Below are 57671 nucleotides of genomic sequence, written 5' to 3'. Positions count from 1 at the left end.
GCCGCCGGGAAAACCAGCACATCGATGATTAATTAATCAATCAAACGAAAAGAAGGATTTTTTGGCGCCGGGGGGCTTGCAGGGAAAATGTTTTCTCGTATAATGCGCTCCCCATACCGATAGCGTTTTTCACTGTCGGCAAAGCGGGAATAGCTCAGTGGTAGAGCACAACCTTGCCAAGGTTGGGGTCGCGAGTTCGAGCCTCGTTTCCCGCTCCAAATTTTGATTTACGGACGCCCCAGGGCGTCCGTTTTTCTTTCTGCCTGCGGCGGGCACTGCGCGTAGCGCCTTGACGGGCGCTGTATATATATCAGTCCGGCCAGGCCTTCAGCGCCCTGGCGACGGTACGATACAGGTCGGCCCGGGTCGCGCCGGACTGCGCATCGAACGCCATGCCCCAGCCCACCACCATAATAAACCGCGCAAGTTCGTCCGGATCCTGGTCTGCGGGCAGTTCGCCGCTTGCCCGGGCCTGTTGAAACCGCTGCCGTAGCTTGGCCCGGCGGCCCTCGCGTATTGACGAGAGCGCCTGCCGTACCGGACCCGAATCGTCAAAACAGGGCAAGGCGCAATTCACCGCAAGGCAACCTGGCGGACTGGCGGGATCGGTATAAAGATCCGCCATCCGGTACAGCATATGCTCCGCGACGCCGCGGGCAGTGGGTTGGCTTAAGGCTTCTTCCGCGTAGCCAAGACGGATTTTCGCATAGCGTTCAAGGACCGTCTTGAACAGACCGTCCTTGCTGCCGAAGGCAAAGTAGAAGCTGGGGGGCGTAATGCCCATCGCTTTGGTCAGGTCGGCCAAGGATGTCCGTTCATAGCCGTTACGCCAGAAAAGCTCGGTTGCCGCCTCAATTGCCCTGTCAACGTCGAATACCCGCGCGCGCGCCATTTGCCGCTTACCTCATCCTGCATTGTTTCCTCATGTAGCGACCATTATACATCATCTTGACAAGGCCTTATATCGTAATATAGTGATCACTATATTAAGGCTGGCCCGCGCGTTTGGCGGGCGGTGGGGGTGGGCTACGGCTGACCTGTCTTTAGCAACTGTGGAGTCTCTATGCAATTTACAACATTCGGCCGGACCGGTCTGACCGTATCCCGTCTTTGCCTGGGCACCGGAACCTTCGGTACACAAACCGACGAAGCGGAATCGAGGCGGATCTTTGACATCGCATCGGAAGCCGGCGTTAACTTTATCGACACCGCGGATATGTACCCGGCCGGCATCGGCGCTTCCGGAATGGGGCTCACCGAAGAGATTACCGGTCGTTGGCTGGCAGGCAAGCGCGACCGCTTTATTCTTGCCACCAAGGCGGGCGGCCCCATGGGGCCTTCCCCCTGGGACCAGGGCACCTCGCGCAAACATTTGCTTGATGCAATCGATGGGTCACTGCGTCGATTGAACGTTGAATATGTTGATCTCTACCAGCTTCATTTGGACGATGCGGCTACCCCCCTGGACGAGACCCTCGAAGCCCTTGACGCCATTGTCCGCTCGGGCAAGGCGCGTTATGTCGGCGTATCGAACTTCCTGGCCTATCGGCTCGCACGCGCCATCGGCCGCCAGGAAACGTTGAAACTGGTGGGGTTCGTTTCGGTGCAGCCGCGCTATAACCTGCTGTATCGTGAAATCGAACGCGAACTGTTGCCCTTGGCCACAGAGGAAAACCTGGCGGTGATCCCCTTTAATCCTCTGGCCGGAGGATTGCTGACGGGCCGTTACCGGCAGGATGAGACGCCGGAAAAGGGACGTTTCTCGGCGGAAGTCGGGCAGTTCGGCGCCATGTATCAGGCGCGCTATTGGCATCAGCGCGAGTTCGAGACCATCGCTCAGCTGCAAGAGGCCGCCGGGGGAATCGGCGAGCCGCTGACCAAGCTTTCCATCGCCTGGATCCTGGCAAATCCCGCCATCACCTCGGTTATTCTTGGCGCAAGCCGGGCGGAGCAGCTGTCCGATTCCCTGGCCGCGGTGGATTACAGCCTTACGGCGGATCTCAAGGGCCGGTTTGATGAGCTTACCATTGAATATCGCCGTGGGGACTCGGTGAGATAATATGCTGTCGTTCTAAACGCTTGGCGCCCCGGCGTTTAAAAAAAACTTGTCAGTTTTAAACATCTGGTCCATAATGCAATCCGCCTTTCAATAGACACATAAATATCAACGGAATCAATTGATTGTGTTGATGGCGCCGCGGATGGATATTGCGCATAGACTGTGCAAACGCGTTGCCGGAAAGATGTGCCGGGAAAGCATAATGCAGGACATAATGCGGGAATAGCTCAGTGGTAGAGCACAACCTTGCCAAGGTTGGGGTCGCGAGTTCGAGCCTCGTTTCCCGCTCCAATTCAAAATTTCGGACGCCCAGCAGCGTCCGTTTTTTTTTGGAAAAAATCTTCCGGTCATTTTCCTGGCGGGGGATTTCCGGCAGGACAGCCTATTGCCGCTCCGCCGGATAACGGGATGATTGCCTCAAGGGCGAGGGGCTTTGCGCAGCCTCATGCTTTCGTCCGACGGGGTCGCGACCGACGTCAGGTCGCAGCTCTTCGGCAACAGGAACGTGAGGAGGCCGGCGATGATAAGTGAAGCCGCCAGCGCGCAAACCGCTAGGTTTTGTCCGTAAAGAAACATCACGACGCCTACCAGGTAGGGACCGCAAAAACCGCCGAGGTTGCCCAGTCCGTTTATCACCCCGCGGGCGCTGCCGGCAACTTCCGCCGAGGCGATACGCATCGGGATCGACCAGAACGGGCTGGTGGCCGCTTTGAGGAAGAAGCCGCAAATCACCAGGGCGATATAGGACGCGATCACATTCTGTTTAAGAATGACCGATGCCAGCAGCGCGGCGGCGAAACACAGCAGCGAAACCCGTACCCATAGCCGCCGTTTGCCGGTTTTATCGCTCAACACCGAGATGAGATAGATGCCGGCGATAGTGGCGATAAACGGCAATATCGCCAGCAACCCCACCCCTGCCATATTGGCGCCGGTGAGATTTTTCAATATGGTGGGCAGCCACAGGGTATAGCCATAATCACCGGTTTGATAAAAGAAATTCAGCACCACCAGCTTTATCAGTCCGCTGTTGCGGAATACGTCCCGCAGCGGAGCATTGCTGACCGGCGTGAGGTTCTGGCGGTTTTTGGCATCCTGGGCCAGCTCCCTTAATAAGTACTCACGTTCTCTTTCAGGCAGCCAGCGGGCTTCCTGGGGACGATCGCTTATCAGGCACCACCATACCGCCAGCACCACCAGCGATAACATGCCTTCGATAAGAAACAGCCAGCGCCAATTCAGCAGGTTGATAATGGTGCCGGAGATGGGGGCGGTGACCATGCCGCCGATGGGGGCGAACATCATGACAAACGCATTGGCCCGCCCGATTTCTTTTTCCGGGAACCAGTTGCTCAGCATGGTCAAGACCACCGGCAGCATGCCGCCCTCCGACACGCCCAGCAGAAAACGCAGCGCCAGCAGCTGATAGTGGCCGGTGACAAATCCGGTGGCGATGGACACCACGGCCCATACCGCCAGCGACCAGGCGATGAAACGCTTACCGCTGCCGTGAACCGCGGTACGGCCGCCGGGCACCTGCAAGAAGAGATAGCCGATAAAAAATATGCCGCTGGCGAGACCCGCCATCCGGCTGTTTATGCCTAAATCGCTTTCCATGCCTCCTGGCAGGGCGAAACTGATATTCACCCGATCCATAAAGGAAATGATACAAGCGATTAATATTGGCGCGACCACTCGCAGCCAACGGGTATGAGGTATTTTATCATCCATAGCGAAATGTCCGACAATAAGGTTAGCCACCCCTTTTTAATCATAAAAAGAGGAATCAGTATTATTTTTATATCCGGCTATCGTCATTGAATAATGATTGTCAGAAAAGCCGGCGCCGTGAAATAAACAGCCATCACCCCCTAATGTTATTCCAGTTTATTCGGCAGCGGGCGCTGGCTGAAGAAAGCCTCCACGTTGGCGAAGACGATGTCGCTCATTTTGCGCCGGGTTTCCCATGTTGCGCTGGCCGTATGGGGCTGTAACACGACATTGTCCATCGCCAGCAGGGCCGGCGGCACGTTGGGCTCGTCGGCATAGACATCCAGCCCGGCCCCGGCGATATCGCCCTGTTGCAGCGCGTTAATGAGATCCGGCTCGTTAACGATGCTGCCGCGGGCGATATTGATAACCAGCGCATGGTCCGGCAACGCCTGGAAGATCAAGCGATTCACCATTCCCTGGCTCTCTTTGCCGCCTGAGGCCGCAATCACCAGAAAATCGCTGTCGCGGGCCAGGGCGGGTAAATCGGGGCAGAAGAGATAGGGCAGGGCGTCGTTACGTTTACGGTCGGTGTAGCGGATTTGCATATCGAAGCCGCCGGCGCGGCGGGCAATGGCCCGTCCGATATTGCCCATGCCGAGGATGCCGATGCGTTTGCCGCTGACCTGGCTGCTTAACGGCGGCGTTTCCAGCGGCCAGCGTCCCTCGCGCACGAAGCGATCTCCCTGGCACAGCCGGCGGGCGGTGCTGAGCAGCAGGCCCAGCGCCATATCCGCCACATCCTCGGTCAGCGCGCCGGAGGTAATGGTGACGTGGATGCCGCGTCGACGCGCATAGTCCAGGTCAACCCCGTCGGTGCCAACGCCGAAAACAGCCACCAGTCCCACCGACGGCAGCGCCTCCAGCACCGGCGTGCCCACCCCTACGTCCCCGCGCGTCACCACGACTAAAATGCCGGCGCCGTTTTGCGCCAGATAGGCCGCCGGATCGGCTTGCTCGTACAGCTTATGCACTACGTAGCCGGCCTCAAGACGTTTTTGCAGTTGGTCCATTACCGGTGCTATCAGCAAAACGGTACGCAAATTTCTTACTGTCATGTTATTACCCCTGTACGGCGTTACGCCACGCTGGAACCACCGGCTAACTTCCCCGTTTCAGCCTCTTGTTGCGGCTTGATGGAAAGGGCGAAGACCACGGCGATGCCCAGGCAGGCCGCCATCATAAAATAGGATGAATTGGTTGAATGGGTGACGCTGTTGAGCATGCCCACCAGATACGAGCCGATAAACGCCCCGACGGCGGCCATGCTGTTGATCATCCCGCCGGCGCCGCCCACCATGGACGCCGGCAATACGTCGTGCACCAGCGCGAAGAACGGCCCGAACGGGATATAAAGGCAGGCCCCGGTAATCACCAGCAGCAGGTAAGAGAGCCAGAAATGGTTCGTGCCAAGGAAGGGCAGCAGCAGGAAACAGCAGCCGGCTATCAGGATCGGATAGGCGATAAAACCCACCCGTTTTTGATATTTGTCGCTCAGCCAGGCGGCAATCATCATTAATATCGCCGCCAGGCCGTATGGCAGCGAGGACAGCAGGCCGGTTTGGGCCATGGAGATGGCGCCGGAGTGCAGAATGGAGGGCAGCCACATCAGGAAACCAAAAAAGCCGATGCTCTGGAAAAACATCCAGCCCGCCAGCTTGATCACATTGGCGGAGCGAAGGACTTGGCTCCAGTTGGTCATGGTCTCTTTACGACGCTGCTCATTGGCCAGTTCGCCCATAAGCGCCGCTTTCTCCTGCTTATTCAGCCAAGCGGCCTGTTCCGGCCTGTCGCGGATAACCACCCACCACACCACCGCCCAGATGACGGCGGGAATGCCTTCCACCACGAACATATGGCGCCATCCCCAGTTCTGCACCAGCCAGCCGGAAAGAATGGACATCCACAATACGGTAACCGGGTTGCCGAGCAGAAACAGCGTATTGGCTTTGGAGCGTTCGGTATGGGTGAACCAGCGTGAAATCAACAGCAACAGGCTTGGCGTCACGATGGCTTCCACCACCCCGAGGACAAAGCGGATGACAACCAGCGAGGCGACATTGGTGACAAGCCCCGTAAGCGTGGCGCAGATGCCCCACAGCACCAGGCTCAGCGTCAGCAGTTTGCGCACGCTCCATTTTTCCGCCAGCATCCCGCCCGGAATTTGCAGGGTAAAATACCCCAGGAAAAACAGCGCGCCAATCAAGGACGCCAGCGAGGGATCAATACCCAGATCGTTACCGATGCCGGCGGCGGAGGCAAAACTGTAATTAGCCTTATCAAGGTAAGACAGGCTATAGGTAATAAATATCGTCGGCATTAGATAAAGCCAACGGCGTTTGGGCAATGTATTCATGTTGACTGGTCTCAATATGGTTTATGTAATCAGTGCATTCTTAGATTTTTTTATAGGCTAATAGCGTATTCATCATTGTCATTACCGCTCCTCTCCTGTGGGTATTATCAGAACGGTTTTCACAGTGAAAAATTGAGACATAGATCACGCTGAATCGTGTTAACAAATCCTGTTACCCGGTGCGTGACGGGTATGACATATTCAGCGGGTTTTATCGGAGGCGGCCGGCACGGAGGGTGGCCGGCCGGGCGGGACGGGGGAGTTCGGTTCGGTACTGGCGGCCCGCCTTACAGGGTACCGCCGGGAGAGAGCCGATAGTGCAGATCTATTTGTTCTATTGTGGATATGCCTTTGATTTTACGTATTAGTATTTCGGTGGATACCCGTCCCATCTCAAAGCGCGGGGTGACTACGCTTGCCAGTTTCGGCTGGGTCACCTGGCCGATATCCAGGCCGTGAAAGCCGGCTATGCCTATTTCCTCGGGGACGCGGATACCTGAGGCCAGGCATTCCTGTAACACGCCTACCGCCAGATCGTCATTGGTGCACAAGATACCGTCCAGATCCGGATACATCTGGCGGGCCATGGTCATCATGCCGGTGCCCATCGACACCGAGGATACCTTGTTGGGTATCAGCCGTCCGGTGGGCAGGCATGCATCGGCCATGGCCTGGCAGTATCCGTGGTACCGCTTTTGATCGCGGTCGTCGGACATGGAACCGAAATAGATGATGCGGCGCTTGCCGCTGGCCAGCAGCATACGGGTCATGTCATGGGCGGCCTGCTTGTTGTCAAAGCCCACGTTGATCCTGCCGCTGCCGGCGGTCATATCCATCACTTCGGCCACCGGGATATCCGCGGCGTGCAAATATTTTTCCGCCCGCAAAGTGTGGATTGTTTCCGTCAGGATGAGTCCGGCCACCGGGAAATTCAGGATATTGGCGATTTGCTCTTCTTCACGATCGCGGTCGTAATCATAATTCACCACCAGGGTGCGAAAGCCCTGCGGGGTCGTTACCGATTCAATGCCGGCCAGCAGGTCCGCAAAAATCTGATTATTGAATGAGGGGATCAATACGCCGATGCGCGGCAATTGATTACTGGCCAGCGAGCGATTTTCCGGGTCGGGCTGGTAATTCACCTCCGCCAGGATGGCCGCAATGCGCGCTGCGGTATCCGGCGCCACTTTTTCCGGCGTGCGTAAATAACGGCTAACCGTCATTTTTGTCACGCCGGCCAGGGCGGCGATATCCTGTAATGTCACCCGCTGTGGTTTCATTGATTATTTCCGGTCCTATCTGATTGAATTGATTATGCCCCCGGGCAGCGGTAAAAGAAAAGGGTATTACCGTCTCTCCCCCATCGATAACATGCCGCCGTCCCCAGGCATTCCCTGTGTTTCTCCCCGGCAGCGAAAACGTTATCCCGCTTGGATCACAGCAAAGGTAACAGGTTGACGTAACACTATTTAAAGTGATCTTCATCACAGTTTCAGCGGCCTTAAATCGCTTTCATACTCGTTATCCGGCGGCACAGGGCGATGCCGTTCCAGCAATGACAAAGCAAGGTGCGTCGCACAGCACAAGAGTACGAACGTTTTTCGCTGGCGAAATTAAATAGCCGGGAATGTGGGTATTTTATCTGAACGATAAATAAATACTTTCACATCGTATTAATTGTCGCCGGACGAATAGCCGGCGGCACGCTAAATACCGTAAGCCCAATCTGTAGGAAAAAATAATGAATTTATTTAGTCTTGAAAATAAAAAAATATTGATTACCGGTTCTGCCCGGGGAATCGGTTTTCTCACCGCGCAGGGGTTGGCGGAATATGGCGCGGAAATTATCATCAATGATATTACCCAGGAGCGGGCGGAAATTGCGGCGCTGAAGCTGCGCGATATGGGGTTTAACGCCCACGCCGCCGCATTCGACGTGACTGACGCGCAGGCGGTGGAATCCGCCGTGGAGCATATCGAGCGGGATATCGGCGCCATTGATGTGCTGTTCAACAACGCCGGCATTCAACGCCGCCATCCGTTTACCGAATTTCCCCTCAAAGATTGGAATGACATCATTGCCGTTAACCAGACCGCGGTGTTCCTGGTTTCCCAATCGGTATCACGCCGCATGGTTCAGCGCCACGCCGGTAAAATCGTCAATATCTGTTCCATGCAGAGCGAACTGGGGCGCGACACCATTACCCCTTATGCCGCCGCCAAGGGGGCGGTGAAAATGCTCACGCGCGGTATGTGCGTGGAGTTGGCGCGCTATAACATCCAGGTCAACGGCATTGCGCCGGGCTATTTCAAAACGGAAATGACCCAGGCGCTGGTGCAGGATCCGGTATTTACCGAATGGCTGTGCAAACGCACGCCGGCGGCCCGTTGGGGCGATCCGCGTGAGCTCATCGGCGCCGCGGTATTTTTATCCTCCGCCGCGTCGGACTTCGTCAACGGCCATCTGCTGTTTGTGGACGGCGGCATGCTGGTGGCGGTGTAAAGGCTCAGAGGCGTTGTCCTGAGACTCCGCCGGCGCCGCCATGGCGCGGCATCCCCCTATCCATCAAGGAATTGTCATGATTATCGATACACTGGCGCGGGCGGCGGTGAATCCGCTCTATCCGGCCATCATTCGGCGGCTGTTGCAGGCGCTTGAGCAACATTCGCTGGCGCAACTGGCCACGGGCCGCTATGCCATCGACGGCGACGCCCTGTTTTTTTCGGTTATCGAAGGGAGGAGCCGGCCGTTGCACGAGCAGCGGCCGGAGTTGCATCGCCGCTATGTGGACGTGCACCTGTTGCTGGAAGGCGAGGAGGTCATCGGCGCGTCGCCGCTGGATAGCCGGCAGCTTTCCGACGGCCCCTTCAACGAAGAAGGGGATATCGGGTTCTACCGGGGCATGGGTGAGGAGAGTCTCATCCGCCTGCGTCCCGGAGACATCGTCTTGCTGTTTCCCGGTGAGCTGCATCGTCCTATGGCTACTCTCGGCATTCCGGGACGGCTGCGCAAAGTGGTGGCGAAAATCGATGCATCGCTGCTGCCCGGGGAATAAAGCGGATAGCCGCCGCCTTATGTTTGAGCGCTTAATCCAGGTTTTGCCGGGATGCGGCGATTTTACCGCGGACGGCGTCGGTGGCGCCGGGACCGGCGACAATCTGGTAATTCACCGGTGATATTTCCTCGCCGGTATTTCTGTCGGCCAGGAAAGGCGCCGCCAATTTTTTGGTTTTGAGATTTTCCAGTTGGACAATGTCCCCCTCCGGGGCGAAATATTTATTGCCCCAATCCAGTAATGCCCACAAGACCGGATAAAAATCGCGACCGCACTGCGTCAGGATATATTCATAGCGCTCCGGACGTTCACTGTAGCGGCGGCGTTTAAGAAGACCGGAGCCCACCAGTTCTTTAAGGCGGCGCGTCAGCGTATTCGGCGCAATGCCTTCCACGCCTTTTTGAAACTCATCGAATTTCCTGGCCCCATAAAAAGCTTCGCGCAGAATCAGGATGCTCCACCACTCCCCCACCTGATCAAGGCTGCGGGCGATGGGGCACACCAGCTCGTCAAAACTCTTATGTTTCATACTTGCTCCCGGTTAAAAAAACCACAGGTATTAAAAGTCACTTGCATGATGATAGTTTCGCATATACTATCATCATGCAAGTAACTATGGCGAGAGCATGCGCCCATGTCAAGTCAATGCTGGTGCATTGAATAATCACCGCTGTAACCAACCTAAGGATCATGACGATGAATATCCAAGAAAAATCAGTATTGATCACCGGCGCCAATCGCGGCATCGGCGCCGAAATCGTGCGCGCATTCCTGAAATACGGCATCGGCAAGGTGTATGCGGGCGTACGCACTCTTTCGTCCCTGCCTGATTTCAACGATGCGCGAGTGATTCCCGTACAGCTTGATATCACCAAGCCCGACGACGTGTCCGCCGCCGCCCGGCAGATAGGCGCGGTGGATATTGTGCTGAACAATGCCGGCATCATGAATTACACCTCTATTCTCACGGCCACAACCGCAGAGCTGTCGGCGGACATGGACGTAAACTACTATGGCACCGTTCGCATGATGCAGGCTTTTGCGCCCTTGATGGAAAAGCGCGGCGGCGTAATCGCCAACGTCGTCAGCGTGGTCGGCCTGGCGTCGGTGCCGGGCATTGAGGGCTATTCGGCATCGAAAGCGGCGCTGTTCTCAGCCACGCAGGCGGCGCGAACGGCGTTGAAGTCCAAGAACATCCGGGTCATCGGCGTTTTTCCCGGCCCCCTCGATACCGACATGGCGAAAAACCTGCCGTTGGACAAGGCCTCCCCCGCGGACGCGGCTGAAGATATCGTCAAGGGCATTATTGCCGACCAGGAAGATATCTATCCCGATCCTACCTCAAAACAGCTTTCCGTGCTGTGGGGCGGTAATCCCAAGGGCTTGGAACAATTCTTCGCCGCTATGGCGGGCTGATCAACGGCAAAAACCGCCCGCGGCAGACGTGTTTCGCGGCCGGTTCGCGCTTGGCAAAGGTGATGAAAATGACTAAGGCAAACATTCTGGTAAGCGGCGCAACCGGACGTACCGGCGGCGCGGCCATTGAACAACTGTTGAACATGGGTAAACGCGTACGGGCTTATGTGCGATCGGATAGCGAAAAGGCCGCGGCGTTGCGCAAACGCGGGGTGGAGATCGCCTTGGGTGATTTCACCAACATTGACGCTATACGCGCCGCGATGGAGGGTATCGACTCCGCTTACTTCCTCTATCCCATAGCGCCGGGCATTATCAGCGCCGCCGCTTTTTTTGCGCAGGCGGCCAAGGAAGCCGGCGTAACCGCCATCGTCAATATGTCGCAAATATCGGCGCGGCGGGAATCCGCAAGCCATGCCGCGCAGGATCACTGGATTTCCGAGCGGGTCTTTGACTGGTCGGGGGTGGCGACGACGCATTTGCGCCCGACCTTTTTTGCCGACTGGCTGGTCTATGATCACTTCGCCAAGGAGATACAGGCCAGGAAAAAAATCGAATTCCCCTTTGGCGACGGGCGTCATGCGCCTGTCAGCGCGGAGGATCAGGGGCGGGTTATCGCGCACATTCTTGCCGACCCCGCCGGCCACGAGGGCAAAATCTATACCCTGCACGGTCCCGTCGAAATGAACCATACGGAAATTGCCGCCGCCATGAGTGAGGTGCTGGGGGTGAAAATCGACTATGCTCCGGCCTCCATTGATGCCTTTAGGCAAAAAATGGAACAGGTTTACCATTTCCCGCCCTTTCTCGTTCAGCATCTCACCGAAGTGGCGCGAAACTACCAAGCGGGCATTTTTGCCGGCACCAATGATAACGTAGAGACAATCACCGGCGCCCCGGCACTTACTGTTCAGGCTTTTATCGAGAAGAACCGCGGAGTGTACGCCTGAGAAGAGTATTGGTGCGGGGGGGCGGGAAACGGCGCTCCCCATCGCGCCGCAGGCATGGTTTAACGTGGCGCAATAAGGCGCTATGAGGTCAATAGCGTCATGTCCATGGCGCGTTTATGGAGCGTTTATGGCGCAAAATTATCCATCACGCCATAATCGCGCCATCCTTCCGTTGCTCTCGGTTACCCCTGTGAACTCAATAAATAACGTCTATCAGACGATCTTCAACACATTCCAGCCTCTGACGGTGGCCGATTTGTCGGCGGAACATCCGGCCATTGCGCGACGGACCCTTCAGCGCTGGCTGAAGCAGCTTGTCGCTGATGGCAAAGTGCGGGCGCGGGGGGAGGGGCGGGGACGGCACTATGTGGTCGACCTTAATCACTCTGCGGCCCATGGGCTGATTCTGCGTGACGACTATCCCCGGTACTGGCTTTTTTCCGACGAAGATCGCGATACCGACCCCCCGAAGATTCCCCTGTCCGAGGACAGTAAGGATATTCTCGGATATATTGAGCGGCCGGTGCACGTCAGGATACCCGTGGGGTACCAGCGTGATTTTCTCGATGCCTATGAACCCAATGTGACTTTTTACCTGCCCGAACCCATCAGAAACCAGCTTTGGCGGATGGGGGATATGGAGCAGGCTTCCAAGATCGCAGGCACCTATGGCCGGGGAATATTAAGTCGTTTGATGATTGATTTGTCCTGGGCATCCAGTCATTTGGAAGGGAATACCTACAGCCGTCTGGACACCGTTAAGCTTATTGAGCATGGCCAAGCCGCCAGCGGCAAAACGGTGATGGAAACCCAGATGATCCTCAATCACAAAGCCGCCATCGAATTCCTGCTGGAGAGTGTCAAGGAGGCCGATTTCAACCGCTATACCCTGCTGAATTTACACAGTATACTTTCCGAAAACCTGTTGCCCAAATTCATCGAAGGCGGGCGTATCCGCCAGCACGCGGTGGGCATCGGCAAAAGTGTCTACCGGCCGCTTATAGGAGAGGCGCACATCAGTGAAGTATTGGATTCACTGTTGATCAAGGCGCGGGCCATAACCGATCCTTTCGAACAGTCTTTTTTTATAATGGTCCATCTGCCCTACCTGCAGCCTTTCGCCGACGTCAATAAACGTACCTCCCGCCTGGCGGCCAATCTGCCGCTGCTGCGGGCCAATTTGTGCCCGCTGGCGTTTTTGGGTGTGCCGGAACAAGCCTACTGCCGCTCGATATTGGGGGTGTATGAAATGACCCGGGTCGAATTGCTGCGGGATCTTTATCTGTGGGCCTATGAACGTTCCGTGGAGGAATACCGGTCGTTGAGGCAGGAATTAAGCGAGCCCGATCCGCTGAGGCTGCGTTATCGCCTCATCGTTAAGGGTATGGTTTATCAGGTGGTGGCGGCGGCGGATCAAGACGCCATCGAACTGATCGAGGCAATGGTCGCCGCCGAAGTGAAGCCGGAGGAACAGGCCGTGGTGAAAGCGCTGGTGATAGAAGAGCTGCGGCAGCTGCACGAGGGGTCAATAGCCCGATACCGGTTACGACCCGCGCAGTTTTCCGCCTGGCAGGCCAAACACTATCGAACCTTGAATTAACCTTGACGCGGTTTATCCACATGTAAATCAAGGCGCCAAGAACTTCAGGCCGCTGGGAAATGCGCTCGGAACGTGTTGGAGCAACAGGCCCAGGGCCTTATCCGGTCTTATCAGGATTGCCACCCGCCGCCGAGGGTTTCGTACAGCGTGATTTGCTGATTCAACTGGCCGAGGTGCGTGGTGATAAGAGCCTGTTGCGCTGTATAAAGCGAACGCTGAGCCACCAGCACATTAAGATAGCTGTCGACGCCGGTTTGAAAGCGCATTTTGGCATAACCGAAATAGCGCTGGTTGGCCGCGGTATCTTGTTCCCGCGCCTGCAGTTCATCACGGTAGGTATCCTGTCCCGCCAGCGCATCCCCCACCTCTTTGAAGGCCGTTTGAATCGCCTTCTCATAATCGGCGATTTCGATGCGATTCTGCGCTTTAGCAATGGCCAAATTCGCTTTGTTTACGCCGCCGTCGAAAATGGGCAGGTTAACGGAGGGCATAAATGACCATGCCCCGGTACCGCCGTTGAGCAGACTGCTCAGGGTGCTGCTGGTGGATCCGCCGGCCGCCGTCAGGGTAATGCTCGGGAAGAAGGCCGCGCGCGCCGCGCCGATATTGGCGTTGGATGCTTTAAGAGTATGCTCCGCGGCAATAATATCCGGCCGGCGGGCCAGCAGATCGGAAGGCAGCCCGGCGGGGGTGGCCGGGAAATGCCAATCTTTGTTCAATCCCGCATTGGACAGCAGACTGGCGGGAAGATCGGTGCCCGCCAGCAGCCGCAGCGCGTTGACATCCTGGCGTACCTGGCGCGTATAGGTGGCCACATCCGCCTGGGCGCTGCGCACGGAGGTTTCCGCCTGCGCCAGATCCTGGTCGCTGTAAACGCCTCCGTCATAGCCCCGTTTGGTGAGGTCATAGGACGCCTGCTGGCTTTTGGCGGTGTCTTGCGCCAGCTTCAGCAGATCGTTATCGGCGCACAGCGACAGATAGCCCGATGCCACTTGGGAGATAAGGCTTATCCGGGTAGCACGCCGGGTGGCGTCCAGGGAGAGGTATTGCTCCAGCGCCTGATCGCGCAGGCTGCGCAGGCGGCCGAAGAAATCAAGCTCCCAGGAGGTCACTGCGAGACTGGTATTGAACTCGTGATAAGTGATTGGCCCTGTGCTGGCGGTATTATACAGGCCGCCGGGAATATGTTCGGCGGTTTCGCCGGCGGACAAATTGACGCTTGGCAACAGCGCCGCGCGATCAATCTGCACCTGGGATCGGGCCACTTCGACGTTAAGCGCCGCCACCCGCAGATCGCGGTTATTTTGCAAGGATAGGCTTATCAGCCGGCGCAGGCTCGGGTCGGTGAAAAACGTTTGCCACGGCAAATCGGCGCCGTCGCCCGGCGTGGCGGCGGCGCCGTAATCGTAATGATTGGCGACGGGCAAGGCCGGGCGCTGGTATTTCGGTTCCAATGAGCAGCCGTTCAGCAGTACGGCGGACAGAGCCAGCGGCAGCACAGCCGACCGGAAGGTTTCAATTATCATTATGAACTTTCTCTTCATAAACAGGTTTAGCGGCCTTCTTGCCGGAAAAACGCTGGGCCACCACAACGTAAAACATCGGCACAAAGAAAATGGCGAGGAAGGTGGCTGTTATCATGCCGCCCACCACCGCGGTTCCGATGGAGTGCTGGCTGCCCGCGCCGGCGCCGCGGGACATGGTGAGCGGCAGCACGCCGAGCACAAAGGCCATGGAGGTCATGATGATGGGTCGTATGCGCATACGGGCCGCGGTAATCACCGCATCCATCAGGTCTTTACCCTCCCGCTCTTGCAGTTCCTTGGCGAATTCGACAATCAGGATGGCGTTTTTCGCCGCCAGCCCGACGGTAGTCAGCAAACCTACCTGGAAGAAGACATCGTTTTCCAGCCCGCGTAAAAGCACCGCCGCGATGGTGCCCAGTACGCCTAGCGGCACCACCAGAATCACGGAAAGCGGAATTGACCAGCTTTCGTACAGCGCCGCCAGGCAGAGGAACACCACCAGAATCGATATGCTGTAGAGCGCCGGCGTCTGTGAACCCGATGTTTGCTCTTCATAGGAGACGCCGTGCCATTGCGGTTTGAATCCCTGAGGCAGTTTGGCCATGATGTCGTAAACCGCTTTCACCGCGTCGCCGGTGCTGTAGCCGCTGGCCGGCGAGCCCATGATTTCCATGGCGGAAAGACCGTTGAAACGTTCATAGCGCGGCGAACCGAAGACCCATTTACCGCTGCCGAAGGCGGAGAAGGGCACCATGGTTCCGCTGGCATTACGGAAATACCATTTATTAAGATCTTCCGGCGTCACCCTGGAGCCGGCGTTGCCCTGCAGATACACCTCCTTGACGCGGCCGTTGAACATAAACTGATTGACGTAGCTCGACCCCCAGGCCACGGAGAGGGTATCGTTGATATTCTCCAGATTGAGGCCCAATGCGCTGGCGCGTTCGTCATCGATGTTCAGTTGATATTGCGGTTCATCCGCCATGCCGTTGGCGCGCACCGCGGCTAATCGCTTATCCTTTGCGGCCAACTGTAAAAATTGGCTTTGAGCCGCCATCAGCGCGTCATGGCCCTTGTTCAATGTGTCCTGCAAATAGAAGTCGAAACCGGTGGCATTGCCCAGCTCCATTACCGCAGGCGGCACCAGGGCGTAAATCTTGGCGTTTTTATAGCCGGCGAAATGCGCCATGGTCCGCTGGGCCAGGCTCTGCACGCTCTGATTGCCGTCGGGACGCAGGCTCCAGTCTTTTAGCCGGACGAACGCCATGGCGGTGCTTTGCCCGCGGGCGCCGAAGCTAAAGCCGTTGGCGGCAAAGACGGAATTGACCGTTGCCGCCTCGTTCTTGTGCAGCCATTCATTGATGTCATTGATGACTTTCTGGGTGCGCTGTGCCGAAGCGTTGGGGGGCAACGTCACTTGCAGCGTCATTACCCCCTGATCCTCGTTGGGCAGGAATGTGGTGGGCACGTGCTCAAAGAGAAAACCGGTGAGGACGACCAATACCAGATAAAGCAGCAAAAACAGACCGCGGCGTGAGATGACCTTGCCGACGCCATTAACATAGTGCCGGGTGCCGGAATCGAATTTTCGGTTGAACCAGCCGGCCATGCCGGTGGTTTTATGCTGCGCCGACGTGCTTTTGAGAACGGTGGCGCACAGCGCCGGGGTGAAAATCAACGCCATCAGTACCGATAAGGCCATGGCCGAAACAATGGCAATGGAGAACTGTCGGTAAATGACGCCCGTTGAACCGCTGAAGAAGGCCATGGGAAGCAATACCGCCGAGAGCACCAGCGCTATCCCGAACAGCGCGCCCTGGATCTGGCGCATGGATTTGATGGTAGCCTCTTTGGGAGGCAAGCCGTCCTCAGCCATGACGCGCTCGACGTTTTCCACCACCACGATGGCATCGTCTACCAGCAGGCCGATGGCCAGCACCATGCCGAACATTGTCAATGTGTTGATGCTATAGCCGAAGGCGGCAAGTATGCCGAAGGTGCCCAGCAGTACCACGGGAACCACCAGGGTGGTGACCAGGGTCGCCCGCAGGTTCTGCAAGAAGACCAGCATCACCAGGAAGACCAGCACAATGGCCTCCAACAGCGTTTTCACCACTTCTTCGATAGATGCGCTGACCACCGGCGAGGTGTCATAGGCATACACTACCTCCACGTTGCCCGGCAACGAATCCTTCACGCCCGCCACCGTCTGGCGCACCGCGTTGGCGGTATCCAGCTCATTCGCTCCGCTGGAGAGCAGCAGCGCGATACCGGCGGAAGGCATGCCGTTATAGGTGGAGTCGACATTATAGCTTTGCGGCCCCAGCGCCACTTTCGCCACGTCTTTCAGGCGTACCTGGGAACCGTCCGTGTTGACCTTCAACAGGACGTTTTCGAACTGGGATACCGTGGTAAAACGGGACTTGCCCAAAATAGTGGCGGTGGTTTTTGCTCCGGGGATGGTGGGCAATCCGCTAAGGGAGCCGGATGACACCTGGACGTTCTGTTCATTGAGCGCGGTGGTGATATCGCTGGGTATCAGCTGATATTTGTAGAGTTTATCCGGGTCCAGCCAGATGCGCATGGCATATTCCGCCCCCATCACCTGGAAGTCGCCGACGCCTTTGGTGCGGGAAATAGGGTCTTCAAGCTTGGACACCAGCAGGTCCGCCAGATCGCTGTTGCTCAATTTCCCGTCTTTGGAAATCAGACTGACCACCATCATGAAGTTGGATTGGTATTTGCGGATCCGCAGTCCCTGATCGGTGACCGCTGCAGGCAGCTGCGCTTCCGCCAGCGACACCCGGTCCTGCACCTGGACCTGGGCGATATCGGGATTGGTACCCTGATTGAACGTCACGATAATCTGCGCGCTGCCGTCGTCGCTGCTTTGGGATTCGATGTAGCGCAAGTTATCGAGGCCGTTCAACTGCTGTTCGATAACCTGCACCACGGTATTCTGCGTCGTTTCCGCGCTGGCGCCCGGATAGGTGACGGTAATCGAGATAGCCGGCGCTGCAATGGTGGGATATTGGCTGATAGGCAGATTCAGTACCGCGATAGCGCCTACCAGCATCACGATAATGGCGATTACCCAAGCGAAAATCGGGCGGTCGATAAAGAACTTTGACATATCGCCTCCTATTGCGCCGAGGCGTCGGTCATGGAAAGGGTAACGCCGTTCTTGCCGGGCACATCGTCCGAACCTGACGATACCGCCTTCACCCTGCTGCCGACGTGAATCTGCTGCAGCCCGCTGACCACCACGCTTTCGCCGGCGTTCAGTCCCTTATTCACCAGCCATTTGTCGTTGATCATCTGACCTGTGGCGATATCGGCCTGGGCAATGGTGTTATCCTTTTGCACCAGGTAAACGTAAGGCTGGCCTTTGTTGTCATGCATGATGGCTTCCTGCGGCACCAGAATGCCCTGTTCCTGTATCCCGCGCGGGAAGCTGGCATGGACAAACATGCCCGGCAGCAATTCGTTATGGGGATTGGGGAAGGACGCGCGCATCGTGACGCTGCCGGTGGCTTCATCCACCGTCACTTCCGAAAATTCCAGCCGTCCCTGCTGGGGATAAGGCGATCCGTCTTCAAGGGTCAGCGTTACCGCGGCGGCGTTATCGCCGGTTTTTTGCAACATGCCGCTGGCCAGCGCGCGGCGCAGGCGCAGCATATCCTGGGACGATTCGCTCACATCCACATAGATGGGATCGAGTTGGGCAATGGTAGTGAGGTAATTGGTTTGTCCGTTGGTAACCAATGCCCCCTCGGTGGAAAGAGAGCGGCCGATATGGCCGGAAATGGGCGCGCGCACCTGCGTATAGTCGAGATTGACCCGGGCGGTCTCCAAATCGGCTTTTGCTTCGTTGGCGCTGGCCACCGCGTCCGCATAGCTTTGCTGGCTGATGGCGTGCGCGGCGGCCAGCGGCTGGTAGCGTTTCGCCAGCAGTGAGGCATTGGTATAGGTGGCCTGAGCTTTATCGTAGGCAGCCTGATAGCTGGCGGGATCGATCTGGTACAGCGGCTGGCCCGCTTTCACCTCGCCGCCCTCGATAAACAGTCGTTTTTGAATAACGCCGTTCACCTGCGGCCGGACCTCGGCGGTTCTTACCGCCGTGGTCCGGCCGGGAAGTTGGGTGAATAATGTGATGGGCTGGGTCTGTAGCGTCACCACTCCCACTGCCGTGGGTTGGGTTGCTTGGGGGGATGATGTGTCCTGGTGGCAACCGGCGAGCAGCAGAATCAAACTGGTGTAAAGAAATCTCTGGCGCATAATGAATTTCATACCGTTCATCAAAAGAAACGAGAGCGACCGCTCCGGTAAATTCCTGTCAGCGTTCGCTTAAAAAAGCCGTAAGGTTCGCGAAGGTTCCTTATGGCGGCGAAACATTTCATCAATGTGTAATGGGTTACCCCCGGCCGTAAGCGCACATCTATTACAGATGAATGCATATCTATAACGCTGCGAAACGGCATTTGCCGCGTGGTGTAGGAGTAGTTGTTTTTTTGCCATAAGCAGCCGGTTGCCGAGTGCGATAATGAAAACGCCCCTTACAGCGCTACCAACGCAAAAGGGGCTGGCGACGTTAAACGGAATGCGGCGTTTACGTCGTTATTGGCACATTAACTCCAGGCGTGTCTGGAAATATGGAGATAACGTAAGGCATGCGCTAAGAGGTATTAAGCCACATGACTTTATTAGTGGTGTGAAATGAGAATGTGATTAATTATCAATAGAATAAATTAGGTCAATGTTATGGCGTCGCAACATGGAGACATGTGTGTTTCAAGATGCATTTGCCATTTATTAGCGGGGGTATGTTTTTTAGGCAGAAAAACCGGCGGATGCCGGTTATGACGAGACATGGATACCCTGCATCAGTCCGCTCACATCAGCGGCGGTAACAATCCGTCGCTGCCCAGGGCGCCGATGATGGCGCCGGAGGCCACCATCTGCGCGGCATTGGCGATATCCGTCGCCATGTAGCGATCGGTGGTCAGCGGGGCTACCTGTTTTCTCACCTGCCGCGTTACCTTGAGCAGCTCAGGGCTGGTGGCGAGGGGCGAGCGGAATTCAATGCCCTGGGTGGCGGCCATGATTTCAATCCCTAAGATAGCATTGAGGTTATCAAGCATTTTGAGCAGGCGGCGCGCGCCGTGGCAGGCCATGGAGACATGATCCTCCTGGTTGGCGGAGGTGGGTGTGGAGTCCACCGAGGCGGGATGGGTCATTTGCTTGTTTTCGCTCATCAGGGCGGCTGAGGTCACTTCGGCGATCATCATGCCGGAGTTAAGCCCGGGAGCGGCCACCAGAAATGCCGGCAGGCCGAAGCTCAAGGCGGGATCCACCATCAGGGCAATGCGCCGCTGGGCGATGGAGCCTATCTCGGCAATGGCCAGGGACAGGATATCCGCCGCGAACGCCACCGGCTCGGCATGGAAATTTCCCCCGGACACCACGGTATTATCGGACAGCAGCAGCGGATTGTCGGTGACGGCGTTGGCTTCGGTGCATAGCGTGGCCGCCACCTGGCGGATCAAATCAAGGGCGGCGCCGGCCACCTGCGGCTGGCAGCGGATGCAATAGGGATCCTGCACGCGCGGGTCGTTTTCCAAATGGCTTTGGCGTATTTCTGACGTTGCCAGCAAACGGCTGAGGCTTCGGGCGGTGTCTATCTGTCCCCGGTGCCCGCGCAGTTGATGGATTTCATCATGCAGCGGGGCGGTGGAGCCCATGATGGCGTCGGTGGTGAGGGCGCCGGAGATGAGCGTGGTTTGCAGCGCCCGATGAGCGCCGAACAGTCCGGCCAGGGCCAGGGCGGTGGAAACCTGCGTGCCGTTGATCAGCGCCAGGCCCTCTTTGGCCGCCAGCACCACCGGTTTCAGCCCCGCCAGCTGCAGCGCCTGCCGGGCGGGCATTCTTTGTCCGAGCATCACCGCCTCGCCTTCGCCTATCATCACCGCCACCATGTGCGCCAGGGGCGCCAAATCTCCCGAGGCGCCCACCGAGCCCTGGCCGGGAATCACCGGTATAACGTCGCAGGCCAGCATCCCTTCGATAAGACGAATAATGTCATAGCGCACCCCGGAGGCGCCCCGTCCCAGGGATATAAGCTTAAGGGCCATGATCAGGCGCACCACCGGCCTGGCCAGCGCTTCCCCCACGCCGCAGCAGTGGGATAAAATCAGGTTGCGCTGCAAGGTGGCCACGTCTTCGGCGGGAATGCGCACCGACGCCAGCTTGCCGAACCCGGTATTGATGCCGTAGACCGCCGCATCCCCCGCCACAATCTGCGCCACCCGCGCCGCGCTGTGCTGTATTGCCCCTTCCATGGCCGGATCGAGCCGGACGCCCACGTCGGAGCGGTAAATTTGCTCCAGCTCCGGCAACGTCACCTTGCCGGGTTTTAAGATAATCATGCTGTCATTCCTGTGGAGTGGATTACCGCTATCCCTATTTAGGGATAGATAATACGGTCAGGCCAGTTCTACCCGCAGCCAGATAGGGGTTTTGGTTTCAAAGGTGCTTTTCCAGACCTCGATACCCACCGCGTCGAGACGATCGGTATGTTCCGGCACCACTTCCCCCAATACCGGCTGGGCCAAATCCTCGGTGGTGGGGCCGTACTGGACGATGAATTTTTGTCCGGTGGACTGGGAAAAACGCAGCCGCCCTTTCGGGGCATCGCAGATTCTTTCCCGCACATGGATTGGGGCGGTGGATACCAGCGGGCACCAGGCATACATGGACTCGCCGGTGACCACGGCGTGATCCTGCAAAATGGTAAAGGGCAGGGCGTTGATCACATCCTGGCACAGCTCCGGGTTTTCATTCACCGCCAGATAGGCGTCCACGGTGATGCCCAGCGGCTGCCAGGTGAGGCGAATCTTGCGGCCCTGGTTGATTTTTACCCGCAGCGCCGGGTCGGCGAGGGAAGGGGCGGCCGCTTCGGGCTGGCTATAGGTAAACTCTTTACCTAGGCGCCAGGGAAAGTAGTGGAAAGACCAGGCGGCCATTTTGTTGGTGTATATACAAAACGCCCTGATGGCTTCAACCGCCTGCCGGCGCGACTCGGCCTGCGGCAGCCACTCCCGCATGGCGAAGGCCAGCTTGCCCATTTTCGGAAAACCGCTGTAGCGCAGATAGTTGCTGTAGGGGTGATCGAAGCTGTCGAGGATAAAGGCGAACTGGGACAGATCGATGGCCGGATTTTCAACGATCTGCAGCAGCGGATAATAGGTATACATGGAGTAATCGCGCATCATGCCGGCCGCGATATCCCAGGTGCCGAAATACTGACCGTAGCTTCCCGCCTGATTGTCCAGCGTGCCGGTGCGAAAGGCGTGGATCTCGGCGGGTTCATCATGGGCGATTAGCCCGGTATGGCTGTGGATGTCGTTAATCACATCGCCAAGGCTCGTATAACTCATACCACTTACTCCTGTCGTCAAAAAACAACCTAACGGCTACGCCGCCGTAAAAAGGGGCGTCATAATCATGACAGGATTATTGTATATACAATATAATATTATGTATATACATTTGTGGTTTGAAACGACAACCGGCATTAGGAACCGGGGCTGTTTTACCTCGCCTTACAGCTCTTCCCGGACAAAATGTCCCGGCGATACTTCGCGCATATAGCCGGCGGTCAACCTTCCGGCGGGGGTTGGGCTATAAAACGTCCGCTTTTTACTGCGCTCCAGGGCCGGATCGGCTTCAAGAGTGGCGCTGAGCAGCGCCTGGGTATAGAGATGGCGCGGGTCGTTGAAAATATCCTCCACGGAACCGGTTTCCACAATCATGCCGCGCAGCATCACCGCGACCCGATGGCAGATATGGCGGACCATGCCAAGATCGTGGGAAATAAACAGGTAAGAGAGTCCCTGTTCATCCTGCAACTGCTGCAGCAGGTTGATTATTTGCGCCTGAATGGAGACATCCAGGGCGGTAATCGGCTCATCCGCCACGATTAACCGGGGCGACAGCACCAGCGCCCGGGCGATACAGATGCGCTGGCGCTGGCCGCCGGAAAATTCATGGGGATATCGATGGATATGGCTGTTGTCCAGCCCCACCTTGGCGAACAGCGCCTCTACCCGCTGCTCTAAAGCCTGTCGGGGCTGTCTTCCCTCGTGGATAATAATAGGGTCCGCCACAAACCGGCCGGCGGTCATGCGGGGGTTGAGGGCGGAGTAAGGGTCTTGAAAGATGATCTGCATAACTCTGCGCAGCGGCCGCAGCTCGCTTTGGCCGAGCTGCGCCAGATCCTGTCCCTCAAGCAGAACCCGGCCGCCGGTGGGCCGTTCCAGCTGCATCAGGCAGCGCGCCACGGTGCTTTTCCCCGATCCGGATTCGCCCACCAATCCCAGGGTTTCTCCTTTCGCCAGGGAAAAGCTCACGCCCCCCACCGCGGTGAACACCCCGCGCCGGCCGAACCACGGACTATTGACCGGATACTCTTTGCTTAAGCCCTCAACCTGCAATAGCGGCGGCCGGGCCGGGGGCGATGGGGCGTGGCTCGTAGCCTGCCTTTCTATTGCCGTAGCGGGCGGCGGGGCATGGTTCATGGGTTATTTTCCTGTTGTTGTTCCAGACAGCGGGGCAGATCGTACCAGGCGGCCACCCGGTGCTGCGGCGCTACGTCGGACACCGGTCGCAGCGGCGGCATTTCCAGATGGCAGCGCGGGGTGGCGAAGGGATTGCGCGGCGCAAAGGGATCACCCGGCGGCCGCAGGGCCGGGTTGATGGGTTGCCCGGCGATTTGAAACAGCGGTTCCCTGGGGCGCTGGCCGCGTTTGGGCAGGGATTGCAGCAGTGCCCAGGTATAGGCGCTATAGGGCTGGCCGAAAACCTGTTCCACCGGCCCCGTTTCCATGATTTTACCGGCGTACAGCACCTGTACCCGGTCCGCCATGGCGGCCACCACCCCCATATCATGGGTGATCCAGATAATGGACATCCGCATCTCGTCTCGCAGATCCCGAATCAGCTGGATAATCTGCGCCTGGATGGTGACATCAAGGGCGGTGGTGGATTCGTCGCCGATCAGCAGCTTCGGCTTGCAGGCAATGGCCATGGCGATCATGGCGCGCTGGCGCATGCCGCCGGAAAACTGGAACGGGTACTGCCTGATCCGTTCAGCGGCATCGGGAATGCCCACCAGCCCCAAAAGGTCGACGGCATGCCGGCGCGCCTTGCCGTAGCTCATGCCCATATGATGCACCAGGGGTTCCGCCAGCTGGCGGCCAATGGTCAGCACCGGATTGAGGGAGGTCATCGGCTCCTGGAAGATCATGCCTATCTGGCCGCCGCGGATCTCCCTGAGCGCTTTAGGGGACAGGGTCAACAGGTCTTTGCCCTGGAACAGCACTTCCCCCTGAATCCGCCCGCCCTTGCGCAGGGGCAGCAGTCCCAGCATAGCCAGGGCCTGCATGCTTTTACCGCTGCCGCTCTCTCCCACGATGCCCAGAGTCTGATGGTAGTCCAGATCATAGCTGATATCTTCGATGATACGCACCGGGGGCCGTCCCCGTTTGGCGGGTACCTCAACGGTGAGATTACGCACTTCCAGCAGCGGCGGCATAGGCTTCATTCTCCGGTGGAATGCAGTTTGGGATCAAAAAAATCGCGCAGCCAGTCACCGACAAAGTTGGCGCTCATCACCGTTAATACGATAGCCAGCCCCGGAAAGGTGGTGACCCACCAGGCGGTGGCGATATAGGTGCGCCCTTCCGCCAGCATTCTGCCCCAGCTCGGCCAGGGCGGCTGAACGCCCAGCCCCAGAAAGCTTAAACTGGCTTCCAGCAAGATAACCCGGGAAAACTCCAGCGTGGCGATAACCAGGATCGGGGTGAGAACATTCGGCAGCAGATAATAGCGCAGGATATGCCAGGGTCCCGCTCCCACGGCGGTGGCCGACAGGACAAACTCCTGGCGCCGCAGGGCCAATACCTGGCCGCGCACCAGGCGGGCGTAGCGGATCCAACTGGTAAGCGCCAGCACGATAATCAGATTGCCCAGGCTGGGCCCGGCGGCGGCGATAACCATCAGCGCCAGCAAAATCAGCGGGATGGAAAGCTGCATATCCACTAAACGCATCAATACCCGATCGGTGATACCGCCGGCATAGCCGGAGATCATGCCCACCAGCACGCCCACCACCCCGCCCATCAGCACCGCGGCGCAGCCCACGGTAATGGATACCCGGCTGCCGAACAGCAGGCGGCTGAACATATCCCGTCCCAGTTGATCGGTGCCCAGGGGATGGGACGACAGCGTGAAAAACCGATAGGAGGGCGGCTTTAACCGCTGTAAAAGATTGCCGTGCACCGGGTCGGGCAGGGGCAGCAGATACGTGCTCAATGCCCCCAGCAGCAGCAGGAGCAGCACCACCCAGCCAATCAGGCCGATTTTGCTGGCCGCCAGGCTGCGGCCCAGGCTTCGCAAGCCGTCAGCCCTGATCATGGGGATTGCCTCACGCGCGGATCCAGCAGGCTGTACAGCAGGTCCACCGCCAGGCTCACCAGTAAAAACAGGCCGGACACCACCGCCACCCCCGCCTGGATCAACGGGAAATCCCGGTTAGCCACCGCCTCGACGATAAGCCGGCCCACCCCCGGCCAGGAAAAAATGGTTTCCACCACCACCGATCCCCCCAGCATCTCCCCCACCAGCAGCCCGCTCATGGTCACCACCGGCAGGACGGCGTTGCGCGCCATATGCCAGCTGATAACCGTTCGCGGCGGCAGGCCCTTGGCCCAGGCGGTGCGCACATAGTCCTCGCCCATGACCTCCAGCAGGCTGGATCGAAACAGGCGGGCGATATTGGCGGCGATGAAAATCGACATGACGGCGGTGGGCATCACCAGATGCAGCGCGCTGCCGGTGCCGCCGGTGGGCAGCCAGCCCAGGTGGACTGAAAACAGCAGGATCAGCATAATGGCCAGCCAGAACGCCGGAGTGGCCTGCCCCAGCATGGCCAGGGTGAGCACCAGAAATTCCCAGACGGAGTTACGGTACAGGGCCGCCGCCAGGCCGGCCAGGCAGCCTATCGCCAGGCCGAACAGGGCGGAGAGCGCCGTCAGCGCCAGGGTGGCCGGCATGCGTTCCAGCACCACCTGCAGCGCCGGGCGCTGATAAAAAAAGGAGGTGCCCAGATCCCCCGACAGCACATGGCGCAGGAAACCGAGATATTGATCCAGCAGCGGGCGCTGCAACCCCAACTGCTCCCGCATGGCCTGGAGGTCGGCGGCGCTGGCGCCCTGGGGCAGCAGCAGCGATACCGGATCCCCCAGCATGCGCGATACCAGAAAAATGATGGTCACCAGGCCGAACAGGGCAATCAGCACTTCCACTACTCTGGACAGAATATATTTAGCCACGCGGGTCGCCTGTTATTTTGCCACTAAATCATCGACGCGGACCCAGTCATCGCCCCGGACTTTCCAACTGAATTTATTGGACGTGGCGTAGGTCAGGGGCTGGTTGAACAAAAACACCACCGGGGCCTGATCGCGCATCCGCTCCGTCGCCTGCTGGTAATAGACGATGCGCTTTTGCTTATCCACCGTTGAACGGGCTTTCAGCACCAAATCGGCAAATGCCGGGTCTTTCCAGTACGCGCCGGGATCGGTGGGCAGATAGAGCCCCAGCAGACCGTCGGCATCCAGGGTCGGCCAGGCCTGGCCCAGGAAGGAGGCCTGGCCCATATCGCCGCGAGTATAGGCATTGGACCAGTTGGCGTATTCCATCTCCTTGATTTTCACATCCAGCCCCACGTCCTGCAATTGGGCGGCGATGATCTGGCCGATTTCCTGGCTCAGCAAATAGCGTCCCAGCGGAACCTGCAGTTCAAACGAGATGGGCTGCGGCAGGCCCGATTGGGCAATGAGCTGCCGGGCTTTGTCCGGGTCGTAAGGATAGGGCTGCAGCTTATCGTTGTAGCCGAAGTACATGGGGGACAATAGCTGGCCCTTGCTCATGGCCCCGTGGCCGTTATAGATGGCATCGATAATCCCCTGGCGGTCGATGGCGTAATTCATCGCCTGGCGCAATTTCAGGTTATCGGCGAAGGGCTTTTTCAGGCTGTTGAGCTTGATTATCATGGCGCGGCTGCTTTCACCCCAGCCGGCATGGGCCACGCTGCTTTTATTGATCCGGTCGATGTCGGTGGGCGGAATATCCAGCGCCAGGTCAAGCTCGCCGGACAGCAGCGCCGAAACCCGCACCGCCGGTTCGCTGATCATGCGGAAAATCACCTGGTCGTGGGCGGCTTTCGGACCGAAATAATGCGGATTGGGCGTCAGCACCACCCGCTCCCCCGGCACGTACTGCGCCAGCTGGTACGGTCCGCTGCCCATGGCTTCGCGGCCGGGATCGTGAGCGGCGGTCCAGGTGGGCTCCATCAGGAAAAACATGCTGAGCTGGGCAATCAGTCCCGGAAAGGGCGCGCTGGTGACAATTTTCACTTCGTCGGGGGCCACGACGTCCACATGGTCAATCAGGCTGTACCACTCCTTCACCCGGGTTTTATGGTTGGGATCGAGCAAATGGTCAAAATTCCATTTCACCACCGCCGCATCCAGAGGTTTGCCGTTGGTAAACAGGATGCCGGGGCGCAGCTTAATATCCCAGGTCCGATCGTCCAGCGCTTTCCACGACGTGGCCGCCACGCCGATAATGCTCAGGTCGGCATTGCGCACCACCAGGGGGGTATAGATATGGCTGATGACGCTCAGATCCGTCTGCACCACGGTGGCCTGCTGGGGATCGAGAGTGGTCAGCCCGGCGGATAGGGCGATATTTACCGTATCCGCCAGTGCGCTTGCCGGCACGGCGTTGAACATCATCAAGGCGAAAAGCCAGCCCCGCATTCTTAATGTATGCATGCCGGATTTACCCACGGGCGCTAACAAGATTTGCCTAAGCAGATGACGCATGTCTGGTCTCCAACAAGAGAAAACATCACTATAAGGCTATAAAAAACCATTTTTTATAACCGCTGGCCCGGGGATGCGGGCAGAGCCCTATTCATTCAATGCATCTTTAGATACTGCAACTCTTCGTCAATAACCCGGTTCATCAGCGGCAGCGTCACCGGCCGGTTCTCCGCCGTCAGGCGCTTGATCACCGCCAGGCGCAGCGGCTGGCGAACGTTCCGCTCCTGCTGCAACAGACCGGCCGCCAGCGCCCCGCGGATTTCCCGCGGCCAGACAACATCCAGCTGATCCCGGGCGCTGCCCAGCGTCACCCGGCTTTGATCGGGGATATGGCCGGCCCGCAGCCGATGGGTGGCGGCGTCGTCAACGCGGCCCTCGTCATCCACCGCAACGCCGTAGCTGCTCCTGGCATTGAAGGGCGTCACCAGCCCGCGGCGCACATCGCGGGCAATAAGCGCCGGGTCGCGCAGGAACGGATCGCCGAAGCCGCCGCCGGCGGGGGAGGTGAGGCGTACCACGTCATGGCGTTTCATCTTCAAGACATCGATCTTGCCCAGGTTGCGTTCATCGTCGGTACCGGGATTGAGCACCACCGATCCCAAATGGCCGCACTGGCCGCCGCGGGCGCCCCAAGGACGAAAATAAAAGCGATTCATGCCCCGCACCGTCATTACCGCCTCCGGCCCGGTATTTTCCAGCTCCAGGGCAATGGCGGCGCCGCTCTGCCAGCGGCCGGGGGCCTGGCTGTCGGTAACCAGGGCATAGCGTTTGACCCGTATTACCGTTTCGGCTTCGATAATTTCGGCGGGCACGGTGCGCAGATAGCCGGAGCGGGAATCCACGCCGTCGGTGCCGTCGATGCCGAAGCGTCCGCCGCCGCCGCCGCACAGGGGATTGATGACGCTGACACGGTTGCCGTCGCCGCGGGGATCTTTGGCGGAGACGACAATCACCCCCGACATGCCGGGGCCGGCGGCGGTCAGCCCGTCCGGCAGCGCGGCGTTCAGGCAGCCCAGAATCACGTCGTAGACCCGGGTGCTGGTGGTGACGCGGGAACCGCCCGCCGCCGGAAATTCGGCATTGATGATGGTCCCGCGCGGGGCGATGACCTCCAGCGCCCGCAGCAGGCCGGAGTTACGCGGCGCTTCCGGTTCCAGGGTCAAAATGTAATAGATAAACGCCTGCAGGGTATAAGGATGGGCGCGGGCGCCGGTGACATAATTAAAGGCCGCCGCCACCTGCGGGTCTGTGCCGCTGAAGTCGAACACAATGTGTTCGTCGCTGACGCGCATCACGGCGTTGATATGAATGAAATCCCCTTCCGTCATGCCTTCGATATAATCCGCAAAGGGGTAGTCCCCGTTGGGAATGCGGCGAATGACCTCGCGGGTCTTCACCTCGGACAGGGCCAGGGAAGCATCCATCCCCGCCCGCACCTGCTGGATGCCGTAGCGCCGGCATAATTGATTCAGCCGGTTATCCATACTGGTGAGGGCTGAGATCATCGCCTGGAAATCCCCCCACAGCTCATCGGCAATACGGCTGTTATCGATAAAAATGTTGCGAATGGCGGTATCCAGCTGGCCGCGCTTGTAGAGCTTGGTGGGCCTGACCCGCAGTCCTTCCTGGAACACCTCGGTAAAGGCCGGTGAAATGCTGCCCGGCACCGCGCCGCCGATATCGGAGGCGTGGACAAACGACCAGGCCAGGGCGATAAGGTCATTGCCGAAAAAAATCGGCCGAACCATGGAGACATCCATAATATGCGTCACCATGCCGTCGGTGCTGAACGGATCGTTGGTAATGATGCAGTCGCCCGGCTCCAGATTTTCCAGGCCGATGCCCGCCAGTCCGCCGGCTACCGACAGGCCGATAAAGGCATTGACGCCGGAATGGCTGGGGTAGGCGAACACCTCCCCTTGAGGCGTGGCCAGGGCGCACTGGAAATCCTGCACCAGCTTGACGAAGGTGGTATGGGCGGTGCGATACAACGTGACCGACGCTTCTTCGACGATGGCGTTAAAGCGGTTATTCATGATAACGGTTTGTATGGGATCCACGGTCAACGCTCCTGCATCATGAAAAGGGCGCCGTCGGGCTGCACCCGGGCGGTGAAATGCTGTGGAACCAGTACTGTCGCGTCGCTCTGGCTGATGATACAGGGTCCAAAAACGCTCGCGCCGACGCCGAGGCCTGACCTGGCATAGACCGGGCAGTGGTCGAAATGCGCGGCGCCGATGTGCAGCCGCCGGTGGCCGCAGGGACTCGGGGCGGCAACGGATTTCAACTCCGCCGGCGCATGGCTGCCGGGGGTAGCCAGCGCGCCGCGGATACGCACCCGTAGTTCGATAAATTCCACCCGTCCCTGGGGATCGGCATGGGCATGCAAACGCAGATGCTCGCCGTGAAAGGCGCTAACGGCCATCTCGGTGGTCATGTGGTCCGGCGCGTCGGCGGCGATTTTCACCGGTATCTGAAATGATTGGCCGCGATAGCGCAGATCCGCCCAGTATTCCAGCACGATGGCCTCTATATTGGCCCCATCGGTCTGCCGCGCCAGCCATGCGCCGGCCTCATCCTGCAAGGCGGTGAAAACCTGCCGTAACCGGGTGGTGTCCATGGCCCCCTGTTGCACAATGGCCACCACGTCGTGGGTCAGCTCCGCCACCACGCCGCCCACGGCGCAAAAAACCGAAGGGGTATTGGGCACGATAAGGGAGGGGATACCGATTTCCGCCGCCAGCAGCGGTCCGTGGATAGCGCCGTTGCCGCCGAACGTCACCAGGGTGACATCCTGAGGGTCAACGCCGTGGCGGGCCAGGTAGGGCAAGACGCTGGCCACCATATTGGAGGTGGCGATGGAAATCGCGGCGCTGGCCGCGCCGGTCACCGTCTCCCCCATGCGTTGGGCCAGGGGCATAAACGCCTGATGGGCCGCGTCCCGATCCAGGATCATGGCGCCGCCGAGAAAGGCATCGGCGGACAGGTAGCCGCACAGCAGGTAGGCATCGGTGACGGTGGGCCGGTTTCCTCCCCGGCCGAAGCAGGCGGGTCCGGGCCAGGCGCCGGCGCTCATCGGGCCGATACGGAATACCGGTCCGTCAAAGCGGCCGATGGAACCGCCTCCCGCCCCGATGGCTTCAATGCCGGTCACCGGCATGGTAAGGGGAAACTCGCCCACTTCCGTCTGATCCACTACCGCCGCCATGCCCTCGCGGATCAGGGAAATATCGGTGCTGGTGCCCCCCATATCCATGGTGAGATAGTGCCGTTCCGGCGCGGCGCGGGCCATCAGCTGCGCCGCCGTGACCCCCGAGGCGGGGCCGGAAAGCAGGGTATTCACCGGGAAATCCCGCGCTTCCCGCGCCGACATGGCGCCGCCGTTGGAGCGGGTGATAAACAGCTGGACGTGCCGCAGGCGGCTGGCGAGATAGCTTTCAATCTGCTGCAGATAGGAGGACATGCAGGGTTTAACGTAGACGTTCAGCAGCGCATTGATGGCCCGTTCATACTCTCCCGGCCGCGGCCAGACATCACTTGACAGGCAAACATCCAGCTCCGGCGCCAGCCGGTTAATCAATGCGCGGGTCTGCTGTTCATGGGCGGGATTCTGGTAACTGTTCATAAAGGCGACGGCTATGCCCGTCATGCCGGCGGCGCGCACCTGTTCAACGGCCCGGGCCACCGAATCCGCCGACAGCGGTTCAACGATAGCGCCGTCCGCCCCCAGGCGTTCCCCTATTTCAAAGACCTGATGGCGTTCAATCAGCGGCAGCCTGCGCGTGCCCAGCAGATTGGTGGGATCTATCAGGCGCAGCCGCTGCAATTCCAAAATATCCCGAAATCCCTGGGTAACCAGCAGGGACACCGGCGGCTGGGAGCGTTCAATCACCGCATTGGTGCTGACGGTTGTGCCGTGCATTATCACCACGGGCTCTTGCGGCCCGATGGCCAGTTCAGCCAGCAGTTTTTCGAATCCGTCCTGAAAACCCCGGGCGAAATTCGGCGGGGTGGAGGGTACCTTAAAGGATTGCCATTGTTCCTGCCGCCCGCCGCTGCGCCAGACGACGAAATCGGTGAAGGTTCCGCCGATATCAACCCCTATTCTTATCATCCCGTTCACCCGTCAATCGCGGTTTCCCTTAATCCGCAGGAAAGATAAGGGAAAAGCTGGTTTTAATTGATTGGTATATACCATATAATATCAAGGGGGGAAGTAAAGCCCGTACAGACGAAAATCACGGCTTTCTGCATAGGATAATCCTATGATAAATACGCGTTAAAACAGGGGATTATTTTTCCCACCGGCGGCTTTTACGCTGATGCTAACGGCGTTCTGATTTTGTATATACATAAAGTAGGCGAGTTTTAACGGCAGGGGATTAATAAGAAAAAGAAATGCCTGCCCCGGCGAAAAGCCTGTGCCGGACACCGCCTAACAGCGGTTAAAGATGATAGGATGTTTTATCATCTTCCGGTGCCATGTCCGGCGCTACGTTCAACCGTTCGGCGTTAAGCCCTGGCAGATGGGTGTGTGTTTTGGCTGTATGATATCGCTTATCATTATTTTGCAAGTTATTGAACAAGCTATTGAAAAAGGGACGTTATGGACCAAAATAGACCCAATACCACTAAGCCCTCGCTGTCGGAACCCGAGTCCAAGAGTGAAACCATCAGACGCGTCCGGGTCAAACCCTTGCCGATTCATCAGAGTATTCAGAGCGATATCAAAAATAAAATTCTGAGTAACGAGTGGCATCCCGGCGATCGTGTCCCCACCGAACAGGCGCTGATGGAGATTTACAACTGCTCGCGCATGACGGTAAACAAGGCGCTTTCAACGCTGGTGGCGGCGGGGATGATTGTCCGCAAGCGCAGGAAGGGTTCGTTTGTGGCCATGCCCAGGGTGGAAGAACCGCTGCTGGCTATCCAGGATATCCGCGCCGAGGTGCTGGCCACCGACGGAATGTATAGCTTTACGCTGCTGTATCGCGGCATCCGTACCATCACCGATGCGGTGGAGGCCACCCATATCGGTATCCCGGTTAATGCCCGCATGCTGTGCATTGATGTGATGCATTACGCGGATAATCTGCCGTTCGCCCTGGAAGCGCGCCAGATAAACCTGGCGGTGGTGCCCGAAGCGGCGGAAGAGGAGTTCACCGATATTCCGCCGGGAAGCTGGCTGCTAAGCAATATCCCCTGGTCGGAAGGGGAGCACTCCTTGCGCGCCATTTCCGCCGATGACGTCCTGGCCAGGCAGCTCTCCGTATCCCCCGGCACCGCCTGTATCTCCATTGCGCGCCGAACCTGGCTGTCGGGTGAATTAATCACCTTTGTGCGTCTCATCTATCCCGGCGAGCGGCACCGCTTTCTGGTGCGCTTCGGGCCCGGCCCGAACCCGGCCTGATAGCCGTTTACCTCATCCCGAACAACGGCTCTTTCATCGGCATGTCGCTGTCAAAACGCCCTCCGCGGGCATGGAAAACGCCCTGACGGGATCGGGCGGATGCCGCCGCCATCCTGCCGCCCAGTTCCTTTTTAGGGCTACTCCCTTTATCACTCCCCGCTGCGCTTAACACCCCATGGTCTCTTCCCTGGCCGCTCCGTGCCGCCCATAGCCGGGCAATTCACTGAATATCGGTTATAAATGGATAAGTATATTCATAAAAATATAAATATATTAGTTATATATCAATTGGTTGATAAAAATTATAGTTTTTCACGTCCAATTCAACCATACAATTATCTTATTTGTATATACATATATTGACGACCGCGCAGGCTGGCTGTATGTTGCTGATAGTGAGTAACGGAAGTGTTAACAGCCCGGATGCCATTCTCAAAAAACAATCGTTCTTAATGCGAACAAGACCTGCGGGAGAATAGGGTGAATAAAAAGCAATTGTTTATCGGTGCGGCGTTGAGCATGTCGTTGTCCATGGCATCGCAGTTCGCCTTTTCAGCGGTTACCGCTCCGGCTGACATCAAAGCCAAGGGGCAGCTGACTTTTTGTTCCGACCTGGAAAACCCGCCGGCTGAAGGAATGGCGGAGGACGGTAAAACCCCAAGCGGCGTCGCGGTGGATATCATGAATGCGCTGGGCCCGTTGATGGGGGTTAAAACGCATATCGATAATTATCAGTTTTCCGGTATTTTTGCCGCGCTGGATACCGGTAAATGCGATTTGGTAATGGCGAGCCTGGGTAAAACCCCGGAGCGGGCCGAACGCTACGGGCTGATTGATTACTGGCGGGTAAAATCCGGACTGCTGGTGACCAAGGGCAATCCGCTTAAATTCCACACCTTTGAAGATCTCTCCGGCCGGCGGGTAGCCGCTTTGCTGGGCAGCCGCAACGAAACGGTGGTTAAACAGTTTAGCGACCAGCTGGTAAAAGAGGGCAAACCCGGCATAACCCTGGTATCCCTGGGCACCAATGTCGCCGCTTTCCATGATTTGCTGCTGGGGCGGGCGGATGCCATGGTGGGGGATAATGTGGTGATCAATTTCTATATGTCCAAGGCGCCGAATAAATTCCAGACCGTGGACATGCCGGTACCCGCCAAGACCTGGGTCATCGCCACGCTTAAAAATAATACCGCCCTGCGGCAGGCCGTCCAGGCCGGCATAGACGAGTTGAATACCTCCGGCGCCATGACGAAAATCGTCAAAAAATGGGGTATCGATAAAGGCGTTGATCTCTGCAGCAGCAGCCACCCCTGTGCCGATTAAGCGATCATGATATTCGTTCGGTGAGGATAAAAACGTGTTCACACATATTCAGCTGCAGTTCAATACGGGTTTTTTCCTTAATTTTGTCTTTCACCCGCAACCCGTTTTATTGGAAGGGCTGGCGTTGACCGTTATTGCCGCCATCGTCGCGCAATTGATCGGCATGGCGCTGGGTATCTTGCTGGCGGTGTCCGGAATGAGCCGCTTTTTGATATTCCGGTCATTGAATCAGCTATATATCTGGTTTTTTCGCGGCACCCCGGTATTGGTTCAATTGGTGCTGATTTATTTCGGCCTGCCCTATTTATTGGGCTTTGATCTCTTTCCTTCGGTATTAAGCCTGGGGCCGCTGGCTGTTTCAGGGGCGCTGGTGGCAGGCATATTTTCTTTCGGTCTGCACGAGGCCGCCTACATGAGTGAAATTACCCGTTCGGGAATTATATCTATCGACAAAGGCCAGTCGGAAGCGGCCAAAGCGCTGGGGATGACCCCCGGATTATTGATGCGAAAAATTATTTTGCCACAGACTATTCCGGTCATATTTCCCGCGTTGGGCAATCAGTTTAATAACATGCTTAAAACCACCGCGCTGTTAAGCATTATCGGCGTGTCGGAAATGTTCCGCGTCGCGGAGCAATTGCAGGCGGCGACCTTTATGACCTTCGAAGTGTATTTAGGCGTGTCGGTATATTATTTATTGCTGACCGCCGGCTGGACCCTTATCCAGATGCTGCTGGAAAGAAATATGAGCCGGCATTTATCGGCAAAAACTGTCAAGCGGGCCAAAAATACACCCACAAATCAGCTGGCGGAGTTGGCCGATGAGTCTTGATGAGCTGTCTACGCCGTCCGATGCGGTGGTTTGCCGGGATGTGATGAAATTCTATGGCGAGACGCCGGTGCTGCGCAACGTGTCGTTAACGGTGAAAACCGGTGAAACATTGGTGATTATCGGTCCGTCGGGTTCAGGTAAAACCACGTTGATCCGCTGCATCAATCATCTGGAAAAAATTCAGCAGGGCACCATTCATGTGGGGGGCACCCTGATTGGCTACCGGCTAAAAAACGGTCGGCTGATTGAGGACAGCGAGAAAAATATCGCCCTGCTGCGCCGCCGCATCGGCATGGTATTTCAGCGCTTTAATTTATTCCCTCACATGACCGCCCTGGAGAATGTCATGCAGGCGCCGGTAAGCGTATTGCATCAGGATAAACCGCAGGCGGAGCGCCGGGCGATGGAATTATTGGCGCGGGTGGGGCTGGGAGACAAATTAACGCACTACCCATCGCAATTATCCGGCGGCCAGCAGCAACGCGTCGCCATTGCCCGCGCGTTGGCAATGAATCCGGAGGTAATGCTGTTTGATGAACCCACCAGCGCCCTGGATCCGGAAATGGTGGGGGAAGTGCTGAGCGTTATGCAGGGCTTGGCCTCACAAGGGATGACCATGATAGTCGTGACCCATGAAATGGAATTCGCCCGCAATGTCGCCGATAGGGTGGTCATTATGGATGGCGGGGAAATTATTGAACAAGGGCCGCCGCAAAAAATATTCACCTCGCCGGACAATCCCCGTACCAGGATATTTTTGAATAAGGTTTTGCATAAAATATAACCATGATCTAATGACAGATGAGGTGTGAAGATGGGACGTTTGATCGATATTAGCTGGCCATCCCTGGGTGTGACCGTGGTGGCCGAATTAAATGATGAAAAAAACCCGGAGTTGTGTGAAGAGTTCTGGCAGCATTTGCCGTTCAAGATTTTACAGGCGCATCCGGTGGTATCCGGCGCGTCCATGTATGCCTGGACGCCGATTGTCAGCAGCGCGCCGGTACATCATCGTGAATTGATCACCGATTGCCCGGTGGGCCGGCTGCGTTATTCCCAGTCAACCGGCAATAAAATGTCCATTCAGTACGGCGTGGGGCTGGAGCCGCTGGCGCAGCCGGTGCTGGGACAGGTATTGCAGGAGTATTGCCATTTATTGCCCGACGTGGGTAAAGCGGTATGGAATAATCTGTTCTGGCAAAAAGACTTATTATTCGTTGAGGTATCGGCCCATGATAAAGCGGCCCATCCCGGCGTACCGAAAGCCGTCAACGTAACCTCCGACGTGGCGAAAACCTTTTTAGCCGAAGCCGAGCGTATTTCATTAACCGAGCCTGAGGATTTACGGGATATTCGCCTGGGCCGCGTGGAATCAACGGGCACCTACGGGCAATATTTTACCGCCTGGGATTTCGCCAACGGCATGCTGCGCGATTATATCATGTATACCATGTATCCGTTGCTGACCTTGAGCAATAGGCTGTCCCTGGAAGATTTCTCCACCACGCTGAATGAATTCGATGTGCCTTATTCCAGCTATCTTGGCGTCAGCGGATTATATAAATTGGAAGAATTCGCCGGGTTATTGCGTCCCGCTATCGCCGCCGCTAAAAGTAAAGAAGAGGTGCAGGAACTGCTGCGGGCTTTCCTGAAATACGGCAACCGGCTGTGCGCCTGGTCTTATCAATATTTCCCCTGGTATCTGGGCATGTTCTATAACCGCCAGCTGGGCGGCCAGGAATTCCCGGGGCGCTGGAATCCGGAAAAGGTCTGAATATAGATTAATAGAGCGGAATAGTATTCCGCTAACCCTGGCATACTTCTACTTGCAGGCGCGCTGGCTTGCCCGCAGCTTGAATTATCCAGGGTATATTTCCCATGGAGATATGATGATTGACATTTCCCCCCATGACAAAGAGGCATTCGCCCGCGACGGCGCGGTGATTATCCGCGGCGCATTCTCAAGGCAATGGCTGGATATCGTTGAACAGGGTATCGACTATAATATCGCATTCCCCAGCGATCATGGCCGTTATACCGATCCTGACACCAAAACGTTTTTTCAGGATAGCGACAACTGGCGGCGCATTGAACATTTCCAGGATTTTGTCTTTCATTCACCGGCCAAAGAGATAGCCGCCGCCCTGCTGGGTTCTTCAAAAATCAATTTTCTGCACGATCACGTTTTGTCCAAGCAGCCCGGCGCCTCGCAACGCACGCTCTGGCATCAGGACCAACCCTATAGCCCGGTGGACGGCAGGGATTTTTGCACAATCTGGCTGCCCATTGACCCGGTGGCCAATGAAACCGCATTGGAATTTGTCGCCGGTTCCCACCGTTGGGGAAAATGGTTCCGTCCGCAGGTGTTCGCCACCGGCGAGCTGCGGCCCGGCGACAACGAACAGTGGGACATACTACCCGATATTGAAGGGCGCCGCGGCGACTACCCCATTCTCCGCTGGGCCCTAGAGCCCGGCGATTGCCTGGTATTCCATGGGTTGACCCTGCACGGCGCCGCCGGCAATTTTACGCCGCTGCCGCGACGGGTGCTGTCCACGCGCTGGACCGGCGATGACGCGGTATTCCGTCGGCGCAGCGGGAAGATGTCTCCCCCAGAGCCGTCCCACGACGGTCCAAAGAACGGCGGCGTGCTGGATTGCCCGGCATTCCCGGTGGTCTGGCGGGCCGGCGGCTAATACATCGCCGCAGCATGCAGCCCGCCGGTGCCGAGGAACTTGACGATCTCTTCTTTGGTCTGCTGCAGCGCGGGCAGATATTGTTCGATGCGCGCATCGGTCATATGCCTGACCGTGCCGGAAATGCATATGGCCAGCGGCACCTTGCTGGCGGCGGCGATAATCGGCACCGCCACGCCCCGCAATTCAGGTTCGGCCTCTTCATCATCGATGGCGTAACCCGTCCGGGCAATCTGTTCCAGCGCGGCGAACAGCCGGCTGCGCGTGGAAATGGTATGGGCGGTGCGGGTCGGCAGCTCTTCTCGGGGATAGAGTTCCAGCAGGCGTTCACGGGACAGGCTGGAGAGCATGCATTTACCGGTGGAGGTACAGTGCGCAGGCATGCGCAGGCCTTCGGCAATGGAGAAACCATAAAAATCCTGCGTGGTGACGCGCGACAGATAAATCACATCCTGATCCGTAAGCGTCGCCAGCTGAACCGTCTCCTCCACCTGTTCACTGAGCTTTTTCATCCAGGGCAACACCACCGCATGGGTGACGATACGCGACTGATAAAGCATCCCCAATTCATAATTGACGTGACCTAAGGAATAAAGCCGTGATTTTTCATCCTGCTGCAGCAGCTTTTCCGCCTCAAGGGTTTTCACCAGACCGTGCACGGTGGTTTTGCTCAGCCCCATAAACTGGGACATTTTGGCAATGGAAAGTTTTTCGTGCTGTTGAAATAACTTCAATATGGCACAGGCCCTGGCTACGCTTTGAATGGTCATGTTATCTCCCAAGAATTTCTGCATTATAACAATAACCTCCGTTAAATACAGACGGCATGCTTTCTGTGTCGGTTCGGCCTGGCGCCGGGGCCATGGGGGAACGGCATCGTCAGGGAAAGCGGTCCGGCAGGCGCATGCGCTCCCGAACCCGCGCCCCGGTAAACAAGTGACTTTATTTTGACCACAATCACAGATCCGAGATGCCGATGGTAAAACGACTGGTAAATAGACTTGGGGAGATGTAAATAGAATGTACGGTAATACGGAACGCAGTTCGGAAAAATGGCTTTATGAATAAAACGGTGGAACGCGCCATCCTGGCCCTGGAATACATCGCGAAAAGTAAACAGCCGGTGACCATGGCGGATGTGCGCAATGCGCTGGGACTCCCGAAAAGTACCGCTTCGGAGATTCTTAATACATTGATTGATATGGATATTCTAAAGATCGGTAATCAGGATTACGCCACGCTGTCGGCGGGAACCCGGCTTTATGAGATTAGCGCCAGCTTTATCGGCAAAAACGATTTAATCACCGTCAGCAGCGAAGCCGGCGTCGCATTGGCGAAAGAAACGGGCAAAATGGTTTGCATGTCGCTGTTCAACGGCGACGAGATTGTACCGTTCGAGAAGATAGGCGGCGTGGAGCCGATGCAGCCACAGCTTAACACCATGCCGAAGTTTTCCCTGCGGGAGAGCGCCAGCGGTAAGGCGATTCTCGCCGCCAGCCGGCAGGATCGTCTGCAGTGGCTGCTGGATAAAAACAGCGCTCCGGGGGATGAGGATAGGGGCGCGGGCATTTTCGCCGAGCTGGCGCAGGTCGCCGCCAGCGGGTATGCCATAAGCCACGAGCTGCCGGAGCTGTGTTCCATCGCCGCGCCGGTATTACAGGCCGACGGTGTGCCGCTGGTATCTTTATGCATTATTGATTTTACGTTCAGACTGGATGCCGCAGAACAGCGGCGGTTAGGCAATAAAATCGAAGTGGCGGCGCTGGGGGCATCGCGGCAAATGGGCTACAAAGGCCTGCGTCTTTACCAGGAACCGCGGAATTTCAATTAATCACCATCACTGACGGTCATCCCATTGGCGGTGATTTGATGTGTAATATTACCGAACCCCGTTCGATAATATAGAACAAAGGAAACGTATATGTTAGAAGGCGTCAAGGTATTGAGCTTTACCCACTATTTGCAAGGGCCCTCCGCAGCGCAAACGCTGGCGGATTTAGGCGCCGATGTGGTGAAAATCGAGTCGCCGAAAGGGGCCTATGAACGATCCTGGTCAGGGTGCGATACCTACCTCAACGGCGTCAGCGTGTTTTTCCTGCTGGCAAACCGCAACCAGCGCGCCATGGCCATCGACCTCAAGTCCGCCGAGGGCCGGCAGATTATTTACGATCTGCTGCAAGAGTATGACGTGATTATCGAAAACTTTAAGCCGGGGGTGATGGACCGTCTCGGCCTGGGATATGAGGATATCCGCAAAATCAATCCCCGTATCGTCTACTGTTCCTGTACCGGCTACGGCTCCAGCGGACCGAAAGCGAAGGAGCCGGGCCAGGATTTGATGGCGCAAAGCATCAGCGGGCTGGCCGCCCTTAATGGTCCCGGTTCGCATCCGCCGATGCCGGTGGGGACCGCTCTGGTGGATCAGCATGGCGCCGCGCTGGCGGCGCTGGGCATCATCGCCGCCGTTTTCCACCGCGAAAAAACCGGGCAGGGGCATAAGGTGGACGCCTGCCTGCTGCACTCGGCGCTGGATCTACAGATTGAGCCCCTCAACTATTTCCTCAACGGCGGCAAACTGACGCCCCGCGCGGATACCGGGCTGTCCAGCCGTTTTCACCAAAGCCCCTATGGTATTTACGCCACCGCCGACGGCTACATTACGCTGTCGCTGACCCCCTTTGACAAACTGAGCGCGGCCTTCCGCCCGGGAGCGCTGGAGGGATTCACCGCCGCCGACCAGATGTCGGCGCGCCTTGATTTCGATGCCCGCGTCGCGTCGGAAATGCTGAGCAAAAGCACGGCGGAATGGCTGGCTATTTTCAAGCGGGAGGGGATATGGCATGCGCCGGTGAATGAATATGCGGATGTGGTGGAAGACGAACAGGTGAAGTACAACCAGGCCTTTATCGAAATGGAACATCCGGTGGCCGGCACGGTGCGGGTGCTGGGCCACCCGAATCAGTATGACGGACAGCCGCTGCCGCTGCGCCGCCTCCCCCCCGAACTGGGTGAGCACAGCGCGGAAATACTCGCCGAACTGGGCTACAGCCAGGAGGTTATCCGCCGGCTTATTTCCGACAATATTATATCGGTTAACAAACACTGAGGCATATTATGACCACAAGCGACTCCCTTGTTACATTGGAAATAAATAACGCCGTTGCGCTGCTGACATTAAATAATCCGCCACTTAACCTGGTAACCCTTTCTCTGTCCAGGGAATTACGATCTTTATTGAAGCAGCTGGATCGGGACGACGATGTGAGAGTAGTGGTATTAACCGGTTCGGGAAAAAAAGCATTTTGCGTTGGGTCCGATATCAAAGAATTCCCGGAAGTCTGGGATGACGTTATCAGTAAAAAGCTGCAGAAAGAAAATGAAACCTTTAATGCCATTGAATTTCTGAATAAACCGGTCATTGCCGCCTTGGAAGGCGTGGTCTGCGGCGGTGGCTTTGAAATGGCCATGGCCTGCGATATGCGAATTCTATCCGACAGCGGGAAAATCGCCCTGCCGGAAATCAATTTGGGCGTCTTCCCCGGCAGCGGCGGATTATTCCGCTTGCCGAAGCTGGTGGGGACGGCAAAGGCCATGGAATTGATGATGACCGGCAGCTTTGTCGAGGCAAAGCGCTGCCTGGAATGGGGCATGGTCAATCGTCTGGCGCCGGCGGGCACCACGGTGGAAGCGGCGCTGGAGCTGGCGCGGGAAATTGCGATGAAACCTTTTGAGGCCATAAGATTAATAAAACAGGGCGTACGCGCCATCGGCATGCAGTCCACGGAACACTGCTTTTATCAAAATCTGCGGTTCAGCCAGGAAATTTTCCAAACCAGGGATTGTGCGGAAGGCGTAGCGGCTTTTTTAGAAAAAAGAGAGGCGAAATTTCTATAAAAATAAATACTCTTTGACATTACGGTAGGGTGGCCGGCATTAATGCAGGCCATCATAATAATGACAATTCAACGATACGTATTGACTTAAAAATAAAGCAATTAATTTCGGTGCCTACATAAATCCTATTGAGGTAAGTCAAGATGAACAAACTGCCTGTACGCCGTTGGCTCTATTTAATGCCGACGATATTTATTACTTACAGCCTGTCTTACCTTGATAAGGCTAATTACAGTTTTGCCTCCGCCGCCGGCATCGGTAACGATCTGGGTATTAATCCCTCTCTGGCGTCTTTGATAGGAGCACTTTTTTTTCTGGGTTATTTTACCTTGCAAATACCGGGCGGGATGCTGGCGGAAAAGTGGAGCGTGCGCAAGCTGCTGACCTGGAGCCTGGTGCTGTGGGGGATCTGCGCTACGTTAACCGGGCTGGTGACCAATATCACCTCGCTGATTATTATCCGTTTCGCCCTTGGGGTGGTGGAAGCCATTGTGACGCCGAGTCTTTTGATCTTGGTATCACGCTGGTTCACCCATTCCGAACGCTCCAAAGCCAATACGCTGTTCCTGCTCGGCAACCCGGTTACCGTATTGTGGATGTCCATTCTTTCCGGCTGGCTGGTGCAAAACTGGGGATGGCGCCATATGTTCGTGGTGGAAGGCATTCCCGCCGTCATCTGGGCGGTGGTGTGGTGGGTTGTTATCCGCGACAGGCCGGAGCAGGCCAACTGGCTGAGCAAGGAAGAGAAAGCGGCGGTGATAAGCGAACTGGCCAATGAGCAGCAGCATAAAGAGACCATGACCAACTGGGGACAGGTTTTCCGTTCCGCCAACGTTATCAAGCTGGCGGGCTGGATGTTTTTCCAGAGCATCGGTTTTTACGGTTTCCTGATGTGGCTGCCCTCCATTCTGCACTCGGGCGCCATCTCCATGGCCCAAACCGGCCTGCTGTCCTCGCTGCCGTACGGCCTGGCGGCGATATTAATGATGATTGCCGCCTGGCTGAGCGACAAATATCAAAAACGGGTGGGTTTTGTCGCTTTCCCGATATTGATAGCCGGCTGCTGTTTCCTGCTGCTGCCGTTCCTCGGCACGAACCATTTCTGGCTCTCTTACCTGCTGCTGGTGATTACCGGGGCCTGCCTTTATATCCCGTTCGGGCCGTTCTTCGCGCTGGTGCACGACGTATTGCCGGCTTCCATGGTGGGCGGCGCCGGCGGGATGATCAACAGCATGGCCGCGGTGGGGGCGTTTATCGGCTCGTATCTGGTGGGCATGCTCAACAGCGTCACCCATTCAACCAATTCCTCCTATTTTATGATGTCGGCCTGCCTGGGTATCGCCGTGCTGTTTGCCTTGACCATCAAACCCAAAAAAGCCGCCGAAGCGGGAAAGTTAGCCGGTAATTCCAGCGTGGCGTAGCGTCGGGCGGCGCCGGCCGACGCAATTACCGCCGCCGGCACCTGCCAAAGTAAGCCCTGCAGGGGGGCATGATCCTGCCATCCCCTGCGAATCGGGTTCGTCCCGGTGAGAAAAAAAAATCAACTTATAACAGAGGAATAGTATGGACTGGCTGACGGCGGCAATCACTGGCTGCGTTGAGAAAGTGAAAAAGAGCAGCGTGACGTTTATCGATTTTCCCCATATTACCGAAAACGGCAAGTATATATTCACCCGGGACGGCGTCTGGACCGGCGGTTTTTGGGTCGGGCAGCTGTGGCTGTCGTATGGACACAGCGGCGATCCCGCGCTGCGCGCTGCGGCTGAACATTTTACCCAGCGTATTTTGCCCCGCGCCCAAGACAGCCGTAACCACGATTTGGGGTTTATGTTTTATCCCAGCGCCATTACCGGCTGGCGGATCACCGGCAATGAGTCCTGGCGCCAGGGGGCATTGGCCGCCGCCCGCAGTCTGGCGGCGCAGTTCAACCCGGCCGGCGGATATATTCCGGGCTGGGGATTTTTCGGCCAGGAGGAGTGGTCCGGGGCGGTGCTTATCGATACGCTGATGAATCTTCCCCTGTTGCTATGGGCGGCGGAACAAAGCGGTGAAGATAGGCTGCTGCAGGTGGCGAACCGCCATGTGGAGAAAACGCTGGCGAACCATCTGCGCGCGGATGGGTCGGCCTACCACCGTTTCCATTTCACCCCTGACGGACAGCCGGTGCGCGGCGATACCTGGCAAGGCCTGTCGGCGGACAGCGCCTGGTCTCGGGGCCAGGGGTGGGCGCTGACCGGCCTTGCCATCCTCGCCGGCCAGCGGAGCAATCCCCTGTGGCTGGCATCCGCCGTGCGGGTGGCCCGCTACATCATCGGCCATTTGCCCGCCGACGGTATTCCGCCCTGGGACTATCTTGACCCCGACAAAGAGGCGCCCAAGGACGCCTCGGCGGGAGCCATTAGCGCCTACGGACTGCTGCGTCTGTACCGCCTCACGGGTGAAGTGATGTTCAAGGACAGCGCGGTGAGCGTTCTGCACGCCCTGAGCCGCCACTGCATGCTGGATGACAATGAAGGCTTGCTGGCCCATGCCACCGCCGATTTGCCGCACGGGCTGGGTATCGATCAGGCCACGGCCTATGGCGATTATTATTTTCTCAAGGCGCTGCTGGAGCTTAAGGACGTGACTTTGTGTGGATAAAAAGGTCATTTCCGCCTTTGCGCCAGGTTGATTTATGCGCTACGCTTGTTGACTAAACAATAGGGCTGCTTATGTATTGGCGGCACAGACGCCACTGTCGCCATTTTTTTATGAAAATCCGGCTTGCCTGGGGCTTAAAACTAAAGGATAATGCCTTCCCCGGTTTTACCGGCCCTGGAAAACCCCCATGCTTTCAAGGGAGTAGGCATGCAACAAATGTATGTTTTCAAGGGGTGGGACTAGGAAATATCTTATTGACAATCCCCATGCTATTTTCCGCCTTATCGATTGCCCTTATTGAGCAAAAAAAAGGTTTTAAACAGACTTATCCACAACGCTGGCGGGCAATAATATTTTTTCCAAAATCGTGATGGCGACAGCATAAGATTTTAATCTATTGATATAGCGGATATTTTTCTCTTAAAAAACTTTTTCTGTATTGCTTGTCTTTTTTGTGTCAATTGATTGTCAAAGGTTTTTTTATTTTATCCACAGTCCTTTAGTCTCTTGTTCGCGGGCAAATTTTACACATCGATTTTCAGGCATCGCGCGCCAATCCTTTCTCAATTGCATTAATCAATCGCCGTTGCCGGGCCGGCTGCACATTGACCGTTGCGGCTTCCCGTTGTCGCAGTTGTCGTTCTATCGCCCAGGTAATGTGTTTATCCAATAAGGCATCGTTACCCAGACTTTCCTGCAGGCACAAAACGATGCTTTCCTCATAAGGTGCGTTGCCCAAGGCGACGGCGATGTTGCGTAACCAGCGCCAGTGGCCGATACGACGAATGGGCGATCCCTCGGTGGCCCGCAGGAACGTGGTTTCGTCCCATTTGTACAGTTCCAGCAGTTCCGGCGAGTGAAGCGCCGCGCGCGGGCTGAAGTCCTTTTCATCGGTTAACGCCGAAAAACGATTCCACGGGCAAATCAGCTGGCAGTCATCGCAGCCATAAATTCGATTGCCGATAAGCGGGCGCAGGTCCTCGGGGATTTCACCCTGCAGCTCAATGGTGAGGTATGAAATACAGCGGCGCGCGTCGACGGTATAGGGGGCGACGATCGCCCCGGTGGGGCAGGCGGTCATGCAGGCGACACAGCGTCCGCACCCATCCTGTTGGGGCTGGTCTACGGGCAGGGGTAAATTGATCAACAATTCGCCGAGAAAAAACCAGGAGCCGGCTTCGCGGTTTAATATCAGTGAGTGTTTACCGACCCAGCCTATCCCGGCTTTGGCCGCCAGCGGGCGTTCCATTAACGGCGCCGAGTCCACGAAGGGACGGAATTGGACTTCTTGGCACCATTCGCGAATTTTATTGCCCAACTGTTGAAGACGATGGCGCAACACCTTGTGATAGTCGCGTCCCAGCGCATAACGGCTAACATAACCTAACCGGGGATTTTTCAGCGTGCGGGCAAAAGCGGCGTTGGCGGGGAGGTAATTCATTCTGACGCTGATGACGCGCAGGGTGCCGGGCAGGAGTTCATGCGGACGAGCGCGCAGACTGCCGTGGCGCGCCATCCATTCCATATCGCCGTGGTATTGGTTGTCCAGCCAGGCTTGCAGCACGGATTCATGAGCGGCAAGATCGGTATCGCAGATGCCGACCTGTTGAAAACCCAGAGCCAGACCCCACTCCTTGATGAGCCGGGTTAATTCTATCAAATCGAAAGGGTATGACATGGCGGACCGTATGAATAAAACAAACAAGTCAAGTTTACCACATTGCGCCTACTCCGCAGAATGGCTGAGGGGGTGGGAAGGTGAGGCCGCCAAACTGGCGGGCCTGTCGCTGTATCAATTAATGGAGCGAGCCGGGGACGCCGCCTTGCGCACCATAAACTGGTGTTATCCCTACGCCCGCCATTACCTGATCCTGGCCGGGCACGGCAACAACGGCGGCGACGGGTACGTGGCGGCCCGTCTGGCGGCGGCGCAGGGAAAGGCGGTGACGGTAATAGAGTGCCCCGGCAGCCGGCCTTTGCCCGATGAAGCCCGACAGGCCCGACAGGCGTGGCTGGATGCCGGCGGCAGTATCGCCGGCGTGGATGAAGGGTGGCCGCCGCAGGTGGATGTGATCGTTGACGGCCTGCTGGGAACCGGATTGAAGGACGCGCCGCGGGAACCCTATACCGGGCTTATCCACAGGGCCAACGACCATGGCGCGCCGATAGTTTCCCTCGACCTTCCTTCGGGGCTGAACGCCGAAACCGGCGCGGCGCCGGCGGCGGTGATCAAGGCGGCGCACACCGTGACGTTTATCGCGTTGAAACCCGGTTTGCTCACCGGCAAAGCGCGCAGCGTCACCGGGAAATTACATTATGACGATTTGGGGCTGGGTAACTGGCTGCAACAGCAAACCCCGCTATTGGAACGGCTGACCGCCGACCTGCTCCCCCGCTGGCTAACGCCGCGGGATCCCTGCGCGCATAAAGGGGATAACGGCCGGTTGGTGATTATCGGCGGCGATCACGGTTTATCCGGCGCCATTCGCATGACCGGTGAGGCGGCGCTGCGCACCGGCGCAGGTTTGGTGCGAGTGCTTACTCGCGAGGAGAACGTGGGTTCCCTGCTCACCGCGCGGCCGGAACTGATGGTTGAACCGCTTAACGACCAGTCGCTTCGCCAGGGTCTGGAATGGGCGGACGTCATTGTGATAGGTCCGGGTTTGGGGCAGTCGGAATGGGGTAAAAATGCGCTACGTATTGCGGAAAATTATGATAAACCCATGTTATGGGACGCCGACGCGCTGAACTTGCTGGCAATCAACCCGCAGAAACGTCACAATCGTATTGTCACGCCCCATCCCGGAGAAGCCGCGCGCTTGCTGAACAGCAAGGTCGGCGTGGTGGAAAGTGACCGCTTCCTCGCCGCCGCAAATATCGCAAAACGTTATGGCGGCGTGGTGGTGCTAAAAGGCGCGGGCACGCTGATCGCCGATGCCGGCGGCCAAACGTCCATTGCCGATGTGGGCAATGCCGGTATGGCCTCGGGGGGCATGGGAGATCTGCTTTCGGGCATCATCGGCGGTTTGCTGGCGCAGAAACTCTCGTTATATGATGCGGCGTGCGCCGGCTGCGTTATCCACGGCGCGGCCGCCGATTGGCTGGCGGCGGAAAAAGGCACGCGGGGCATGCTGGCCACGGATTTATTGCCCGCGTTATATCGATTTGTTAATCCTGAACATTTCGCCTGAAAAGCAGACCCTAAAATCAGATATAGAAATCAGACATGGAAAAATGTGTAATACCTTTGCCGGACGAAGCGGCAACCATCGCGTTAGGGGCTGCTTTAGCGAATGCCTGCCCGCAATCATGCGTGATTTATCTTTTTGGCGATTTGGGCGCCGGTAAAACCACGCTTTGCCGCGGCTTCCTGCGTGCGTTGGGCTATGAAGGCAATGTGAAAAGCCCTACCTATACTCTGGTGGAGCCTTATGAATTGGCGTCAGGAACCGTTTATCATTTCGATCTCTACCGGCTGCTTGATGCGGAAGAGCTGGAATTCATGGGAGTACGCGATTATTTCCGCCAGGATAGCCTGTGCCTGGTGGAGTGGCCGCAGAAGGGCGAAGGCATCCTGCCGGACGCCGATATAGCGCTGACGCTCGCCTATGCGGCGGACGGCCGGCAGGCCCTGATAGAGCCCCGGTCCGCAAGGGCCGCAGGGATACCGGCGCGGATGGCGTCTTGGCGGGAATCCCATAAATGATACTTAGAATCAGGATGGTTTTGGTTATCGTTCTAATGTGTCTGGCAGGCCATGTCGGCGCGGCAAATCTTACGGATATCAATGTGACAAACGGAAGCGAGCAATCCACGGTCACCTTGGGTTTTGGCGAACAGCCGGTTTATGCCTTTTTTTCGCTGCACAATCCTGAACGGGTGGTGGTGGATATCCGTCAGAGCATGCCGCCGCAGGGATTGCCGCTGGACTTCAACGGCCAGAATATCATCCGCCGCGTTCGTACCAGCCAGGCTCCGGACCCGCAGAGCATCCGCCTGGTGCTGGACCTGACCCGCAAATCACGGGCGCAGGCCGCCATCGAGCAAAGCAACGGACATTACAATGTCGTGGTGACGCTGAACTCTCCCCGACCCGCCGCCGCCCGTATCAGCCGTGCGGTGCCCGAGCCCGCGCCCCGGGCGGTTCCATCGTCGAATCGCGCGTTTAATGCGGCCCCCGCGGTGCAGGATAATCCGCTGTTGTCCCGCACCCCCCGTCCCGCTCGCCGGGCCGTGGCGCAAAGCGATCAGGTGGTGGTGGCCATCGATGCCGGTCACGGCGGCCAGGATCCCGGCGCCATCGGCCAAAACGGCTTGATGGAAAAAAATGTCACCATTGCCATTGCCCGCCGATTGAAAGCGCTCTTGGATCAGGATCCCATGTTCAGGCCGGCGTTGACCCGGGATGGCGATTATTTCATTTCGGTGATGGGGCGCTCGGATGTGGCGCGTAAGCAGGGCGCCAGCGTACTGGTATCCATCCATGCGGACGCGGCGCCGAATCGCAGCGCCACCGGCGCATCGGTATGGGTATTGTCCAACCGCCGGGCCAACAGCGAGATGGCCAACTGGCTGGAGCAGCATGAAAAGCAATCGGAGCTGCTGGGGGGCGCGGGGGATCTGCTGGCCAACAGTTCGTCGGATCCGTACCTCAGCCAGGCGGTACTGGATTTGCAGTTCGGCCATTCCCAGCGGGTGGGCTACGATGTCGCTACCCGGGTATTAAGACAGCTGCGCAACGTGGGTTCGCTGCATAAAACGCGGCCGGAGTATGCCAGCCTGGGGGTATTGCGCTCGCCGGATATTCCTTCGCTATTGGTGGAAACCGGCTTTATCAGTAACGCCAACGAAGAGCGGCTGTTGGGCAGCGGGGAGTATCAGGACAAAATAGCCCAGGCCATTTATCTTGGCTTGCGCGCCTATTTCTCGGCCCATCCGCTGCAAAACGGTCCCAAACTGGAAAACCGTCCGCAGGGTATCGCGTCGGCGGCGGACGCCGGCGCCAGCGGCGCCCAGGCGGTGTCGCAATCCACCGCCGGCGTGATGCCCGCCGCCGCTCCCGCCGGTCGCCATGTGGTGCAGCGCGGCGAGACGCTGTCCGGTATCGCCAGCCGCTACGGTGTGAGCATGGCGGCGCTGCGCGATCTCAATCATTTGAAAAGGGACGTTGTGTGGGTCGGCCAGCGGCTGAAAATTCCCGCCGGTGCGGCGGAACAGCGGACCCAGGCGGCAAAACGGCGGAATTCTTCCGCCTTTGCGCGTGATTCCGCCAAATAGGCTGTCAAAAATGATAGGATCGGGGACGTGAGAAAAACGTAAAGAAATGACCTGTCGTCGAAGGCCAGGCACTATGTTAACAAACCCTTTTGTCGTAACAGGCCCTGATTTTCACCCGCTTAACACTGAGGATTTTCGCCGCCATGCCTATTCGGGTACTGCCGCCACAGCTCGCCAACCAGATCGCCGCCGGCGAAGTGGTCGAACGCCCCGCGTCGGTAGTGAAGGAACTGGTGGAGAACAGCCTTGACGCCGGCGCGACGCGTATCGACATCGATATAGAGCGGGCCGGCAGCCGCCTTATCCGCATCCGCGATAACGGTTGCGGCATCGCCAAGGACGATTTGGCGCTGGCGCTGGCACGGCACGCCACCAGTAAAATCGCCACGCTGGACGATCTCGAGGCTATTATCAGCCTGGGGTTTCGCGGGGAAGCGCTGGCCAGTATCAGTTCGGTGTCGCGGCTGACCCTGACCTCCCGCACCGAAGCGCAAACGGAAGCGTGGCAGGCCTATGCCGAAGGCCGCGACATGGCGGTGACTCTTAAACCGGCGGCGCATCCGGTGGGTTCCACGGTGGAAGTGCTGGATCTGTTTTACAATACGCCGGCCCGCCGCAAGTTCATGCGTACCGAGAAAACCGAATTCGCGCATATAGACGAAGTGGTGAAACGCATTGCGCTGGCGCGCTTTGATGTGACGTTCACCCTGCAGCATAACGGTAAACCGGTCCGCCAATATCGCGGGGTGACGCAGGAAGCCCAGAACCTCCGGCGCTTAAGCAGCCTGTGCGGACCGGCCTTTGTGCAACGGGCCCTGGAAGTCTCCTGGCAGCACGGCGACCTCCGCATCCGCGGCTGGGTAGCCGATCCGTCGGCGGCGGGTGAACTGCCGGACATGCAGTATTGTTATGTCAATCGGCGGATGATGCGCGACAAGCTGATTAATCACGCCATTCGCCAGGCCTATGAGGAACAGCTGTCCGAGGCGGGGCAACCGGCGTTTGTGCTGTACCTGGAAGTGGATCCCCATCAGGTGGATGTGAATGTGCATCCCACCAAACAGGAAGTCAGGTTTCACCAGTCCCGCCTGGTGCATGATTTTATCTATCAGGCGGTGATCGCCGTTATTCAGCGGCCGGACGAACCGGAGCTGCCCGTATCCGCCGATGCCGTCCCTTTGCACCGGATGCCGGAAAATCGCGTCGCGGCGGGGAAAAATCTCTTTGACAACCCCTCGCCGGCGCTTAAGGCGCCACCCTCCGGCCCTGGGAACACCCCGTCGCCGCCACAGTATAAGGCGCCGTCCGGTATTGGCCGGAGTAACGGCGGCGAAGCGGGGTCCCGATCCGGCCGGATGCGTGAACCGGCCGCCAATTACCATCCCGGCGCCGGTTATCAGACCAAAGAGGGTAAACTTTACCAAAAGCTGATTCAATCCGCGCCAGCGTCCGGCGCCGCTGCCGAGGCTGTTTCCGGCGACGATGTCCAGAGCTTCGGTCGGGTGCTTACCGTTTATCCGCCTTGTTACGCTCTGGTGGAATTCCGCCGGCGTCTGGCGCTGATTTCTCTGCCGGTGGCGGAGCGCCGCCTCAAGCAAAAACAGCTTACGCCGGATGGCGAAGCGTTACGGGCGCAGCCATTGCTTATTCCCCTGCGCATAATACTCAAGGAACCGGAGGCGGCGGGATTCCGCCGGTACCAGGCGCAATTGGAGCAGATGGGTATCCAGTTACAGGTTAATCAGCGCCAGGGGACGCTAAATGGCGTACCTTTACCATTACGCCAACAAAATTTACAAAACTTGATTCCGGAACTGTTAGGCTATCTGTCAGAAACTGAAACCATCACTTGTGATGAGATCGCTGCCTGGATTGCCCGCCAGTTGAACAGTGAACAACGTGCCTGGAGCCTTTCCCAGGCCATACAGTTACTCGCCGAGGTTGAGCGGCTTTGTCCGCAGTGGGTAAAGGTCCCGCCCGCAGAGCTTTTGGTGTTATTGGATCTTGAGGCCGCCATTGAGGCCCTTAATCATGACTGAGTCTACCGGCACGCCTTTGCCGCAGGCTATTTTCCTGATGGGACCTACCGCTTCGGGTAAAACCGGGCTGGCGATTGAGCTGCGCCGGCGATTGCCGGTGGAGATTATCAGCGTTGATTCCGCGCTGATTTATCGCGGCATGGATATCGGCACCGCAAAGCCCGGTAAAGACGAACTGGCGATAGCGCCGCACCGGTTGATTGATATCCTGGATCCGGAGCAGGCCTATTCGGCAGCGGATTTCAGCCGTGATGCGCTGGCCGCCATGGCAGAAATCACCGCGTCGGGTCGTGTGCCGTTATTGGTAGGCGGGACGATGCTCTACTTCAAGGCGCTTCTGGAGGGTTTATCCCCCTTGCCCCCAGCGGACCCTGAAGTGCGGGAGCGTATTTCCCGGGAGGCGCAGGCCAAAGGATGGGAGGCATTGCACCTCAAATTGCAGGAGATTGATCCGGTGTCGGCGGGTCGTATTCATCCGAATGATCCGCAGAGGCTCTCCAGAGCACTGGAAGTTTTTTTCGTTTCAGGTAAAACTCTTACGGAACTGACTAAAACTTCAGGTGAAGCATTGCCGTACCGGGTTCACCAGTTTGCGATTGCGCCAGAAAATCGCCGGCTGTTGCACCAGCGTATCGAGCAGCGCTTTCATCAGATGCTGGCGGCTGGTTTTGAGCGGGAAGCCAGGGTACTTTTCCTGCGCAGTGGCTTGCATAAAGATCTGCCGTCCATTCGCAGCGTCGGTTATCGCCAGATGTGGTCATATTTATCAGGTGAAATCGATTACGATGAAATGATTTATCGCGGGATATGCGCAACCCGGCAATTGGCCAAGCGGCAAATGACGTGGTTGCGCGGCTGGCCGTCGGTTCACTGGCTCGATAGTGACAAGCCCCTCGCTGCTTTAGACAAGGTATTACAGGTTGTTAGTGCATAGGTTGGGTGATTGTGTACAATTGGTAAGTACTGAACGCGCTTTTTTTTACATCGTTTATTTTAGAGCCACATGGTTCTTGTTACAAACAACAAGCACATAAGGAAAAGATAGAATGGCTAAGGGGCAATCTTTGCAAGATCCGTTCTTGAACGCATTGCGTCGGGAAAGGGTTCCGGTTTCTATTTATTTGGTGAATGGTATCAAATTGCAGGGCCAGATTGAGTCATTTGACCAGTTTGTCATTTTGTTAAAAAACACGGTTAGTCAGATGGTTTATAAGCATGCCATTTCTACTGTAGTACCATCGCGTGCGGTGTCGCATCACAATAACAATCCGGCAACAAGTAGCAGTGCCAGCAATTACCATCATGGCAGCAATCCTTCGGCGCCTGCGCAGCCGCTGGAAACTGATGACGTCGAGTAAGACGCATCCGGCTTGACCATTTCGCGGTGCTTTAGCGTGTTTGCGGCGCTAAGGCTCCGTTATAACTGCGGTTTATCCGTTTGAGAGGTTGTACGCTTGTTTGACCGTTATGATACCGGTGAGCAGGCCATACTGGTTCACATCTTTTTCTCGCAAGACAAAGACATGGAAGATCTTCAGGAGTTTGAGTCGCTGGTGTCTTCCGCCGGGGTGGAAGCGTTGCATGTTATAACCGGGAGCCGCAAGGCCCCGCACCCCAAATATTTTGTCGGAGAGGGAAAAGCTGAAGAAATCGCGCAAGCGGTTAAAACCAGTGGTGCGTCTGTCGTACTTTTCGATCATGCATTATCTCCTGCTCAAGAGCGCAATCTCGAGAGCTTATGCCAATGCCGGGTCATCGATCGCACCGGGCTGATTTTGGACATTTTTGCACAGCGTGCTCGTACCCACGAGGGTAAATTGCAGGTGGAACTGGCTCAGCTGCGCCATCTCGCCACGCGTCTGGTGCGGGGATGGACCCACCTTGAGCGGCAAAAAGGCGGCATAGGCATGCGCGGGCCGGGTGAAACCCAGCTTGAAACCGACCGCCGTCTGTTACGCAACCGGATTACCCTGATACTTTCCCGCCTGGAACGGGTGGAAAAACAGCGGGAGCAAGGACGCCGGGCCAGGAATCGCGCCGATGTCCCCACGGTATCGCTGGTGGGCTACACCAATGCCGGCAAATCCACGCTGTTCAACCGGCTCACCCAGGCGGAAGTCTATGTCGCCGACCAGCTGTTCGCCACGCTGGACCCTACCCTGCGGCGCATCGAAGTCGGCGATGTGGGCGACACGGTCCTGGCGGATACGGTTGGTTTTATCCGCCATTTGCCCCATGATCTGGTGGCGGCGTTTAAAGCGACCTTGCAAGAGACGCGCGAAGCCACGCTGCTGTTGCATATCGTCGATGCCTCGGACAGCCGCGGCCAGGAAAATATCGCCGCGGTGGATACGGTACTGGCGGAAATCGAAGCGAACGACGTTCCGGTACTGTTGATCATGAATAAAATCGATATGCTGGATGATTTTGTTGCGCGTATTGATCGAGACGAGGATAACTTACCGGTACGGGTATGGCTGTCCGCCGAAACCGGAGAAGGGATCCCGTTGCTTTTCCAGGCGCTGACCGAACGCCTGTCGGGTGAGATTGCGCAGCATGAGCTGCGCCTACCCCCGCAGGCCGGACGTTTACGCAGCCGTTTTTACCAGCTTCAGGCAATTGAAAAAGAATGGATTGAGGACGACGGCAGCGTCGGGCTGCTCGTCAGATTGCCGCTCATCGATTGGCGTCGCCTGTGCAAGCAAGAGAATGAGTTGGTGGACTATCTTGTCTGACCGTCCTTTGGGACTCAAAGCCTGAAGAAAACACATTAAGAATATGGAGCTAAACATGGCGTGGAATCAGCCCGGTAATAACGGACATGACCGCGACCCGTGGGGGAGCAGCAATAACAGCGGCAACTCTGGCGGAAATAATAATAAAGGCGGGCGTGAACAAGGACCTCCTGATTTGGACGATATCTTCCGTAAGCTCGGTAAAAAAATAAGCGGGTTTGGCGGAGGCAATAAAAACCCGGAGGGTACCGGCGGCGCCAAAAGCCCCGGCCACGGCAGGCGTTACATCGGACTGGCCGTGGTGGTCCTGGTGGCTATCTGGGCCGGCAGCGGCTTCTACACCATCAAGGAAGCGGAGCGCGGCGTAGTCACGCGCTTCGGAAAATTCGACCGCCTGGTGCAGCCGGGCCTGAATTGGAAACCCACCTTTGTGGATCATGTCATTGCGGTTAACGTTGAGTCGGTACGCGAGCTGGCGGCGTCCGGCATCATGCTTACCGCCGATGAAAACGTCGTGCGCGTGGAAATGAACGTGCAGTACCGCGTCACCGACCCGGAACGCTACCTGTTCAGCGTAACCGATGCGGACGACAGCCTGCGACAGGCCACCGACAGCGCCCTGCGGGGCGTTATCGGCAAGTACACCATGGATCGCATCCTCACGGAAGGGCGTACCGTGGTGCGCAGCGATACGCAGCGGGTATTGGAGGAAACCATCCGTCCATACGACATGGGCATTACCCTGCTGGACGTGAACTTCCAGGCGGCGCGTCCCCCTGATGAAGTGAAGGCCGCGTTTGACGATGCCATAGCCGCCCGTGAAAACGAGCAGCAGTACATCCGCGAGGCCGAGGCGTATGCCAACGAGGTCCAGCCGCGCGCTAACGGCCAGGCGCAGCGTATCCTGGAAGAGGGGCGCGCCTACAGAACCCGTACCGTGCTGGAAGCGCAGGGTGAAGTTCAGCGCTTCGCCAAACTGCTGCCTGAATACAAAGCCGCGCCGGAGATTACCCGCCAGCGTTTATATATAGATTCGATGGAACGGTTATTAAGCCATACGCGTAAAATTCTGGTGAACGACAACAAAGGGGGCAACAACGTGATGGTGCTGCCGCTGGATCAAATGCTGCGCAATGCGCCGGCGAAAGCATCCAAGGATACCGCCACGGACAGCCTGCTGCGGCTGCCCGCCCTTTCCACCGGCGGAACGGCTGAACCCTCGCCTGTGGATATCGGCACTTCCGGCTCCATCATGGATCAGCGCAAAGCGAACGCCCAGCGTGACGATACCACTCGCGTAGGGAGGGACTAACCGATGCGCAAGTCTATTATAGTCATCATTGTCGTGGTGCTTGTGGCGCTGTATGCCTCTATGTTTGTCGTCCAGGAAGGACAGCGCGGCATCGTATTGCGCTTTGGCAAAGTCCTGCGCGACAATGAAAACAAGCCTGAGATCTTCAATCCCGGCCTGCATTTTAAAATACCGTTTATCGAGACGGTGAAAACGCTGGACGCGCGCATCCAAACCATGGAAAACCAGGCGGATCGCTTTGTTACCATGGAAAAAAAGGATCTGATTGTCGATTCTTACATCAAATGGCGCATCAGTGATTTCAGCCGCTATTACCTGGCGACGGGCGGCGGTGACGTTTCTCAGGCCGAAGTCCTGCTGAAACGGAAATTCAGCGACCGGTTGCGTTCCGAACTCGGCCGGCTGGACGTCAAGGGCATCGTGACCGATTCGCGTAACCGGCTGATGACCGATGTGCGGGATGCGCTGAATAACGGCACCGCGGGGGACAATGAAATAGAGACCACGGAAGCGGACAACGCCATCGCCTCGGCGGCGGCGCGGGTCGCCCGTGAAACCAACGGCGCCCAGCCGGCGGTGAATCCCAACAGTATGGCGGCGCTGGGTATCGAAGTGGTGGATGTGCGTATCAAGCAGATAAGCCTGCCGGCTGAAGTCTCCGACGCCATATTCCAGCGTATGCGGGCCGAACGTGAAGCGGTGGCGCGTCGCCATCGTTCCCAGGGACAGGAAGAGGCGGAAAAACTGCGGGCGGCGGCAGACTATGAGGTCACCCGCACCCTGGCGGAAGCGCAGCGTACGGCATTAATCACCCGCGGCGAAGCCGATGCCGAAACCGCACAGCTGTACGCCAACGCCTTTGGCGCGGATCCGGCTTTCTTCACCTTTATCCGCAGCCTGCGCGCCTATGAAAACAGCTTTAGCGGCAACAACGATATTATGGTCCTTAGCGCGGACAGCGATTTCTTCCGTTATATGAAATCGCCCGATGTCGCCATACCGGCCACCCCGGCTGCTCCGGCAGCCCGGCCCTAACGAATAGATGATGTTTATGCCAAGGCCCGTTGACGCGGGCCTTTTTTTTCGAGGTTTCCATGAATCCTACAATTTGGATGGCGCTGGGACTGGTATTGGTTCTCGAAGGGCTGGGACCGATGCTGTTTCCGGCGGTATGGCGCAAAATGATCGGTTCCATGACGCTGCTGCCCGATAAATTATTGCGCCGCTTCGGCGGAGGGTTAGTCGTAGCCGGCGGTGTAATCTACTACATGTTGCGCAGCAGAATGGGAGGGTGATCGCAGCCACAAAAAACAGTCAATATTGATGTTAAAAAGTACTGAAAGCCACCCACTGAGATGTTAGAATCCTTTTTTAAGCAATCTGGTGAAAATTGAGAGATGGGTAAGAACGTTGTCGTACTGGGCACCCAATGGGGTGACGAAGGTAAAGGCAAAGTCGTAGACTTGCTGACTGAGCGGGCTAAATATGTTGTTCGCTATCAGGGCGGACATAATGCCGGTCATACTTTAGTTATCGACGGTGAAAAAACCGTACTTCATTTGATCCCTTCAGGTATTTTACGTAAAAACGTAACCAGCATTATTGCCAACGGTGTGGTGTTATCCCCCGAGGCGCTAATGAAAGAGATGGGTGAGCTTGAAGCCCGTGGTGTACCGGTACGCGAACGATTGCTTATTTCAGAAGCTTGTCCCCTCATCCTCTCCTACCATGTCGCCCTGGATGCGGCACGGGAGAAAGCCCGCGGCGACAAGGCCATCGGCACCACCGGCCGCGGTATTGGCCCGGCTTATGAAGATAAAGTCGCGCGCCGCG

The 57671-nt window shown here is 57.4% G+C and carries 48 protein-coding genes and 2 tRNA genes (1 of these 50 only partly in view); 30 read left to right on the top strand and 20 right to left on the bottom strand.

Features of this window, described 5'->3' with window-relative positions:
- Window positions 1-143 precede the first annotated feature (143 nt).
- A tRNA-Gly gene (locus ACL2XJ_RS02875) sits at window positions 144-218 on the top strand.
- Between the two features lie 92 nt (window positions 219-310).
- On the opposite strand, the gene ACL2XJ_RS02870 is transcribed toward ACL2XJ_RS02875, so the two are convergent.
- Complete coding sequence (locus ACL2XJ_RS02870; RefSeq protein ID WP_413725576.1) at window positions 311-892, bottom strand: TetR/AcrR family transcriptional regulator; 582 nt, start codon at window positions 890-892, stop codon at window positions 311-313.
- Between the two features lie 171 nt (window positions 893-1063).
- Between ACL2XJ_RS02870 and ACL2XJ_RS02865 the strand changes: the two genes are divergently transcribed.
- Window positions 1064-2059: an aldo/keto reductase gene (locus ACL2XJ_RS02865; RefSeq protein WP_413725575.1), complete on the top strand. Its 996-nt coding sequence runs from the start codon at window positions 1064-1066 to the stop codon at window positions 2057-2059.
- A gap of 216 nt (window positions 2060-2275) precedes the next feature.
- A tRNA-Gly gene (locus ACL2XJ_RS02860) sits at window positions 2276-2350 on the top strand.
- 126 nt (window positions 2351-2476) lie between these two features.
- Here ACL2XJ_RS02860 and ACL2XJ_RS02855 read toward each other — a convergent pair.
- From ACL2XJ_RS02855 to ACL2XJ_RS02840, 4 genes are all read right to left on the bottom strand, one after another.
- The gene (locus ACL2XJ_RS02855) at window positions 2477-3790 is read right to left on the bottom strand and encodes an MFS transporter (protein ID WP_413725574.1); all 1314 of its coding nucleotides are present in this window, start codon (window positions 3788-3790) and stop codon (window positions 2477-2479) included.
- Window positions 3791-3936: 146 nt separating this feature from the next.
- A complete protein-coding gene (locus ACL2XJ_RS02850; RefSeq protein ID WP_413725573.1) occupies window positions 3937-4887 on the bottom strand; it encodes a 2-hydroxyacid dehydrogenase in 951 nt (316 codons plus the stop codon).
- Window positions 4888-4907: 20 nt separating this feature from the next.
- Window positions 4908-6185, bottom strand: coding sequence for an MFS transporter (locus ACL2XJ_RS02845; RefSeq protein WP_413725572.1), 1278 nt, complete (start codon window positions 6183-6185; stop codon window positions 4908-4910).
- Window positions 6186-6472: 287 nt separating this feature from the next.
- On the bottom strand, window positions 6473-7465 hold the full coding sequence (locus ACL2XJ_RS02840) for a LacI family DNA-binding transcriptional regulator (RefSeq protein WP_413725571.1): 993 nt from the start codon (window positions 7463-7465) through the stop codon (window positions 6473-6475).
- Window positions 7466-7923: 458 nt separating this feature from the next.
- On the opposite strand from ACL2XJ_RS02840, the gene idnO reads away from it, so the two are divergent.
- Both idnO and ACL2XJ_RS02830 read left to right on the top strand, forming a co-directional pair.
- The gene (gene idnO, locus ACL2XJ_RS02835; RefSeq protein WP_413726841.1) at window positions 7924-8688 is read left to right on the top strand and encodes a gluconate 5-dehydrogenase; all 765 of its coding nucleotides are present in this window, start codon (window positions 7924-7926) and stop codon (window positions 8686-8688) included.
- 76 nt (window positions 8689-8764) lie between these two features.
- Window positions 8765-9241 (top strand): YhcH/YjgK/YiaL family protein, encoded by a 477-nt coding sequence (locus ACL2XJ_RS02830; protein ID WP_413725570.1) that lies wholly within the window; start codon window positions 8765-8767, stop codon window positions 9239-9241.
- A gap of 31 nt (window positions 9242-9272) precedes the next feature.
- Here the strand turns inward: ACL2XJ_RS02830 and ACL2XJ_RS02825 are convergent, their stop codons facing one another.
- Window positions 9273-9770, bottom strand: a complete 498-nt coding sequence (locus ACL2XJ_RS02825; protein WP_413725569.1) for a winged helix-turn-helix transcriptional regulator — start codon at window positions 9768-9770, stop codon at window positions 9273-9275.
- Window positions 9771-9937: 167 nt separating this feature from the next.
- On the opposite strand from ACL2XJ_RS02825, the gene ACL2XJ_RS02820 reads away from it, so the two are divergent.
- From ACL2XJ_RS02820 to ACL2XJ_RS02810, 3 genes are all read left to right on the top strand, one after another.
- Complete coding sequence (locus ACL2XJ_RS02820; RefSeq protein WP_413725568.1) at window positions 9938-10657, top strand: SDR family oxidoreductase; 720 nt, start codon at window positions 9938-9940, stop codon at window positions 10655-10657.
- 68 nt (window positions 10658-10725) lie between these two features.
- The gene (locus ACL2XJ_RS02815) at window positions 10726-11607 is read left to right on the top strand and encodes an NmrA family NAD(P)-binding protein (RefSeq protein WP_413725567.1); all 882 of its coding nucleotides are present in this window, start codon (window positions 10726-10728) and stop codon (window positions 11605-11607) included.
- 127 nt (window positions 11608-11734) lie between these two features.
- Window positions 11735-13207: a Fic family protein gene (locus ACL2XJ_RS02810; protein WP_413725566.1), complete on the top strand. Its 1473-nt coding sequence runs from the start codon at window positions 11735-11737 to the stop codon at window positions 13205-13207.
- A gap of 110 nt (window positions 13208-13317) precedes the next feature.
- Here the strand turns inward: ACL2XJ_RS02810 and ACL2XJ_RS02805 are convergent, their stop codons facing one another.
- From ACL2XJ_RS02805 to ACL2XJ_RS02750, 12 genes are all read right to left on the bottom strand, one after another.
- On the bottom strand, window positions 13318-14733 hold the full coding sequence (locus ACL2XJ_RS02805) for an efflux transporter outer membrane subunit (RefSeq protein WP_413725565.1): 1416 nt from the start codon (window positions 14731-14733) through the stop codon (window positions 13318-13320).
- Window positions 14723-17866: an efflux RND transporter permease subunit gene (locus ACL2XJ_RS02800; RefSeq protein ID WP_413725564.1), complete on the bottom strand. Its 3144-nt coding sequence runs from the start codon at window positions 17864-17866 to the stop codon at window positions 14723-14725. Before ACL2XJ_RS02800 ends, ACL2XJ_RS02805 begins: the two co-directional genes overlap by 11 nt.
- Before the next feature lie 8 nt (window positions 17867-17874).
- The gene (locus ACL2XJ_RS02795; RefSeq protein WP_413726840.1) at window positions 17875-19011 is read right to left on the bottom strand and encodes an efflux RND transporter periplasmic adaptor subunit; all 1137 of its coding nucleotides are present in this window, start codon (window positions 19009-19011) and stop codon (window positions 17875-17877) included.
- 614 nt (window positions 19012-19625) lie between these two features.
- Window positions 19626-21158, bottom strand: a complete 1533-nt coding sequence (gene hutH, locus ACL2XJ_RS02790; RefSeq protein ID WP_413725563.1) for a histidine ammonia-lyase — start codon at window positions 21156-21158, stop codon at window positions 19626-19628.
- A 57-nt stretch (window positions 21159-21215) separates the two neighbouring features.
- Window positions 21216-22169: a hypothetical protein gene (locus ACL2XJ_RS02785; protein WP_203523986.1), complete on the bottom strand. Its 954-nt coding sequence runs from the start codon at window positions 22167-22169 to the stop codon at window positions 21216-21218.
- A 165-nt stretch (window positions 22170-22334) separates the two neighbouring features.
- Complete coding sequence (locus tag ACL2XJ_RS02780; protein WP_413725562.1) at window positions 22335-23309, bottom strand: ABC transporter ATP-binding protein; 975 nt, start codon at window positions 23307-23309, stop codon at window positions 22335-22337.
- The gene (locus ACL2XJ_RS02775) at window positions 23306-24325 is read right to left on the bottom strand and encodes an ABC transporter ATP-binding protein (RefSeq protein WP_413725561.1); all 1020 of its coding nucleotides are present in this window, start codon (window positions 24323-24325) and stop codon (window positions 23306-23308) included. Before ACL2XJ_RS02775 ends, ACL2XJ_RS02780 begins: the two co-directional genes overlap by 4 nt.
- Window positions 24326-24330: 5 nt before the next feature.
- Complete coding sequence (locus ACL2XJ_RS02770) at window positions 24331-25206, bottom strand: ABC transporter permease (RefSeq protein WP_413725560.1); 876 nt, start codon at window positions 25204-25206, stop codon at window positions 24331-24333.
- Window positions 25203-26123, bottom strand: a complete 921-nt coding sequence (locus tag ACL2XJ_RS02765) for an ABC transporter permease (RefSeq protein ID WP_413725559.1) — start codon at window positions 26121-26123, stop codon at window positions 25203-25205. The genes ACL2XJ_RS02770 and ACL2XJ_RS02765 overlap by 4 nt, the downstream gene beginning before the upstream one ends.
- A 12-nt stretch (window positions 26124-26135) precedes the next feature.
- Window positions 26136-27629, bottom strand: a complete 1494-nt coding sequence (locus ACL2XJ_RS02760; protein WP_413725558.1) for an ABC transporter substrate-binding protein — start codon at window positions 27627-27629, stop codon at window positions 26136-26138.
- Window positions 27630-27775: 146 nt separating this feature from the next.
- Window positions 27776-29740 carry a hydantoinase B/oxoprolinase family protein gene (locus ACL2XJ_RS02755; protein WP_413725557.1) on the bottom strand — a complete coding sequence of 655 codons (1965 nt, stop codon included), beginning with the start codon at window positions 29738-29740 and terminating at the stop codon, window positions 27776-27778.
- A 2-nt stretch (window positions 29741-29742) separates the two neighbouring features.
- Window positions 29743-31794 (bottom strand): hydantoinase/oxoprolinase family protein, encoded by a 2052-nt coding sequence (locus ACL2XJ_RS02750; protein WP_413725556.1) that lies wholly within the window; start codon window positions 31792-31794, stop codon window positions 29743-29745.
- A 492-nt stretch (window positions 31795-32286) separates the two neighbouring features.
- Here ACL2XJ_RS02750 and hutC point away from each other — a divergent pair, with 492 nt between their 5' ends.
- The 6 genes from hutC to ACL2XJ_RS02720 all read left to right on the top strand — a co-directional run bounded on the left by hutC (window position 32287) and on the right by ACL2XJ_RS02720 (window position 37941).
- Window positions 32287-33090: a histidine utilization repressor gene (hutC, locus tag ACL2XJ_RS02745; RefSeq protein ID WP_413725555.1), complete on the top strand. Its 804-nt coding sequence runs from the start codon at window positions 32287-32289 to the stop codon at window positions 33088-33090.
- Between the two features lie 480 nt (window positions 33091-33570).
- Window positions 33571-34413: an ABC transporter substrate-binding protein gene (locus ACL2XJ_RS02740; RefSeq protein ID WP_203523979.1), complete on the top strand. Its 843-nt coding sequence runs from the start codon at window positions 33571-33573 to the stop codon at window positions 34411-34413.
- Between the two features lie 34 nt (window positions 34414-34447).
- Window positions 34448-35245, top strand: coding sequence for an amino acid ABC transporter permease (locus ACL2XJ_RS02735; RefSeq protein ID WP_413725554.1), 798 nt, complete (start codon window positions 34448-34450; stop codon window positions 35243-35245).
- Window positions 35235-36029, top strand: a complete 795-nt coding sequence (locus ACL2XJ_RS02730; protein WP_413725553.1) for an amino acid ABC transporter ATP-binding protein — start codon at window positions 35235-35237, stop codon at window positions 36027-36029. The genes ACL2XJ_RS02735 and ACL2XJ_RS02730 overlap by 11 nt, the downstream gene beginning before the upstream one ends.
- A gap of 30 nt (window positions 36030-36059) precedes the next feature.
- Window positions 36060-37019: a DUF3830 domain-containing protein gene (locus ACL2XJ_RS02725; protein WP_132925672.1), complete on the top strand. Its 960-nt coding sequence runs from the start codon at window positions 36060-36062 to the stop codon at window positions 37017-37019.
- Window positions 37020-37131: 112 nt separating this feature from the next.
- Complete coding sequence (locus tag ACL2XJ_RS02720; RefSeq protein ID WP_413725552.1) at window positions 37132-37941, top strand: phytanoyl-CoA dioxygenase family protein; 810 nt, start codon at window positions 37132-37134, stop codon at window positions 37939-37941.
- On the opposite strand, the gene ACL2XJ_RS02715 is transcribed toward ACL2XJ_RS02720, so the two are convergent.
- Entirely contained in the window at window positions 37938-38735 is a 798-nt protein-coding gene (locus ACL2XJ_RS02715; protein WP_413725551.1) for an IclR family transcriptional regulator, read from the bottom strand. The two genes, ACL2XJ_RS02720 and ACL2XJ_RS02715, sit on opposite strands and share 4 nt — an antisense overlap.
- 266 nt (window positions 38736-39001) lie before the next feature.
- Here ACL2XJ_RS02715 and ACL2XJ_RS02710 point away from each other — a divergent pair, with 266 nt between their 5' ends.
- The 5 genes from ACL2XJ_RS02710 to ACL2XJ_RS02690 all read left to right on the top strand — a co-directional run bounded on the left by ACL2XJ_RS02710 (window position 39002) and on the right by ACL2XJ_RS02690 (window position 44475).
- Window positions 39002-39772 (top strand): IclR family transcriptional regulator, encoded by a 771-nt coding sequence (locus ACL2XJ_RS02710; RefSeq protein ID WP_132925678.1) that lies wholly within the window; start codon window positions 39002-39004, stop codon window positions 39770-39772.
- A 90-nt stretch (window positions 39773-39862) separates the two neighbouring features.
- On the top strand, window positions 39863-41047 hold the full coding sequence (locus ACL2XJ_RS02705) for a CaiB/BaiF CoA transferase family protein (protein ID WP_132925680.1): 1185 nt from the start codon (window positions 39863-39865) through the stop codon (window positions 41045-41047).
- 8 nt (window positions 41048-41055) lie between these two features.
- Entirely contained in the window at window positions 41056-41835 is a 780-nt protein-coding gene (locus tag ACL2XJ_RS02700) for an enoyl-CoA hydratase/isomerase family protein (protein WP_413725550.1), read from the top strand.
- Between the two features lie 143 nt (window positions 41836-41978).
- On the top strand, window positions 41979-43256 hold the full coding sequence (locus ACL2XJ_RS02695) for an MFS transporter (RefSeq protein WP_132925684.1): 1278 nt from the start codon (window positions 41979-41981) through the stop codon (window positions 43254-43256).
- Between the two features lie 142 nt (window positions 43257-43398).
- Window positions 43399-44475: a hypothetical protein gene (locus ACL2XJ_RS02690; RefSeq protein ID WP_413725549.1), complete on the top strand. Its 1077-nt coding sequence runs from the start codon at window positions 43399-43401 to the stop codon at window positions 44473-44475.
- Between the two features lie 538 nt (window positions 44476-45013).
- Here the strand turns inward: ACL2XJ_RS02690 and queG are convergent.
- Window positions 45014-46153, bottom strand: a complete 1140-nt coding sequence (gene queG, locus ACL2XJ_RS02685) for a tRNA epoxyqueuosine(34) reductase QueG (protein WP_413725548.1) — start codon at window positions 46151-46153, stop codon at window positions 45014-45016.
- Between queG and nnr the strand changes: the two genes are divergently transcribed.
- From nnr to ACL2XJ_RS02630, 11 genes are all read left to right on the top strand, one after another.
- Window positions 46152-47666, top strand: a complete 1515-nt coding sequence (gene nnr, locus ACL2XJ_RS02680) for a bifunctional ADP-dependent NAD(P)H-hydrate dehydratase/NAD(P)H-hydrate epimerase (RefSeq protein ID WP_413725547.1) — start codon at window positions 46152-46154, stop codon at window positions 47664-47666. The genes queG and nnr overlap by 2 nt on opposite strands.
- Window positions 47667-47701: 35 nt before the next feature.
- Complete coding sequence (tsaE, locus tag ACL2XJ_RS02675) at window positions 47702-48181, top strand: tRNA (adenosine(37)-N6)-threonylcarbamoyltransferase complex ATPase subunit type 1 TsaE (RefSeq protein WP_413725546.1); 480 nt, start codon at window positions 47702-47704, stop codon at window positions 48179-48181.
- Window positions 48178-49752 carry an N-acetylmuramoyl-L-alanine amidase AmiB gene (amiB, locus tag ACL2XJ_RS02670; RefSeq protein WP_413725545.1) on the top strand — a complete coding sequence of 525 codons (1575 nt, stop codon included), beginning with the start codon at window positions 48178-48180 and terminating at the stop codon, window positions 49750-49752. Before tsaE ends, amiB begins: the two co-directional genes overlap by 4 nt.
- A 143-nt stretch (window positions 49753-49895) precedes the next feature.
- Window positions 49896-51791 carry a DNA mismatch repair endonuclease MutL gene (mutL, locus tag ACL2XJ_RS02665; protein WP_413725544.1) on the top strand — a complete coding sequence of 632 codons (1896 nt, stop codon included), beginning with the start codon at window positions 49896-49898 and terminating at the stop codon, window positions 51789-51791.
- Window positions 51784-52725, top strand: a complete 942-nt coding sequence (gene miaA / locus ACL2XJ_RS02660) for a tRNA (adenosine(37)-N6)-dimethylallyltransferase MiaA (RefSeq protein WP_413725543.1) — start codon at window positions 51784-51786, stop codon at window positions 52723-52725. The genes mutL and miaA overlap by 8 nt, the downstream gene beginning before the upstream one ends.
- Window positions 52726-52837: 112 nt before the next feature.
- Window positions 52838-53149, top strand: coding sequence for an RNA chaperone Hfq (gene hfq / locus ACL2XJ_RS02655; protein WP_132925700.1), 312 nt, complete (start codon window positions 52838-52840; stop codon window positions 53147-53149).
- Between the two features lie 96 nt (window positions 53150-53245).
- Window positions 53246-54526, top strand: coding sequence for a ribosome rescue GTPase HflX (gene hflX / locus ACL2XJ_RS02650; RefSeq protein WP_132925701.1), 1281 nt, complete (start codon window positions 53246-53248; stop codon window positions 54524-54526).
- 55 nt (window positions 54527-54581) lie between these two features.
- The gene (gene hflK / locus ACL2XJ_RS02645) at window positions 54582-55838 is read left to right on the top strand and encodes an FtsH protease activity modulator HflK (protein ID WP_132925703.1); all 1257 of its coding nucleotides are present in this window, start codon (window positions 54582-54584) and stop codon (window positions 55836-55838) included.
- Window positions 55839-55841: 3 nt separating this feature from the next.
- Window positions 55842-56873 carry a protease modulator HflC gene (hflC, locus tag ACL2XJ_RS02640; RefSeq protein ID WP_132925704.1) on the top strand — a complete coding sequence of 344 codons (1032 nt, stop codon included), beginning with the start codon at window positions 55842-55844 and terminating at the stop codon, window positions 56871-56873.
- A 59-nt stretch (window positions 56874-56932) separates the two neighbouring features.
- On the top strand, window positions 56933-57133 hold the full coding sequence (locus tag ACL2XJ_RS02635) for a DUF2065 family protein (protein WP_132925706.1): 201 nt from the start codon (window positions 56933-56935) through the stop codon (window positions 57131-57133).
- Between the two features lie 102 nt (window positions 57134-57235).
- Window positions 57236-57671, top strand: partial view of an adenylosuccinate synthase gene (locus tag ACL2XJ_RS02630; RefSeq protein WP_132925707.1) — the beginning only. Its footprint extends 863 nt past the window's final position; 436 of the gene's 1299 nt are visible here — the first part of the coding sequence; its start codon is at window positions 57236-57238; the stop codon falls past the right edge of the window.

The organism is Sodalis sp. RH16 (genome assembly GCF_047324245.1).
Lineage (GTDB): Bacteria > Pseudomonadota > Gammaproteobacteria > Enterobacterales > Enterobacteriaceae > Acerihabitans > Acerihabitans ligni.
The sequence above is the reverse complement of the archived record's forward strand: the minus strand, read 5'-3'. Positions and strand labels throughout refer to the sequence as shown.

Bases quoted from the DNA above. Each gene is read 5' to 3' on its own strand.
- ACL2XJ_RS02870 (WP_413725576.1), bottom strand. From the start codon at position 892: ATGGCGCGCGCGCGGGTATTCGACGTTGACAGGGCAATTGAGGCGGCA.
- ACL2XJ_RS02865 (WP_413725575.1), top strand. From the start codon at position 1,064: ATGCAATTTACAACATTCGGCCGGACCGGTCTGACCGTATCCCGTCTT.
- ACL2XJ_RS02855 (WP_413725574.1), bottom strand. From the start codon at position 3,790: ATGGATGATAAAATACCTCATACCCGTTGGCTGCGAGTGGTCGCGCCA.
- ACL2XJ_RS02850 (WP_413725573.1), bottom strand. From the start codon at position 4,887: ATGACAGTAAGAAATTTGCGTACCGTTTTGCTGATAGCACCGGTAATG.
- ACL2XJ_RS02845 (WP_413725572.1), bottom strand. From the start codon at position 6,185: ATGAATACATTGCCCAAACGCCGTTGGCTTTATCTAATGCCGACGATA.
- ACL2XJ_RS02840 (WP_413725571.1), bottom strand. From the start codon at position 7,465: ATGAAACCACAGCGGGTGACATTACAGGATATCGCCGCCCTGGCCGGC.
- ACL2XJ_RS02830 (WP_413725570.1), top strand. From the start codon at position 8,765: ATGATTATCGATACACTGGCGCGGGCGGCGGTGAATCCGCTCTATCCG.
- ACL2XJ_RS02825 (WP_413725569.1), bottom strand. From the start codon at position 9,770: ATGAAACATAAGAGTTTTGACGAGCTGGTGTGCCCCATCGCCCGCAGC.
- ACL2XJ_RS02820 (WP_413725568.1), top strand. From the start codon at position 9,938: ATGAATATCCAAGAAAAATCAGTATTGATCACCGGCGCCAATCGCGGC.
- ACL2XJ_RS02815 (WP_413725567.1), top strand. From the start codon at position 10,726: ATGACTAAGGCAAACATTCTGGTAAGCGGCGCAACCGGACGTACCGGC.
- ACL2XJ_RS02810 (WP_413725566.1), top strand. From the start codon at position 11,735: ATGGCGCAAAATTATCCATCACGCCATAATCGCGCCATCCTTCCGTTG.
- ACL2XJ_RS02805 (WP_413725565.1), bottom strand. From the start codon at position 14,733: ATGATAATTGAAACCTTCCGGTCGGCTGTGCTGCCGCTGGCTCTGTCC.
- ACL2XJ_RS02800 (WP_413725564.1), bottom strand. From the start codon at position 17,866: ATGTCAAAGTTCTTTATCGACCGCCCGATTTTCGCTTGGGTAATCGCC.
- ACL2XJ_RS02795 (WP_413726840.1), bottom strand. From the start codon at position 19,011: ATGCGCCAGAGATTTCTTTACACCAGTTTGATTCTGCTGCTCGCCGGT.
- hutH (WP_413725563.1), bottom strand. From the start codon at position 21,158: ATGATTATCTTAAAACCCGGCAAGGTGACGTTGCCGGAGCTGGAGCAA.
- ACL2XJ_RS02785 (WP_203523986.1), bottom strand. From the start codon at position 22,169: ATGAGTTATACGAGCCTTGGCGATGTGATTAACGACATCCACAGCCAT.
- ACL2XJ_RS02780 (WP_413725562.1), bottom strand. From the start codon at position 23,309: ATGAACCATGCCCCGCCGCCCGCTACGGCAATAGAAAGGCAGGCTACG.
- ACL2XJ_RS02775 (WP_413725561.1), bottom strand. From the start codon at position 24,325: ATGCCGCCGCTGCTGGAAGTGCGTAATCTCACCGTTGAGGTACCCGCC.
- ACL2XJ_RS02770 (WP_413725560.1), bottom strand. From the start codon at position 25,206: ATGATCAGGGCTGACGGCTTGCGAAGCCTGGGCCGCAGCCTGGCGGCC.
- ACL2XJ_RS02760 (WP_413725558.1), bottom strand. From the start codon at position 27,629: ATGCATACATTAAGAATGCGGGGCTGGCTTTTCGCCTTGATGATGTTC.
- ACL2XJ_RS02750 (WP_413725556.1), bottom strand. From the start codon at position 31,794: ATGATAAGAATAGGGGTTGATATCGGCGGAACCTTCACCGATTTCGTC.
- hutC (WP_413725555.1), top strand. From the start codon at position 32,287: ATGGACCAAAATAGACCCAATACCACTAAGCCCTCGCTGTCGGAACCC.
- ACL2XJ_RS02730 (WP_413725553.1), top strand. From the start codon at position 35,235: ATGAGTCTTGATGAGCTGTCTACGCCGTCCGATGCGGTGGTTTGCCGG.
- ACL2XJ_RS02725 (WP_132925672.1), top strand. From the start codon at position 36,060: ATGGGACGTTTGATCGATATTAGCTGGCCATCCCTGGGTGTGACCGTG.
- ACL2XJ_RS02720 (WP_413725552.1), top strand. From the start codon at position 37,132: ATGATGATTGACATTTCCCCCCATGACAAAGAGGCATTCGCCCGCGAC.
- ACL2XJ_RS02715 (WP_413725551.1), bottom strand. From the start codon at position 38,735: ATGCAGAAATTCTTGGGAGATAACATGACCATTCAAAGCGTAGCCAGG.
- ACL2XJ_RS02710 (WP_132925678.1), top strand. From the start codon at position 39,002: ATGAATAAAACGGTGGAACGCGCCATCCTGGCCCTGGAATACATCGCG.
- ACL2XJ_RS02705 (WP_132925680.1), top strand. From the start codon at position 39,863: ATGTTAGAAGGCGTCAAGGTATTGAGCTTTACCCACTATTTGCAAGGG.
- ACL2XJ_RS02700 (WP_413725550.1), top strand. From the start codon at position 41,056: ATGACCACAAGCGACTCCCTTGTTACATTGGAAATAAATAACGCCGTT.
- ACL2XJ_RS02695 (WP_132925684.1), top strand. From the start codon at position 41,979: ATGAACAAACTGCCTGTACGCCGTTGGCTCTATTTAATGCCGACGATA.
- ACL2XJ_RS02690 (WP_413725549.1), top strand. From the start codon at position 43,399: ATGGACTGGCTGACGGCGGCAATCACTGGCTGCGTTGAGAAAGTGAAA.
- nnr (WP_413725547.1), top strand. From the start codon at position 46,152: ATGGCGGACCGTATGAATAAAACAAACAAGTCAAGTTTACCACATTGC.
- queG (WP_413725548.1), bottom strand. From the start codon at position 46,153: ATGTCATACCCTTTCGATTTGATAGAATTAACCCGGCTCATCAAGGAG.
- tsaE (WP_413725546.1), top strand. From the start codon at position 47,702: ATGGAAAAATGTGTAATACCTTTGCCGGACGAAGCGGCAACCATCGCG.
- amiB (WP_413725545.1), top strand. From the start codon at position 48,178: ATGATACTTAGAATCAGGATGGTTTTGGTTATCGTTCTAATGTGTCTG.
- mutL (WP_413725544.1), top strand. From the start codon at position 49,896: ATGCCTATTCGGGTACTGCCGCCACAGCTCGCCAACCAGATCGCCGCC.
- miaA (WP_413725543.1), top strand. From the start codon at position 51,784: ATGACTGAGTCTACCGGCACGCCTTTGCCGCAGGCTATTTTCCTGATG.
- hfq (WP_132925700.1), top strand. From the start codon at position 52,838: ATGGCTAAGGGGCAATCTTTGCAAGATCCGTTCTTGAACGCATTGCGT.
- hflK (WP_132925703.1), top strand. From the start codon at position 54,582: ATGGCGTGGAATCAGCCCGGTAATAACGGACATGACCGCGACCCGTGG.
- hflC (WP_132925704.1), top strand. From the start codon at position 55,842: ATGCGCAAGTCTATTATAGTCATCATTGTCGTGGTGCTTGTGGCGCTG.
- ACL2XJ_RS02635 (WP_132925706.1), top strand. From the start codon at position 56,933: ATGAATCCTACAATTTGGATGGCGCTGGGACTGGTATTGGTTCTCGAA.